The 55,923-nt window shown below is 67.2% G+C and carries 54 protein-coding genes, 2 tRNA genes and 3 pseudogenes (1 of these 59 only partly in view); 32 read left to right on the top strand and 27 right to left on the bottom strand.

Annotated features, from left to right (window positions below):
• A protein-coding gene (locus ACTHQV_RS13165) for an MFS transporter (protein WP_440490872.1) crosses the window boundary here: on the top strand, positions 1–245 show its 3' portion. Its footprint begins 1,105 nt before the window's first position; only the last 245 of its 1,350 coding nucleotides appear in the window; the start codon falls outside the window, past its left edge; the stop codon is at positions 243–245.
• 31 nt (positions 246–276) lie between these two features.
• Here the strand turns inward: ACTHQV_RS13165 and ACTHQV_RS13160 are convergent, their stop codons facing one another.
• Positions 277–1,206 carry an ROK family protein gene (locus ACTHQV_RS13160; RefSeq protein ID WP_440490870.1) on the bottom strand — a complete coding sequence of 310 codons (930 nt, stop codon included), beginning with the start codon at positions 1,204–1,206 and terminating at the stop codon, positions 277–279.
• 218 nt (positions 1,207–1,424) lie between these two features.
• Between ACTHQV_RS13160 and ACTHQV_RS13155 the strand changes: the two genes are divergently transcribed.
• Complete coding sequence (locus ACTHQV_RS13155) at positions 1,425–1,796, top strand: hypothetical protein (protein ID WP_440490868.1); 372 nt, start codon at positions 1,425–1,427, stop codon at positions 1,794–1,796.
• Here ACTHQV_RS13155 and ACTHQV_RS13150 read toward each other — a convergent pair.
• Complete coding sequence (locus ACTHQV_RS13150; protein WP_440490866.1) at positions 1,793–2,989, bottom strand: ROK family transcriptional regulator; 1,197 nt, start codon at positions 2,987–2,989, stop codon at positions 1,793–1,795. The genes ACTHQV_RS13155 and ACTHQV_RS13150 overlap by 4 nt on opposite strands.
• A 224-nt stretch (positions 2,990–3,213) precedes the next feature.
• On the opposite strand from ACTHQV_RS13150, the gene ACTHQV_RS13145 reads away from it, so the two are divergent.
• From ACTHQV_RS13145 to ACTHQV_RS13135, 3 genes are all read left to right on the top strand, one after another.
• On the top strand, positions 3,214–5,727 hold the full coding sequence (locus ACTHQV_RS13145) for a glycoside hydrolase family 3 protein (RefSeq protein WP_440490865.1): 2,514 nt from the start codon (positions 3,214–3,216) through the stop codon (positions 5,725–5,727).
• 169 nt (positions 5,728–5,896) lie between these two features.
• Positions 5,897–7,402 (top strand): carboxylesterase/lipase family protein, encoded by a 1,506-nt coding sequence (locus ACTHQV_RS13140; RefSeq protein WP_440490863.1) that lies wholly within the window; start codon positions 5,897–5,899, stop codon positions 7,400–7,402.
• Entirely contained in the window at positions 7,399–8,130 is a 732-nt protein-coding gene (locus ACTHQV_RS13135) for a GDSL-type esterase/lipase family protein (protein ID WP_440490862.1), read from the top strand. The genes ACTHQV_RS13140 and ACTHQV_RS13135 overlap by 4 nt, the downstream gene beginning before the upstream one ends.
• A 14-nt stretch (positions 8,131–8,144) precedes the next feature.
• Here ACTHQV_RS13135 and ACTHQV_RS13130 read toward each other — a convergent pair whose 3' ends face one another.
• Positions 8,145–9,494: a methyl-accepting chemotaxis protein gene (locus tag ACTHQV_RS13130; protein ID WP_440490860.1), complete on the bottom strand. Its 1,350-nt coding sequence runs from the start codon at positions 9,492–9,494 to the stop codon at positions 8,145–8,147.
• Positions 9,495–9,715: 221 nt separating this feature from the next.
• Between ACTHQV_RS13130 and sdhC the strand changes: the two genes are divergently transcribed.
• The 6 genes from sdhC (at position 9,716) to ACTHQV_RS13100 (ending at position 15,275) form a co-directional block, all read left to right on the top strand.
• Positions 9,716–10,120 (top strand): succinate dehydrogenase, cytochrome b556 subunit, encoded by a 405-nt coding sequence (gene sdhC, locus ACTHQV_RS13125; RefSeq protein ID WP_440490858.1) that lies wholly within the window; start codon positions 9,716–9,718, stop codon positions 10,118–10,120.
• Positions 10,120–10,506, top strand: coding sequence for a succinate dehydrogenase, hydrophobic membrane anchor protein (gene sdhD / locus ACTHQV_RS13120; RefSeq protein WP_440490856.1), 387 nt, complete (start codon positions 10,120–10,122; stop codon positions 10,504–10,506). The genes sdhC and sdhD overlap by 1 nt, the downstream gene beginning before the upstream one ends.
• The gene (gene sdhA / locus ACTHQV_RS13115; RefSeq protein WP_440490854.1) at positions 10,506–12,323 is read left to right on the top strand and encodes a succinate dehydrogenase flavoprotein subunit; all 1,818 of its coding nucleotides are present in this window, start codon (positions 10,506–10,508) and stop codon (positions 12,321–12,323) included. The genes sdhD and sdhA overlap by 1 nt, the downstream gene beginning before the upstream one ends.
• Before the next feature lie 639 nt (positions 12,324–12,962).
• A complete protein-coding gene (locus tag ACTHQV_RS13110) occupies positions 12,963–13,532 on the top strand; it encodes a peptidase S14 (protein WP_440490852.1) in 570 nt (189 codons plus the stop codon).
• A gap of 206 nt (positions 13,533–13,738) precedes the next feature.
• A complete protein-coding gene (locus ACTHQV_RS13105) occupies positions 13,739–14,644 on the top strand; it encodes an XdhC family protein (protein ID WP_440490850.1) in 906 nt (301 codons plus the stop codon).
• Complete coding sequence (locus tag ACTHQV_RS13100; protein WP_440490849.1) at positions 14,634–15,275, top strand: nucleotidyltransferase family protein; 642 nt, start codon at positions 14,634–14,636, stop codon at positions 15,273–15,275. The genes ACTHQV_RS13105 and ACTHQV_RS13100 overlap by 11 nt, the downstream gene beginning before the upstream one ends.
• 383 nt (positions 15,276–15,658) lie before the next feature.
• On the opposite strand, the gene ACTHQV_RS13095 is transcribed toward ACTHQV_RS13100, so the two are convergent.
• The 4 genes from ACTHQV_RS13095 to ACTHQV_RS13080 form a co-directional block, all read right to left on the bottom strand.
• Entirely contained in the window at positions 15,659–17,038 is a 1,380-nt protein-coding gene (locus ACTHQV_RS13095; RefSeq protein WP_440490848.1) for a UdgX family uracil-DNA binding protein, read from the bottom strand.
• On the bottom strand, positions 17,038–17,514 hold the full coding sequence (locus ACTHQV_RS13090) for a hemerythrin domain-containing protein (protein WP_345876976.1): 477 nt from the start codon (positions 17,512–17,514) through the stop codon (positions 17,038–17,040). Before ACTHQV_RS13090 ends, ACTHQV_RS13095 begins: the two co-directional genes overlap by 1 nt.
• Before the next feature lie 77 nt (positions 17,515–17,591).
• The gene (locus tag ACTHQV_RS13085; protein ID WP_440490846.1) at positions 17,592–18,839 is read right to left on the bottom strand and encodes a putative DNA modification/repair radical SAM protein; all 1,248 of its coding nucleotides are present in this window, start codon (positions 18,837–18,839) and stop codon (positions 17,592–17,594) included.
• A 42-nt stretch (positions 18,840–18,881) separates the two neighbouring features.
• Positions 18,882–19,322 carry a MarR family winged helix-turn-helix transcriptional regulator gene (locus tag ACTHQV_RS13080; RefSeq protein ID WP_440490844.1) on the bottom strand — a complete coding sequence of 147 codons (441 nt, stop codon included), beginning with the start codon at positions 19,320–19,322 and terminating at the stop codon, positions 18,882–18,884.
• A gap of 99 nt (positions 19,323–19,421) precedes the next feature.
• Between ACTHQV_RS13080 and ACTHQV_RS13075 the strand changes: the two genes are divergently transcribed.
• The 4 genes from ACTHQV_RS13075 (at position 19,422) to ACTHQV_RS13060 (ending at position 22,945) form a co-directional block, all read left to right on the top strand.
• Positions 19,422–19,847, top strand: a complete 426-nt coding sequence (locus tag ACTHQV_RS13075; protein ID WP_440490842.1) for an organic hydroperoxide resistance protein — start codon at positions 19,422–19,424, stop codon at positions 19,845–19,847.
• A 114-nt stretch (positions 19,848–19,961) separates the two neighbouring features.
• Positions 19,962–21,128: a mannonate dehydratase gene (uxuA, locus tag ACTHQV_RS13070; protein ID WP_440490840.1), complete on the top strand. Its 1,167-nt coding sequence runs from the start codon at positions 19,962–19,964 to the stop codon at positions 21,126–21,128.
• A gap of 48 nt (positions 21,129–21,176) precedes the next feature.
• The gene (locus ACTHQV_RS13065) at positions 21,177–21,929 is read left to right on the top strand and encodes a FadR/GntR family transcriptional regulator (RefSeq protein ID WP_440490838.1); all 753 of its coding nucleotides are present in this window, start codon (positions 21,177–21,179) and stop codon (positions 21,927–21,929) included.
• A 5-nt stretch (positions 21,930–21,934) separates the two neighbouring features.
• Complete coding sequence (locus ACTHQV_RS13060) at positions 21,935–22,945, top strand: LacI family DNA-binding transcriptional regulator (RefSeq protein ID WP_440490837.1); 1,011 nt, start codon at positions 21,935–21,937, stop codon at positions 22,943–22,945.
• Here ACTHQV_RS13060 and ACTHQV_RS13055 read toward each other — a convergent pair.
• From ACTHQV_RS13055 to crcB, 6 genes are read right to left on the bottom strand one after another with little or no spacing between them, the layout of a single operon-like run.
• Positions 22,935–23,615, bottom strand: coding sequence for an ATP12 family chaperone protein (locus tag ACTHQV_RS13055; protein ID WP_440490836.1), 681 nt, complete (start codon positions 23,613–23,615; stop codon positions 22,935–22,937). The two genes, ACTHQV_RS13060 and ACTHQV_RS13055, sit on opposite strands and share 11 nt — an antisense overlap.
• Positions 23,612–23,821, bottom strand: coding sequence for a hypothetical protein (locus ACTHQV_RS13050; protein WP_440490835.1), 210 nt, complete (start codon positions 23,819–23,821; stop codon positions 23,612–23,614). The genes ACTHQV_RS13055 and ACTHQV_RS13050 overlap by 4 nt, the downstream gene beginning before the upstream one ends.
• Entirely contained in the window at positions 23,821–24,477 is a 657-nt protein-coding gene (locus ACTHQV_RS13045) for an HAD-IA family hydrolase (RefSeq protein ID WP_440490834.1), read from the bottom strand. Before ACTHQV_RS13045 ends, ACTHQV_RS13050 begins: the two co-directional genes overlap by 1 nt.
• The gene (locus ACTHQV_RS13040; protein WP_440490832.1) at positions 24,474–25,049 is read right to left on the bottom strand and encodes an FMN-binding negative transcriptional regulator; all 576 of its coding nucleotides are present in this window, start codon (positions 25,047–25,049) and stop codon (positions 24,474–24,476) included. Before ACTHQV_RS13040 ends, ACTHQV_RS13045 begins: the two co-directional genes overlap by 4 nt.
• A complete protein-coding gene (locus ACTHQV_RS13035; RefSeq protein WP_440490830.1) occupies positions 25,049–26,143 on the bottom strand; it encodes an RluA family pseudouridine synthase in 1,095 nt (364 codons plus the stop codon). Before ACTHQV_RS13035 ends, ACTHQV_RS13040 begins: the two co-directional genes overlap by 1 nt.
• On the bottom strand, positions 26,140–26,520 hold the full coding sequence (gene crcB, locus ACTHQV_RS13030) for a fluoride efflux transporter CrcB (RefSeq protein WP_440490828.1): 381 nt from the start codon (positions 26,518–26,520) through the stop codon (positions 26,140–26,142). The genes ACTHQV_RS13035 and crcB overlap by 4 nt, the downstream gene beginning before the upstream one ends.
• Before the next feature lie 280 nt (positions 26,521–26,800).
• On the opposite strand from crcB, the gene ACTHQV_RS13025 reads away from it, so the two are divergent.
• From ACTHQV_RS13025 to ACTHQV_RS13010, 4 genes are all read left to right on the top strand, one after another.
• Positions 26,801–27,142, top strand: a complete 342-nt coding sequence (locus tag ACTHQV_RS13025; protein WP_440490826.1) for a hypothetical protein — start codon at positions 26,801–26,803, stop codon at positions 27,140–27,142.
• Positions 27,143–27,255: 113 nt separating this feature from the next.
• The gene (gene dapB / locus ACTHQV_RS13020; protein WP_440490824.1) at positions 27,256–27,984 is read left to right on the top strand and encodes a 4-hydroxy-tetrahydrodipicolinate reductase; all 729 of its coding nucleotides are present in this window, start codon (positions 27,256–27,258) and stop codon (positions 27,982–27,984) included.
• Positions 27,981–28,640, top strand: coding sequence for an endonuclease III (gene nth / locus ACTHQV_RS13015; protein ID WP_440490823.1), 660 nt, complete (start codon positions 27,981–27,983; stop codon positions 28,638–28,640). Before dapB ends, nth begins: the two co-directional genes overlap by 4 nt.
• 53 nt (positions 28,641–28,693) lie before the next feature.
• Positions 28,694–28,770, top strand: a tRNA-Arg gene (locus ACTHQV_RS13010).
• Between the two features lie 45 nt (positions 28,771–28,815).
• Here ACTHQV_RS13010 and ACTHQV_RS13005 read toward each other — a convergent pair.
• From ACTHQV_RS13005 to ACTHQV_RS12995, 3 genes are all read right to left on the bottom strand, one after another.
• Positions 28,816–30,873 carry a phosphocholine-specific phospholipase C gene (locus ACTHQV_RS13005; RefSeq protein ID WP_440490821.1) on the bottom strand — a complete coding sequence of 686 codons (2,058 nt, stop codon included), beginning with the start codon at positions 30,871–30,873 and terminating at the stop codon, positions 28,816–28,818.
• 128 nt (positions 30,874–31,001) lie between these two features.
• Positions 31,002–33,380, bottom strand: a complete 2,379-nt coding sequence (locus ACTHQV_RS13000; protein ID WP_440490820.1) for a TonB-dependent receptor domain-containing protein — start codon at positions 33,378–33,380, stop codon at positions 31,002–31,004.
• 157 nt (positions 33,381–33,537) lie between these two features.
• Positions 33,538–34,794 (bottom strand): DUF5690 family protein, encoded by a 1,257-nt coding sequence (locus tag ACTHQV_RS12995; RefSeq protein WP_440490819.1) that lies wholly within the window; start codon positions 34,792–34,794, stop codon positions 33,538–33,540.
• Positions 34,795–34,890: 96 nt separating this feature from the next.
• On the opposite strand from ACTHQV_RS12995, the gene ACTHQV_RS12990 reads away from it, so the two are divergent.
• The gene (locus ACTHQV_RS12990; protein ID WP_440490818.1) at positions 34,891–35,886 is read left to right on the top strand and encodes a ligase-associated DNA damage response exonuclease; all 996 of its coding nucleotides are present in this window, start codon (positions 34,891–34,893) and stop codon (positions 35,884–35,886) included.
• 21 nt (positions 35,887–35,907) lie between these two features.
• On the opposite strand, the gene ACTHQV_RS12985 is transcribed toward ACTHQV_RS12990, so the two are convergent.
• The 3 genes from ACTHQV_RS12985 to ACTHQV_RS12975 form a co-directional block, all read right to left on the bottom strand.
• Positions 35,908–37,233: a Gfo/Idh/MocA family protein gene (locus ACTHQV_RS12985; RefSeq protein ID WP_440490817.1), complete on the bottom strand. Its 1,326-nt coding sequence runs from the start codon at positions 37,231–37,233 to the stop codon at positions 35,908–35,910.
• A gap of 85 nt (positions 37,234–37,318) precedes the next feature.
• Positions 37,319–37,855, bottom strand: coding sequence for a GAF domain-containing protein (locus ACTHQV_RS12980; protein WP_440490816.1), 537 nt, complete (start codon positions 37,853–37,855; stop codon positions 37,319–37,321).
• Positions 37,856–38,115: 260 nt separating this feature from the next.
• Complete coding sequence (locus tag ACTHQV_RS12975) at positions 38,116–38,388, bottom strand: hypothetical protein (RefSeq protein ID WP_440490814.1); 273 nt, start codon at positions 38,386–38,388, stop codon at positions 38,116–38,118.
• Between the two features lie 279 nt (positions 38,389–38,667).
• On the opposite strand from ACTHQV_RS12975, the gene ACTHQV_RS12970 reads away from it, so the two are divergent.
• Together ACTHQV_RS12970 and ACTHQV_RS12965 are read left to right on the top strand one after the other, a co-directional pair.
• Entirely contained in the window at positions 38,668–40,014 is a 1,347-nt protein-coding gene (locus ACTHQV_RS12970; protein ID WP_440490813.1) for a methyl-accepting chemotaxis protein, read from the top strand.
• A gap of 461 nt (positions 40,015–40,475) precedes the next feature.
• The gene (locus ACTHQV_RS12965; protein ID WP_440490811.1) at positions 40,476–42,512 is read left to right on the top strand and encodes a M10 family metallopeptidase C-terminal domain-containing protein; all 2,037 of its coding nucleotides are present in this window, start codon (positions 40,476–40,478) and stop codon (positions 42,510–42,512) included.
• A 42-nt stretch (positions 42,513–42,554) separates the two neighbouring features.
• Here ACTHQV_RS12965 and ACTHQV_RS12960 read toward each other — a convergent pair whose 3' ends face one another.
• The 3 genes from ACTHQV_RS12960 to ACTHQV_RS12950 all read right to left on the bottom strand — a co-directional run bounded on the left by ACTHQV_RS12960 (position 42,555) and on the right by ACTHQV_RS12950 (position 45,917).
• Entirely contained in the window at positions 42,555–44,285 is a 1,731-nt protein-coding gene (locus ACTHQV_RS12960) for a tannase/feruloyl esterase family alpha/beta hydrolase (RefSeq protein ID WP_440490810.1), read from the bottom strand.
• A 17-nt stretch (positions 44,286–44,302) separates the two neighbouring features.
• Complete coding sequence (locus tag ACTHQV_RS12955; protein WP_440490808.1) at positions 44,303–44,842, bottom strand: DUF3237 family protein; 540 nt, start codon at positions 44,840–44,842, stop codon at positions 44,303–44,305.
• Between the two features lie 76 nt (positions 44,843–44,918).
• Positions 44,919–45,917 carry an alpha/beta hydrolase gene (locus tag ACTHQV_RS12950; protein WP_440490806.1) on the bottom strand — a complete coding sequence of 333 codons (999 nt, stop codon included), beginning with the start codon at positions 45,915–45,917 and terminating at the stop codon, positions 44,919–44,921.
• A 196-nt stretch (positions 45,918–46,113) separates the two neighbouring features.
• Between ACTHQV_RS12950 and ACTHQV_RS12945 the strand changes: the two are divergent.
• The 9 genes and pseudogenes from ACTHQV_RS12945 to ACTHQV_RS12905 all read left to right on the top strand — a co-directional run.
• A pseudogene (locus tag ACTHQV_RS12945) lies at positions 46,114–46,323 on the top strand (Rieske 2Fe-2S domain-containing protein); the annotation flags it as partial.
• Positions 46,324–46,376: 53 nt separating this feature from the next.
• Positions 46,377–47,168, top strand: coding sequence for an aromatic ring-hydroxylating dioxygenase subunit alpha (locus ACTHQV_RS12940; protein ID WP_440490804.1), 792 nt, complete (start codon positions 46,377–46,379; stop codon positions 47,166–47,168).
• Entirely contained in the window at positions 47,165–48,406 is a 1,242-nt protein-coding gene (locus ACTHQV_RS12935) for an NAD(P)/FAD-dependent oxidoreductase (protein ID WP_440490803.1), read from the top strand. The genes ACTHQV_RS12940 and ACTHQV_RS12935 overlap by 4 nt, the downstream gene beginning before the upstream one ends.
• Positions 48,394–48,692: pseudogene (locus ACTHQV_RS12930) on the top strand (2Fe-2S iron-sulfur cluster-binding protein). The gene ACTHQV_RS12935 and the pseudogene ACTHQV_RS12930 overlap by 13 nt, the downstream one beginning before the upstream one ends.
• A 7-nt stretch (positions 48,693–48,699) precedes the next feature.
• Positions 48,700–49,092, top strand: coding sequence for a hypothetical protein (locus ACTHQV_RS12925; RefSeq protein WP_440490801.1), 393 nt, complete (start codon positions 48,700–48,702; stop codon positions 49,090–49,092).
• A gap of 115 nt (positions 49,093–49,207) precedes the next feature.
• Positions 49,208–50,344: pseudogene (locus ACTHQV_RS12920) on the top strand (aldehyde dehydrogenase family protein).
• Between the two features lie 17 nt (positions 50,345–50,361).
• Entirely contained in the window at positions 50,362–51,192 is an 831-nt protein-coding gene (locus ACTHQV_RS12915) for a p-hydroxycinnamoyl CoA hydratase/lyase (RefSeq protein WP_440490800.1), read from the top strand.
• Between the two features lie 151 nt (positions 51,193–51,343).
• Positions 51,344–52,906, top strand: coding sequence for a CoA-binding protein (locus ACTHQV_RS12910; protein ID WP_440490798.1), 1,563 nt, complete (start codon positions 51,344–51,346; stop codon positions 52,904–52,906).
• Positions 52,807–53,436: an acetate--CoA ligase family protein gene (locus tag ACTHQV_RS12905; RefSeq protein WP_440491122.1), complete on the top strand. Its 630-nt coding sequence runs from the start codon at positions 52,807–52,809 to the stop codon at positions 53,434–53,436. The genes ACTHQV_RS12910 and ACTHQV_RS12905 overlap by 100 nt, the downstream gene beginning before the upstream one ends.
• Here ACTHQV_RS12905 and ACTHQV_RS12900 read toward each other — a convergent pair.
• The 5 genes from ACTHQV_RS12900 to ACTHQV_RS12880 form a co-directional block, all read right to left on the bottom strand.
• Positions 53,426–53,878 carry a MarR family winged helix-turn-helix transcriptional regulator gene (locus tag ACTHQV_RS12900; protein ID WP_440490797.1) on the bottom strand — a complete coding sequence of 151 codons (453 nt, stop codon included), beginning with the start codon at positions 53,876–53,878 and terminating at the stop codon, positions 53,426–53,428. The two genes, ACTHQV_RS12905 and ACTHQV_RS12900, sit on opposite strands and share 11 nt — an antisense overlap.
• Before the next feature lie 126 nt (positions 53,879–54,004).
• Positions 54,005–54,078, bottom strand: a tRNA-Gly gene (locus tag ACTHQV_RS12895).
• Between the two features lie 58 nt (positions 54,079–54,136).
• Positions 54,137–54,391: a hypothetical protein gene (locus tag ACTHQV_RS12890; RefSeq protein WP_440490795.1), complete on the bottom strand. Its 255-nt coding sequence runs from the start codon at positions 54,389–54,391 to the stop codon at positions 54,137–54,139.
• A 36-nt stretch (positions 54,392–54,427) separates the two neighbouring features.
• Positions 54,428–55,185, bottom strand: a protein-coding gene (locus ACTHQV_RS12885) for an IS5 family transposase (protein WP_440490794.1) whose coding sequence is annotated in 2 segments (ribosomal slippage) — positions 54,428–54,852 and positions 54,852–55,185 — 759 coding nt in all. Because the reading frame shifts where the segments join, the coding sequence is not laid out codon by codon here.
• A gap of 24 nt (positions 55,186–55,209) precedes the next feature.
• Positions 55,210–55,656 carry a site-specific integrase gene (locus ACTHQV_RS12880; RefSeq protein WP_440491120.1) on the bottom strand — a complete coding sequence of 149 codons (447 nt, stop codon included), beginning with the start codon at positions 55,654–55,656 and terminating at the stop codon, positions 55,210–55,212.
• A 58-nt stretch (positions 55,657–55,714) separates the two neighbouring features.
• On the opposite strand from ACTHQV_RS12880, the gene ACTHQV_RS12875 reads away from it, so the two are divergent.
• Positions 55,715–55,923 (top strand): transposase (locus ACTHQV_RS12875; protein WP_440490793.1); only part of this gene is annotated, 209 nt, incomplete at its 3' end.

Here is a 55,923-nt window from a genome sequence, read left to right as displayed (position 1 = left end):
CGGTGATCTTCACCCTGACCCTCGAACGCTCGACCGCCAGCGAGGCGGCGACCTCCGGCCTGTTGTGCACCGCGATCTTCGGCGGGGCGGTGATTCCGCCGGTCGTGGGCCTAGTATCGGGGGCGGTCGGCCATGGGCCGGCGTTCCTCGTGCCGGCGCTATGCTATGCAGCATTGTGCGGCTTTGCAGTCGCCGCCGGGCGCACCGCGACGCGCAACGTCGCGTCGGCGAAGAGCCTGCACTGAACCGGGCGTGGGCGGGCGCCGGCGCCCGCCCTTACGCGGCGACGCGCGCCTGCAACGCGTTCTGCGCCAGCGCGATCGACCCGAGCGGCCCCGCCTGATCGCCGAGCGCCGGGGCGACGACATAGTCGCATGCGGGCAGCGGCAGATAGCCGTTGATGCTCGCCCGGAGCGCCGGTTCGATTCGTGCCAGCAGATGCGGCTGCTTGTTCATCACCCCGCCGCCGATCGCGATCCGCTTCGGACCGGTGGTGCACACCATCGCATGGCACATCGCGACGATCGCCGCTTCGGCGCGGTCCCAGACCGGATGGTCTGCCGACAGCGTCGACACATGGACGTCGCCCAGCGCCGCCTTGATGCCCGTCCCCGATGCCAGTCCCTCGACGCAATCGTCATGGAACGGGCAGCCGCTCGGCAGCATGTCGCCGGGCAGGCGCGGGGTGCGCAGATGGCCGATCTCGGCATGGCCGATCCCGCGCGTCGGCTGGCCGTTGACTAGCAGCCCCACGCCGACCCCGGTGCCGATCGTCACATAGGCGAAATCGTCGAACCCCTGCGCACAGCCCCAGCGCGTCTCGGCAAAAGCGGCACCATTGACGTCGGTATCGAAGGCAACAGGCACATCGAACATCGGCGACAGTCGCCCTGCGACGTCGGTCATCGGCCAGTCGGGTTTGGTGGTGGCGAGAACATGGCCCCAGGTCGGCGAGGCGGGATCCAGATCGACCGGTCCGAAGCTGGCAATGCCGAGCGCGGCGAAACCGGTCGTGTCCCACCAGTGCCGCAGGATAGCGGCGATCGCCGGCAGGGTGACGTCTGGATGCTCGGTCGGCACCGTTTCCTGTGCCAGAATCTGGTCGGGCCCGTGCGCCAACGTGCAGACGCACTTGGTGCCACCAAGTTCGATCCCGGCCAACGGCAGATCACTTTGGTCGCGCGCCGCCACTGGATCGAAAACCATGTTCATTCCCGAAAAGCCTATCACAGGTGAAAGTCGTATTAGCGTCGCAGGCTTCGTGGGAAAGCGCAATTAGTAAATTCAGTTTGTTTATTCAAAGACCGGACAATGGACGCGTATTGTTGTGATGTTTTCGACGAGAATCGTATAAGGTCGTCATCGCGCTAACCCGTCGTCAATTACCGCCATGCCATGGTCGCTCGCTGAAAGTGGAGTCGGCGATGCAGGCAGGTGCAAAAGGCGTGGCGGCGGGTGCCAGCGGACGGTTCGAACTGGCCTTTGCCGCGCAGTTCAAGGGCAGCGGCATTCCTTCCACCGCCGCCCTGTCGCCGCCCGATATCCGCGACCTGACCCCGCGCGAGATGGCCGATTACGGCTTCCGCCTGTTCGGCGAGGGCGCGATCGACATCCATACGCTGCACCGCTTCCGCCGCGAACTGATCGCAACCGACGGCACGCCGGCCGCCGACATCAAGATGGATTTCGCCGCACAGGCCCGCGAGCGGCTGGCGCATCTCGATGCGGTGTTCGAACCCAAATCCTCCGCCGCCTATCGCTCGCTGCGCCGGTTGCTGGACTTCGCGCGGCCCTAAACCGCCTCCTCCGCCTTCCATAGCGCGGTCGCGCTCGGCAGCAGGAAGTGGCTGAACGGCAGGATCGCTGCGCCCACCGCGGGGGCGTCCTCGGCCAGCATCGCCCGGCGCACCGGGGCCAGCGCCGGGACGTTGGTCGCCTCGACCCGCAGCCGTTCGTTCAGCCGCTCGGCCAACGTTTCGACATGCCGCCCCGGCAGCCGCCCGCCGACGAAGATCGCCGCCGGATTGATGAGGCAGTTGATCGCGATCATCGGCTCGACCAGCCGGTCGACCGACGCATCGATCCACCTATCGACCACCGCCAGTAGCGCCGCATCCTCGCCGCGTTCGCCCAGCATGTCGGCGAGCGTGAAGCCCGCGCGCTGCAACGGATCCGACAGGCCTGACAGCGATACGCTGTGCTGGATCTGGCTGCGTCCGCCCTTGCCGTCACTGCCGAGCAGGAAGCCCAGTTCGCCCGACCGCCCCTTGGCGCCGCGATAATAGCTGCCGTCGATCACCAGCCCGCCGCCCAGCGCCGACGAGATCAGGACATAGAAGAAGCTCGCCTGATGCTGGCCATGGCCCAGTTGCAGCTCGCCCATCGCCGCTGCCGCCGCGTCGTTCTCGACGAACACCGGCCGGTCGATCGGCGCCGCGAACAGCGTCGCCATGTCGACGCTTTCCCATTCGGTATAGCTGGCCGGGCGGCCGGGCAGGTCGACGGTGCCCAGATCGTCGGGCCGCGCCACGCCGATGCCGACGATCCGTTCGGCATCGACCTGCGCCTCGGCGACCAGTCCAATGATGACCGATCGATAGAAATCGGCGACGTCGTCCGGCAGCGCGAAATCGACGTCGCGGGTGGCGCGCGCCAGCGTCTGCCCGGTGAAGTCGACCAGCACGATCGTCACGTGATCGCGGTCGATATTGATGCCGATCGCGTAGCAGGCGGCGGGATTGACCACCAGCTTGGTCGGCGGCTGGCCGCGTCCGCCGCGCCGCTGCCCGGCCTCTAGGATCAGCCCCTCGCCCAGCAAGCGGCGGGTAATGTTGGCGATCGCCGGCGGGGTGAGGCCGGTGATGTTGGCCAGGTCGATGCGGGTCAGCGACCCCGACACCCGGATGGCATGCAGCGTGATCCGCTGGTTATGGTCGGCGGCACGTTCGAGGTTGGTCCCCGACAGGCGGATCGGCGCACGATCGGTCACGCGCGGAGGTCCCGGGCGGGTAGGGGGCAGGACACGCACTATCTCCCAATCACGGCGGCGCCGTTCGTTCTTTTGGCAGAGCGTGGACCAGTGGATAGGCCAGTTCAATCGGAAACCGTATTGGCGAAACCCTTGTCTGACGATTGACACCGTTGTCGGAATTGGCGAACGGGGACGCAAAGGATCGCACGCGGTGGAATCGCGGGCAGAGGGAGAGCGATGCGATGAAACCGGTACCGCAATTTCTGATGGGCACGATGCTGGCCGGCATGGCGTTCGCGCTGCCCGCCGCCGCGCAGACCGTGCCGGCCCCCGCGCCGGCCGCGACCGTCCACCCCGACATCTGGCCGCGCGCCAATTGGCCGTACAAGGCCGATCCGGCGGTCGAGCAGCGAATCGCCGACATGCTGAAGAAGATGACGGTCGAAGAAAAGGTCGGACAGGTCGTGCAGGGCGATATCGCCAGCCTGACGCCCGAGGATGTAAAGCGCTATCATCTCGGCTCGGTGCTGAACGGCGGCAATTCCGCGCCGAACAACGACGAATTCGCGCCGGCATCCGAATGGCTGAAGCTCGCCGATCGGTTCTACGAGGCATCGGTCGACAAGAGCGACGGCGGCGTCGGCATTCCGGTCATCTGGGGCACCGATGCGGTGCACGGCCACAGCAATATCGTGGGCGCGACGCTCTTCCCGCACAATGTCGGCTTGGGCGCGATGCACGACCCGGCGCTGATGCGGAAGATCGCGCAGGCGACGGCGGCCGAAATCCGCGCGACCGGCATCGAATGGACCTTTGCCCCCACGATCACCGTGCCGCAGGACCTGCGCTGGGGCCGTGCCTATGAAGGCTATTCGTCCGATCCCAAGCTGGTCGCCAGCTACGTCACCCAGTTCATCGAAGGGCTGCAGGGCGCGCCCGGATCGACCAACCAGCTGAAGGGGCCGTACGTCCTCGCCTCGACCAAGCATTTCCTCGCCGATGGCGGCACCTTCGGCGGGCAGGATCAGGGTGATGCGAAGATCCCCGAAACCACGCTGCGCGACATTCACGGCACGCCCTATGTCTCGGCGATCAATGCCGGGGTGCAGACGGTCATGGCCAGCTTTTCGAGCTGGAACGGCGAGAAGGTGACCGGGCACAAGGGGCTGCTGACCGATGTGCTCAAGCAGCGCATGGGCTTTGGGGGGTTCATCGTCAGCGACTGGAACGCGCATGGCCAGGTTGCCGGCTGCACCAATGCGTCCTGCCCGCGCGCGATCAATGCCGGGCTCGACATGTATATGGCGCCCGACAGTTGGAAGCCGATCTGGGAAAACCTCGTCAAGCAGGTCAGGTCGGGTGAAGTGCCGATGGCGCGCCTCGACGACGCGGTATCCAACATCCTGCGTGTCAAACTTCGCGCCGGGCTGTTCGAGGCGGGCAAGCCGTCGTCGCGTCCGCTGTCGGGCAAGTTCGACCTGCTCGGCAGCCCCGAACACCGCGCCATCGCGCGCGAGGCGGTGGCGAAGTCGCTGGTGCTGCTCAAGAACAACGGCTCGGTCCTGCCGATCAAGGCCGGCGCGCGGGTGCTGGTCGCCGGCGATGGCGCGAACGACGTCGCGCGCCAGTCGGGCGGCTGGACGCTGACGTGGCAGGGGACGGGGATCGACCCGAAATATTTCCCCGGCGCGACCTCGATCTGGCAAGGGATCGATGCGGCGGCCAAGGCGGCGGGCGGATCGGCGACGCTGTCGGCCGATGGCAGCTTCACCGGGGCTAAGCCTGACGCGGCGATCGTGGTGTTCGGCGAAACCCCCTATGCCGAGTTCCAAGGCGACATCAAGACGCTCCAGCTGCGCCCCGAACTGCGTAGCCCCATCGAAACGATGAAGAAGCTGAAGGCGCAGGGGATTCCGGTCGTCGCGCTGATGCTGACCGGACGGCCGCTGTTCGTGAACGCCGCGATCAACGCCGCCGATGCCTTCGTCGTCGGCTGGCTGCCCGGATCGGAGGGCGCGGGCGTCGCCGATGTGCTGCTCGCCGGGCAGGGCGGCAAGGCGAAGCGCGACTTTACCGGTACCTTGTCCTTCCCGTGGCCGGCGACGGCCGACGCGACCGGGCCGACGCAATTCCCGATCCGCTATGGCCTGACCGCCGCCAGCAGGACGACGGTGCCGACGCTGTCCGAAGACGCGAAGGTCGCCGAAGCCGATGCCGGCGACGTGTTCATGGACAAGGGCTTGCCCGCAACTGCCTGGTCGCTCGAGGTCGGCGGCGCCGGCACCGGCGGCAACACCCGCATCACCACCGTTCCCGCGCAATCGGGGGCGGGCCGGGTCAAGGTCACCGCGACCGATCACGGTGTTCAGGAGGGCGCGCGCCGCTTCGCCATCGACGGCAGCGGCCCGGCGCAGATCGTGCTGAGCACCCAGTCGCCGGTCGACCTGACCCGTCAGACCAATGGCGACGTCATGCTGGTATCGACGATGCGCGTCGACGCCGCCCCGACCAAGCCGGTCACCCTGTCGCTGCGCAGCGGGCCCGGCGGCGGGCAGGTGGCGCTGGGTCAGTTGCAACAGCTGCCGGTCGGCCAGTGGAAGACGCTGGGCGTGCCGCTCAAATGCTTCGGCGGCAATGTGAACATGGCGAAGGTCGATACCCCCTTCGCTCTGTCGACCGATGGCAAGCTGACGCTGAGCGTCGCGCGCGTCGCGCTGGGTACGACGGCCGACGTGACGGTAAGCTGCCCCCGCTAAATCCTCCCCGCTACGCGGGGAGGGGGACCATGCGCAGCATGGTGGAGGGGAGTGTCCACGCAACGCAACGGTTCCGTATGCGGACGCCCCCCTCCACCAGCTTCGCTGGTCCCCCTCCCCGTGCCGGGGAGGATTTGCTAACCGCTGACTAGCGACATCACACAGGGGCATGGCGATGAAGGCAATCTGGGCATCTCTCCTGCTGGCCACGGCAACCCCCGCCGTCGCACAGGAAGCCACGCCGCCCGCCGCGCCCATCCCCCCGCGCGTCTCGGTCTCGGGTGGCATCGTCGAGGGGAAGGCCGAGCCCGACCGCATCCTCTTCCGCGGTATCCCCTTCGCCGCTCCGCCGCTGGGCGCGAACCGCTGGCGCGAACCGCAGCCGGTGGTCGAATGGCTCGGCATCCGCACGACCACGGCGCAGGCCCCCGCCTGCCTCCAGAACGACTATGCCTGGAACCGCGCCGACCATGTCTATGCGGCAGAGGATTGCCTGACGCTCGACATCGGCACCCCGGCGCTAACCGGCAAGCGTCCGGTGATCGTATGGATTCATGGCGGCAGCAATCGCGCCGGATCGGCGGGCGACATGGCGCTGTCGGCAATCGGCAAACGCGACGTCGTGCTCGTCGCCATCCAGTATCGGCTCGGCATCTTCGGGTTCCTGCCGCACCGTGCGCTGGCGGCGGAGGCGAACGGGACCAGCGGCAATTATGGGCTGCTGGACCAGATCGCGGCGCTGCGCTGGGTCCGCGACAATATCGCCAAGTTCGGCGGCGACCCCGACAACGTCACCATCGCCGGCGAAAGCGCCGGGTCGCAGGACGTCTCGCTCCTGCTCGCCTCACCCCTCGCGCGCGGTCTGTTCGCAAAAGCGGCGATGGAATCGGGCACCTCCGGCTTCGGCCTGCCATGGCGTCCGCTCAAGGAAGCATTCCGCATCGGCGACCAGCTCGATGTGTTGCTTGGCACCCGCGGCACGGCGGCGCTGCGCAGCGCGTCGCCCGCCGCGCTGCTCGCCGCCGACCTGAAGCTGCACGACGCGAAGCTGACCGCCGACGACTATCTCTACCTGCGCACGACCATCGACGGCGCGGTGCTGCCCGATACGCCCGACCGGTTGTTCGTCACCGCGCCCAAGCGGCCGGTCCTGCTCGGCAGCAATATGCTCGAACTCGACCTCCCCGGCGGCCGCCCGGCGCGCGACGGCTTCGTCGACCTGTCGTTCGGTAGCAATGCGGAAGGCGCGCGCACCTTCTACCGCCTCGACGAACCCGATCCCGCGCCGCATCCGCGCATGGGCACCCGCGATCAACAGATCGCGACCGACGCCACCTTCCGCTGCCCGACGGGCACGCTTGCCAATCTGCTCGCCACCCGCAACTGGCCGGTGTGGCGCTACGAATTCGACATGGCCGGCGATGGCGGTCCCGGTCGTACGTCGCATGCCGCCGAGATCGGTTATATCTTTGCCGATCGGCGTGTCGGGCCGGTGTCGATGCAGGATTACTGGCTCGCCTTCGCCACCACCGGCGACCCCAATGGCGAGGGGCGCCCGGCATGGCCGCGCACGACGAAGGGCAAGCCCGCCAACCTCCTGTTCGACGCACGTGGCGCCACGCCGCGCGACGGCGATATCCGTCCCGAAATCTGCCGCCTGTCAGGATCGCTATGACCCCCGATCGTCGCCATTTCCTCGGCCTCGCCGCCGGTGCCGTGCTGCTCCCCGCCGCCGCCTGTGCGCAGGAGGAAAGCTATGAGGTGAAGCGCCAGCGCCAGCTCGCCACCGACTGGCCATGGCTCGGCCGCTACGCCGCCGATAATGCCGCACTCGCCGCATCGGGGCGGCCGACCGACATCGTCTTCATGGGCGATTCGATCACCGAAGGCTGGGTCGGCAAACGCCCCGACTATTTCCGCCCCGGCCGTGTCGGGCGCGGGATCAGCGGCCAGACGACGCCGCAGATGGTGCTCCGAATGATGGCCGACGTCATCGCGCTGAAACCCAAATTCGTCCACATCATGGCCGGCACCAACGACATCGCCGGCAATACCGGCCCGATGACGCCGCGGCAGACGCAGGACAATCTGGCGATGATGGTCATGCTCGCACGGCAAGCGAAGATCGGCGTGCTGCTCGCCAGCGTGCCCCCGGCCGACGGCTTCCCATGGCGTCCCGGCCTTGCCACCGTCGCGCCGATCCGTGCGCTGAACGCGTGGGCGAAGTCCTATGCGGCGCAGAGCGGCGCGACCTTCGTCGACTATACGCCGGCACTGGCGACCGCGGGCGGCGCGATGAAGCCGGGTTTCGCCGATGACGGCGTCCATCCGACCGCCGCCGGCTATGCCGCGATGGAGGCGGTGCTGACCCCGATCCTGCGCGCGAAACGCCTGCCCATCTGACCCTGTACTGCGGCCTATGCCGCGACCTTGCCGATGAAGTCGACCGTGCTGGTCTTGAGCGACCCCAGTTCGCCGTCGAGCGCGGTGAAGCCGTCGCCGACCCGGTCGATTTCCGATGCGACCGTTTCGGTATCCTCGCGGATCGTGGCGATGGTCGACGACATCGAATCGGCGGCCAGCGCGGTTTCGTCGACGGCGGCGGTGATCGCGGTCACCGTCTGCGCCTGCACCTCCATCGCGCCGCGGATGCGGTTGGCGCTTTCCTGTACCTCGCTGACGGTCGCACGGATCGATGCGTTGGTCTCGACGGTCGATCGGGTCGCCGCCTGGATCGCCGCGATCTTGGCGGCGATGTCGTCGGTCGCGCGCGCGGTCTGGCTGGCGAGGCTCTTGACCTCCTGCGCCACCACCGCGAAGCCGCGCCCGGCATCGCCCGCGCGTGCCGCCTCGATCGTGGCGTTGAGCGCCAGCAAATTGGTCTGCCCGGCAATGTCGCGGATCAGGCCCAAGATCGATTCGATCGACTTGGCATGATCCGACAGCGTTTCCGACATGCCGACCGCGGTACCGGCCTGCACCGAGGCGCGGGTCGCGATCTCGGCGGCAGCCTCGACTTCGGTCCGCGCATCCTCGATCGCGCGAATCAACCCGGCGGCGGTGGCGGCCGCCTCGCGCATCGCGACCGCCGATTGTTCGGCGGCGGCGGCGACTTCGGACGCCTTGCCCAGCATGCCCCGCGCGCTGGCCGAGGTGCGGGTGGCATGAACGCGCAGCGAGTCGCTCTCGCGGCTGGCGCGTTCGACGGTCGCGCCGATATTGTCGCGGAATTCATGCGCTAGCTTGTCGCGCGAGTCCTGCAGGTCATAGTTCGCATAGGCATTGTAGAGCGACACGAACACTTCGCATTCGACCGATCGCAGCCGGAACAGCAGTTCGGCGGCATCGCGGAACGCGGCCTCGTCGGCAATTCCGCGGCGCAGCACGTCGAGCAGCGCGCGCGCCCCCGCATCGCCCATCGACAGGATCGCGGTCAGCGGCACGTCGTTCGAAAAGGCGCGGGCGACGGTACGCTCGCATGATTCGACCCAGGCGAGACCGGTCAGGTTGGTGAAGCGGTTGCGCAGATAATTGACGCCAAGTTCGATCATCCGCTCGTAATCGGCCGACATGCTGTCGCGGCCGCCGACCTTTTGCGATTGGTCGAAATGCGCAGCGGCGACGAGTCGCGCTTCCGGTTCGATCACCCGCCACAGTGCGCGGGCGGCGTCGACATCGGCCGACGAAATATTGAACAGATGAAGGCGTTCCTGCAAATCGATCGTCCGGCTGACGCTCTCGGCTGCCGGCAGTGTCTTCGTCGCCACGGTGCGAATCCCCTGTTCCCTCGCGCGGCTGGCCTGCTGTGCCGATGCGCAGCCTCTGGGGTAGCGTGCAGGCGTTAACAGTCCGTTGACCACCCGGTTGCGGGAATGCCGTTTCGCGGATGCACACTTGCATCGGCGCTTGGGGTGCGTAGATAGGCCACAATCGCTGGAAGACCGCATTTGCGCGCGGTCGCACTGCCTGAGGAACGCCCGACTTGGCCATGGTCCGCCCCAAAGCCCGCCCGACGTCGCCCCATCTCCAGATTTGGCGTTGGGGCCCCAACATGCTGGTGTCGATCCTGCACCGCGCCACCGGCGTCGCCATGGGCACGGTCGGCCTCGCGCTGTTCGTGTGGTGGCTGTCGGCACTGGCCGGGGGCGAGGACAGCTATGCGCGGTTCCTGTCGTGGTTCACTGGGCCGTACGCGATTATCGGCTATGTCGTCGGCATCGGACTCAGCTTCGCGCTGTTCCAGCATATCGGCAACGGCGTGCGCCATTTCTTCATGGATATCGGCGCCAATTTCGAACTGAACAGCAACCGCAAGACCGCGGTCGCGACGATCGTGTTCGCGGTGTGCGCCACCGCGGCATTGTGGGGCTGGCTGCTGGTGGGGAAGCACTGATGGGCAACGGAACGAGCATCGGTCGCGTCCGCGGCCTCGGGTCGGCAAAGGCTGGCGCGCATCATTTCTGGCAGCAGCGGCTGACTGCGGTCTCGAACCTCGTGCTGATGCTGTGGCTGGTCCTGTCGATCGCCATCCTGCCGGCCTACGATTATGATACGGTCTATGGTTGGGTGTCGTCGGCTTGGGGCGCGGTGCCGCTGCTGCTGCTCGCCACCTCGGTCTTCTATCATGCCAAGATCGGCCTGCAGACCGTGATCGAGGATTACCAGCACGACGAGACGCGCGTCGTGCTGCTCGTGATCCTGAACCTCGTCTATGGCGCGGGCTGGCTGCTCGCCGCCTTCTCGATCCTCCGCATCGCTTTCACCGGGACGCCCGAATAATGGCCACCGACGCATATAAGATCATCGACCACAGCTATGACGTCGTCGTCATCGGCGCGGGCGGCTCCGGCCTGCGCGCCACGATGGGCAGCGCCGAAGCCGGTCTGAAGACCGCGTGCATCACCAAGGTCTTTCCGACCCGGTCGCACACCGTCGCGGCGCAGGGCGGTATCGCCGCGTCGCTCGGCAACAACTCGCCCGATCACTGGTCGTGGCACATGTACGACACGGTCAAGGGCTCCGACTGGCTCGGCGACCAGGACGCGATCGAATATATGGTCCGCGAGGCGCCGGCGGCCGTCATTGAGCTCGAACATGCCGGCATGCCGTTCAGCCGAAACGAGGACGGGACGATCTACCAGCGTCCGTTCGGCGGCCACATGCAGAATATGGGCGAAGGCCCCCCGGTGCAGCGCACCTGCGCCGCCGCCGACCGTACCGGCCACGCCATGCTCCACGCGCTGTACCAGCAGTCGCTGAAGTATGACGCCGACTTCTTCATCGAATATTTCGCGCTCGACCTCATCATGGAAGACACGCCCGAGGGCAAGGTTTGCCGCGGCGTGATCGCGCTCTGCATGGAAGACGGATCGATCCACCGCTTCCGCGCCCATTCGGTGGTGCTGGCGACCGGCGGCTATGGCCGCTGCTATTTCTCGGCCACCTCGGCGCACAGCTGCACCGGCGATGGCGGCGGCATGGTGCTGCGCGCCGGCCTGCCGCTGCAGGACATGGAGTTCGTCCAGTTCCACCCGACCGGCATCTACGGCGCGGGCGTGCTCATCACCGAGGGTGCACGCGGAGAGGGCGGGTACCTGACCAACAAGGACGGCGAGCGGTTCATGGAACGCTACGCCCCCTCGGCCAAGGACCTCGCCAGCCGCGACGTCGTCAGCCGGTCGATGGCGCTGGAAATGCGCGAAGGGCGCGGCGTCGGCAAGGACGGCGACCATATCTTCCTGCACCTCGACCATATCGATCCCAAGGTGCTGGCCGAACGCCTGCCGGGCATCACCGAAACCGGCAAGATCTTCGCCGGCGTCGACCTGACCCGCCAGCCGCTGCCGGTGACGCCGACGGTCCATTACAATATGGGCGGCATCCCGTGTAACTATCACGGCGAAGTCGTGACCATCAAGGACGGCAACCCCGATGCGGTCGTGCCCGGCCTGTTCGCGGTCGGCGAAGCGGCGTGCGTGTCGGTGCACGGCGCCAACCGCCTTGGCTCGAACTCGCTGATCGACCTCGTGGTGTTCGGCCGCGCGACCGGCCTGCGGCTCAAGGAAACGCTGAAGCCCGGCACGCCGCACAAGCCGCTGCCCAAGGACTCGGCCGATCTCGCGCTCGCCCGTCTCGACAAATTCCGCAACGCGAGCGGCAGCAAGCCGACCGCGCAGATTCGTCTGGAAATGCAGAAGACGATGCAGAAGCACTGCGCCGTGTTCCGCGACGACGCGCTGCTCAACGAAGGCGTCACGATGATGGACGCCATCTACAAATCCTTCGCCGACGTGAACGTCACCGACCGCTCGCTGATCTGGAACACCGATCTGGTCGAGACGCTCGAACTCGACAATCTGCTGGCGCAGGCGATGGTGACGATGCGTTCGGCCCAGAACCGCAAGGAAAGCCGCGGCGCGCACGTGAACGAGGATTTCCCCGATCGCGACGACGCCAACTGGATGAAGCACACCATCGCGACCTTCGACGGCTGGGGCGGCAATGGCGGCATGACCGCGATCGATTATCGCCCGGTGCACGACTATACGCTCACCGACGAAGTCGAATATATCAAGCCGAAGAAGCGGGTGTACTGAACCCGCCTTCGTTGGTTCGGCAGGGGCGATCGGCTTGGCGGCCGGTCGCCTTTTTTATTTCACGCGAAGGCGCGAAGGACGCGAAGAAGAAACAAGTTCGCGCGGAGACGCGGAGGGTCCCGCGAGTGGAAGCCTCTGACCTGACCGACCTGATCGCGGCAAGAACGTCGCCCCGGACCTGATGCGGTGCCTCGCTTCTTCTCCTACCTGGGGAAAACAGGACCCCGGGCCAAGTCGAATCCTCTACGAAAGTCCGCTTCACCGTATCCCCGCGCAGGCGGGGATCCAGGGGCACACCCGCAACCGTTGTTGTGCTTCGCCCTGGACCCCCGCCTGCGCGGGGGTACGGGAGGGTTTCCGGATAGGCTGAGAATTCTCGCAGAGGTCTCGATCAAGTCCGGGGCGACAAAGAAGCTGCCAACTTCTGTTCGCGCGAGCGAGCCTCTCGTATCCCTTCCCCCGAACTCGAACGGCGCAACGGCAAGGCTCACCCGCCAAGACCGGAACCCCTCCGCGTCTCCGCGCAAAACCCTGATCTTCTCTTCGCGCCCTTCGCGCCCAACCAAATCATCGCAAGCCCGGAACCAACCCCAGCCGCACCGGTTACCGCCGCCGACCATCACAAGGGGGACTCCCGCCATGCCCGACACCAACGTCAACGATTACCCGCTGCTCGCCCGCCCCCACGTCCACCTTGCCGGGCCGGTCGACCACGCGATGTACGAGAATTTCCGCAACCAAGTGCAGGACGCCCCTACTGACGGCCCGCTGGTCGTGTCGATCTCGACGCTCGGCGGCGATCCCGAAGTCGCCCGCGCCATGGGCGACGATATCCGCCTGCTGCGCGACTATACCGGCCGCGAGGCGCTGTTCCTCGGCAAGGTCGCGGTCTATTCGGCGGGCTCGACCTTCATGTCGGCCTTTCCGGTCGAAAAGCGCTTTCTGACCAAGGGCACCCGGCTGATGCTGCACGAGCGGCAGATGACCAGCACCATCGAACTGTCGGGTCCGCTCAAAATGCTGGTCGCGACGCTGAAGGCCAAGCTGCACGAGATCGAAACCTCGGTCGAGATCGAGGAAGAGGGCTTTCGCGACATCGTCGCCGGATCGCAGGTGTCCTTCGAGGAACTGGTTCAGAAAGCGCCCGCCAACTGGTATATCGGCGCCGAGGAAGCCAAGGCGCGCGGGCTGGTGCTCGATGTGATCTGACGCCCGCCTCACCCGCTACCGTACCCCCGCCGGCGCGGGACCTACGCAAACGTCCGGTACCGTGTCCCCGCGCAGGCGGGGACCCAGAGCCGCGATCGCAAGCCCTCGTTACGCGTGGCTCTGGACGCCCGCCTGCGCGGGGGTACGGCATGGGGTGCATCACTCCACTGGCCATGCCGTCCAAAAACCCCCATCATCGGAAATACATGGCCGACAACGATTCCGTCCTCACCGCCGCGCACGACTGGGTCGGAGCCCGGCTGGCGCTCGCCACCGTCACCTCGACCTGGGGATCGGCCCCGCGCCCGCGCGGCAGCCATATGCTGGTCCACGAAGACGGCCGGTTCGAAGGATCGGTGTCGGGGGGCTGTGTCGAGAGCGACATCCTCGCCACCGCTGCCGAGGTGATCGCCGGCGCTCCGTTCGCACGCAAACGCTACGGCGTGGCGGACGCAGACGCATGGGAAGTCGGCCTGCCCTGCGGCGGAGAGATCGAGGTGATGGTCCAGCCGGTCGCTGCCGCCGGCTTCGACCTAGCCCTGTTCGATGCCGTCGCCACCGCCCGCGCACAGGGGCAGGCGATCGCGCTCACCACCGACCTCGCGACCGGTCGGACGCAGGTCGGGGAGGGCGAAGGCTTCGTCAACCGCTACGATCCGCCGCGGCGGCTGCTGATCGTCGGCGCGGTGCAGATCGCGCAGGGGCTGGCCGGCATGGCGCGCGAACTGGGCATCGCCACCACGATTATCGATCCGCGCGCACGTTTCCTGACTGAGGAACGCTTCCCCGGCGTCACCCTCGACGATCGCTGGCCCGACGAGGCGCTGGCCGCATTGAAGCCCGATGCCGCCACCGCCGTCGTGACGCTGAGCCACGATATCAAGATCGACGACCCGGCGCTGATCGAGGCGCTGAAAACCCCCGCCACCTATATCGGTGCGCTGGGTTCACGGCGCAGCCATGCCGCGCGGCTCGAACGTCTGGCAGCAGCCGGGGCGACGGGGCTGGAGCGGATCGACGGCCCGGTCGGGCTCGATATCGGCGCGATCGGCCCGTCCGAAATCGCGCTGTCGATCGCCGCGGCGATGGTAAGGAGCTTCCATGCACGCTGAGGATACTGCGCTGATCCTGCTCGCCGCCGGCCGCTCGCGCCGCTTCGGCGATGCCGACAAGCTGGCGCAACCGTTCCTGCACAAGCCGGTCGCCTTTCATGTCGTCACCGCGCTGGAGGCGATCCCGTTCCTCAAGCGGATCGCGGTGATCGACGGGACGAAACTCGACTTCGCCTCGCGCGGGTTCGACGTCATCGTCAACGACGATCCCGCTGCCGGCATGTCGCGCTCGGTGCAACTGGGCCTGCGTGCGGCGCGGGCGGCGGGGGCGAAGGGGGTGGTGATCGCGCTCGCCGACATGCCGCGCATCACCGCCGCGCATGTCTATCGCCTGCTCGATACCGCGCAGGGCGACGATGCGGTGGTCGCGTCGAGCGACGGCACCAAACCCTGTCCCCCCGCCGTGTTCGGGCAGGGGCGGTTCGATTTCCTCGAATCGCTGGAAGGCGATGCCGGCGCCCGCGACCTCGTCCGCGCCGGCCGCCACGTCATCACCACGCCGGCCGAGCTGATCGACATCGACACCCCCGAAGACCTCGACCGCTTGCGCGCCATCGCCGAGTCCCCCGAACAGAATGACGCGATCACCCTGCCGCAGCCCCAGCCATGGCACCGCCCACGCGTGGAATGATTTTCCTACACCGGGCCGGTGCGTTAGGCTCGGTCGGATCGGGTTCACGCGAAGGCGCGTAGGCGCAAAGAGATAGAAGGTTTGTTCGCGCGCAGAGGCGCAGAGTAGCTGGGAATGCCGCGACAGCGGCGCTGCCTCCCATCGGGAAAGGAAAAGGCTTCGCCAGACACGCTGCCACCGCCTGCTTCGCACCTTCGCGTGAAAGCGATCTTTCTACCGTCCGACCAAAACGTCGCCCCAGCAAAGGCTGGGGCATCACTCGGCTCCTGCCGCGCCCGACGATGAACAAATGCCAGCCTTCGCCGGCATGACGCCCGGTCCAAACAGAAGGAATCGTGACCGCCACAACAACGCGGCAAGTGTGAACTTAGTGAACTTTGACCTCACGCCATCGCCGCCGCCGCGCCCTTCAGGTCCTCGACGAACCGCGCAAACTCTTCTTCTGCCTGCACTTTATCCGGCAACCGCAGCAGGAAGCTGGGATGCACCGTGATCCAGGCCGCCCCGCCATCGGCCAGCGTCAGCACCCGGCCGCGCTCGCGCGATATCGTCACCGTCTTGCCGGTCAGCGACCGCGCCGCCGTTGCGCCGAGCGCCACCGTCATCCGCGGTCGCAATATGCCGCGCTCTTGCTCGATCCACCACCGGCACGCGTCGATCTCACCGACGCCGGGCTTGGCATGGATGCGCCGTTTGCCGCGTGGTTCGAACTTGAAATGCTTGACCGCGTTGGTGACATAGACCCGCGACCGGTCGATCCCGGCCTGCGCCATCGCCCGGTCGAACACCTGTCCCGCCGGCCCCACGAACGGTCGCCCGGCCAGATCCTCCTGATCGCCCGGCTGCTCGCCGACGACCATCATCTCGGCATCGACCGGCCCCTCGCCGAACACCGTCTGCGTCGCCGGCTGCCATAGCGGGCAGCGCTGGCACCCCGCCGCTTCGTCGCGCAGCGCCGTCCATGCCGCTTCGCTGTTGGCGCCCGGTGTAGCTCGTGCCGTCTCGATCATCGCCGCCTCGCGTGCCTGTGCCCCCGCGATCAGCGCCGGGACCAGCGCGGTTTCGGGCATGTTCTTCCAATATTTGCGCGGCATTTCCTTCAGCATCGCGCCCGTCTTCAGCCGCGCGGGATTGAAGATCGATGCGTAATAGGTCTTCCAGACTTCCTCGACCGGATCGCCATCGGGCGCATCGGCCTTGGTCGCGGCCGGTCCTTCGGACAGCGTCTCGCCATCCCAGTGCAGTGACACCTCCGGCGTCAGGATCGACCAGTGCATCGCCGCGAACCGGTCGACGAAGAAGCGTGCATTGTGGCGGACGATATGATGTTCGGGTTCGAACCACGCGACGAAGCGGGTCGCATCCTCTTCTTCGACCTCGCGAAACCGCAGAAATGCACGCATCTTGTGGATGTCGCGCCGCACCGCCTTCGCCATCTCCTCCAGCCGCCGCATCGCCGGATCTGCCTTGTCGTCGATCAGCCGCGGCTCGGCGATCAGGCGGGTGAGCATGGCATAAAGCAGCGCGAACCGCTCGGGATCGGCATGCATCGCCACCGTGCGCGCCAGATCGATGAACGCCCGCGGCACGCGCGGGGCGGGGGCGTTGCTGTCGACGATCGCCTCGTCGCCGAACAGGTCGGTGGGCAGGTCGCCGACCTGCCACACCACCTCCGACGGTGCGACGCGCTGCGCGGCGAGCGACCGGGCGGCATCGCGCCACCCGTCGAAATCATCCGCCGCCGTCAGCGCCGCGACGCGCATCAGTCGCGATCGTCGCCCGCTTCCGACGATTCGGCGATCTCCAGTTCCTTGGGCTTGCGCTCTTCGAACACGGTCGCGATCCGCGCTTCCTCCTCGTCGCTCAATTCCTTGGCGGCGGCGGGAAACATCTCTTCCTCTTCCTCGTCGATATGGTGTTCGTAGCGGTGCCGCATCTCGGCAAAGCGCTGGTTCCATTCGTTGCTCGCCGGGTCGAGCTTCGCGATCTCCCCCAGATAATCGTCGATTTCCTTGTGCTCGGACACCGAATGCCGCGCCTCGTCGCGCAGGTCGGGATTGGCGAGCATGGTCGCGTACAGCGCTTCTTCTTCGGCGGCGGCATGCGCCGACACCTCGACGCGGAACTCCTCGAACAGTTCGGCGCGCTCGTCGCCGCTCGCCGCGTCGATCCGCTGGAGCAGGTCGCGGTGGCGGTCGTGATCGGCCTTCAGATCGGCATAGATGCGGGCGTCGGCCATGGCGGAATTCCTTTGCTGGTTCGGCCTGACCAACGGCGGCGGTCGATGGAGGTTTCTCTTGCGAGCGGTTTTCACCGTCAGGCGAAGAGCTCCATCTGGTCCGCCTTCTTGGGCGCCACCACCGGCCTTAATTCCGCACGATCGGACAGGACGACAGGCCGCCAGTCATCGGCGATGATGAACGGGCGCAGCTTGGCGATCGACACCGTCAACCGCGCGACATCGGCCAGCGCCAGCCGCCTCCAGCGTCGCGCGGTCAGGATCGCATTGACCGCCTTCACCCCCAGCCCCGGCACGCGCAACAGCATCTCACGTGGCGCCCGGTTCACGTCGACCGGAAACCGATCGCGAAACTTTAGCGCCCAGGCGAGCTTGGGATCGATATCGAGCGGCAGCATCCCCGTCGCATCGTCGGCCGCCGCGCGCACCTCGTCGGGGCGATAGTCGTAGAAGCGCATCAGCCAGTCCGACTGGTACAGCCGATGCTCGCGCATCAACGGTGGCCGTTGCAGCGGCAGCACCGCCGATGCCTCCGGAATCGGACTGAACGCCGAATAATAGACGCGGCGGAGCGAGAAGCGGTCGTACAGTGTCGCCGCCTTGCCGACGATATCGCGATCGGTCGCGGCATCGGCGCCGACGATCATCTGCGTCGATTGCCCCGCCGGCGCGAATTTCGGCGCGAACTTATAGCGTTTGCGCGCATCACGACCGTCCTCGATCGCATGGGCGACGCCCTGCATCGCCCCCTCGATCTGCGGCCCCGACTTTTCGGGCGCCAGCCGCTTCAGCCCACCGGCGGTCGGCAGCTCGACATTGATCGACACCCGGTCGGCATAGACGCCGGCCAGATGCACCAGCTCTGGATCGGCGTCGGGAATGGTCTTCAGATGGATATAGCCGCGAAAGTCATGATCCTCGCGTAGCGACCGGGCGACCTCGACGATCTGCTCCATCGTATAGTTGGACGATCCGATGATCCCCGACGACAGGAACAGCCCCTCTATATAGTTGCGACGATAGAAGCTGAGTGTCAGTGCCACGACCTCCTGCGCGGTAAAACGGGCGCGGCGGACGTTCGACGATTTGCGGTTGATGCAATAGTGACAGTCGAAGATGCAGCTGTTCGTCAGCAGGATCTTCAGCAGCGAGATGCAACGGCCATCGGGCGCATAGGCGTGGCAGATGCCCATGCCCTCGGTCGAACCGATGCCCTTGCCGTCGCGCGAATTGCGCTTGGCGGTGCCCGACGACGCGCACGACGCATCATATTTGGCAGCATCGGCCAGGATCGCCAGTTTCTGCCGAGTGTCGAGTTGCGCCATGCGTTCAATATATGTTCTGGCACCGGTGTGGCCAAGGGGTAATCAGGTCAATGCCTTGGCCAATGCCGATCGCAACGCGGTGACTTCGGCATTCAGCGCGGCGAGCCGTTCGGGGGCCATGCCGCTGCGCGCGACGATCATCGGTGCAAGGCAGCCGGTCTCGGCCCAGCGCGCGCGGCCCGCCTCGGTCAGGCACACGCGCACCTGCCGCTCATCGGCCGGATTGCGCACCCGCGTGACCAGCCCGGCCGCCTCCATCCGCTTGGCGAGCGGCGTGATCGTGCTCGGCTCCAGCGCCAGCCGCTCGGCGATTGCCCCGATCGTCCGGCCCTCCGCGGCGTCGCTCAACGTCATCAGCACCAGGAACTGAGGGTAGGTGATGCCGAGCCTGTCGAGCATCGGCTTGTATGTCCGGTTGATCGCGATCGTCGCGGCATAGAGCGAGAAGCAGAGCTGGTCGTCGAGGGGCAGGGGATCGGTCATACCTTCCCATAGCAGCTTTTATTGTCGCGATAAATAATACTGGACAGTGAGCCAGCTGGCACGTAAATAGTTATCGCGATAAATAATGGAGTGAAGCGAATGTCCGTCGACGTCAAATACAGTACCACCGCCACCGCAACCGGTGGTCGCGAGGGCCATGCCCGCAGCGAGGACGGCCGCTTCGACGTCAAGCTGTCGACCCCGCGCGAACTGGGCGGCGCCGGTGGCGACGGCAGCAATCCCGAACAGCTGTTCGCGGCCGGCTATGCCGCCTGCTTCATCGGCGCGCTGAAGGTCGCCGGACAGCAATTGGGGACGAAGGTACCCGCCGACGTAGCCGTGACCGCGACGGTCGGCATCGGTCCGCGCGCGGCCGGCGGGTTCGGCATCACCGCCGACCTGCAAGTGGCGCTGCCGGGCGTCGATCGCGACGAGGCGCAGAAGCTGGTCGATACCGCGCACACCATCTGCCCTTATTCGAACGCGACGCGCGGCAATGTCGATGTTGGGCTAACCCTCGCCTGATCCAATATTGGACTGTCCAATATTCGATATTGGCAAGGGGGGTTTACATATCCTATCCCCGTCCGCGAAACCCGATCTCGGATCGGTGCGGACGGGGAGGGTGGCCAGTTGCTGATGACACAGACGATGCGGTGGTTCGGTCCGTCCGATCCCGTGACGCTGGCCGCCATCCGGCAGGCGGGGGCGACCGAAGTCGTCACCGCGCTGCATGAAATTCCCAACGGCACCGTATGGCCGCGCGAGACGATCGCCCGGCGAAAGGCGATGATCGCCGATGCCGGGCTCGGCTGGACGGTGGTCGAAAGCCTGCCGGTCCATGACGACCTGAAGACGCGCGGCCCCGGCTGGGACCGCTATATCGATGCCTATCGCCAAAGCCTGACCAACCTCGCGGCGGAAGGCATCACCGTCGTCACCTACAATTTCATGCCGCTGCTCGACTGGACGCGGACCGACCTTGGCTGGTCGTTGCCCGACGGCGCGCGCGCGCTGCGCTTCGAATGGGAAGCGGTCGCCGCCTATGACATCCATATCCTGGAGCGCCCCGGTGCCGAGCGCGACTATCGCCCGGCGCTGGTCGAGGCGGCGGGGCGCCGGTTCGCGGCGATGGACGATGCCGCGCGCGCGACGCTGGAAGCGACGATCCTCGCCGGCCTGCCGGGTGCGGAGGAAAGCTTCACCTCGGCGCAGTTCCGCGACGCGATCGCCAACTATGCAGGGATCGATGGCGACCGGTTGCGCGCCAATCTGATCGCGTTTCTGGACGCAGTCTGCCCGCATGCCGAGGCGGTCGGCATCCGCATGGTCGTCCATCCCGACGATCCACCCTTTCCGATCTTCGGCCTGCCGCGCGTCGTCAGCACCGAAGCCGATGTCGCCGCGCTGTTCGATGCCGTCCCGAACCCTGCGAACGGGCTGTGCTTCTGCACCGGATCGTTCGGGGTGCGCGCCGACAACGACCTGCCCGGCATGGTGCGGCGGCTGGGCAGCCGCATCGGTTTCCTCCACCTCCGCTCGGTCGATCGCGAAGGCGGCGACATGGCGTTCCACGAGGCCGAGCATCTGCGCGGCGATGCGAACATGGCGGCGGTGGTCGCGGCGGTGCACGACGTGTCGCGGGACGAGCGGCGCAGCATCCCGATGCGCCCCGATCACGGGCACCAGATGCTCGACGATCTCGCCCGGCACACCAACCCGGGCTATTCGCTGCTCGGGCGGATGCGCGGGCTGGCCGAGTTGCGCGGGCTCGAACTGGGTATCGCCCACGCGGCGGCGGGTTGAGCGCTGCCCTATTGTAACCGCCGGACGGCTATGGGATCGGTCGGGCCGATGAAGCAGCGCCAGGAAAAGCTCTACCAGCGGGTTTCGACCGCCATCGCCGCCGCGATCGACGAGGGCCGCTATCCGGTCGGCACGCGCCTGCCCGGCGAGCGCGACCTTGCCGAGACGTTCGCGGTCAGCCGCCCGACGGTGCGCGAGGCGATGATCGCGCTGGAGATTCGCGGGCTGGTCGAGGCGCGGCACGGCTCCGGTCTCTACGTCATCGCCACCTCCGCCGACAGCGCATCGCCCGCCGAACTCGATGTCGGTGCCTTCGAACTGATCGAGGCGCGCATCCTGTTCGAAGGGGAGGCGGCAGCGGTCGCAGCGACGGTGATCGACGACGAGGCGCTGGCCGATCTCGACGAATCGCTCGCGGCGATGGCCGCCGTCGACCCGGCCGATCCCGCTGCGGTCGAAGCGGATCGCCGCTTCCACCTGCGCATCGCCGAGGCGACCGGCAACACCGTGATCGCGGCGGTGGTCGAGATGCTGTGGAACCTGCGCGACCGGGCTCCCTTGAGCGCGCACATGTTTGCCGAGGCGCGGCGCGAGGGCGTGCATCCCCGGGTCGAGGAACACCGCCTGATCGTCGACGCCCTGCGGGCACAGGACCCGGCCTTGGCGCGCCAGACGATGCGCGATCACCTGCGCCGCGTCGTCGACGACCTGCTGGCCGCGACCGAGGTCGAAGTGCTGCGCCGCGCGCGGTCGGAGATCGAGACGCAGCGGGGCATGGTCGCCCGGCGCCTGCGCGTCTGACGCCGGTGACGCGGCCGCCCGCCGGCACCACCATCGCCGATGTCGCCGCCCGCGCCGGCGTTTCGATCCGCACCGTGTCGCGCGTGCTCAACCGGTCGCCGCTGGTCAATCCTGCCACGCGCGAGGCGGTCGAGACGGTGATCGCGCAGCTGAACTTCCGCCCCAGCGCCCGTGCGCGCGGCCTTGCCACCGGACGTTCCTATCTGCTCGGGCTGGTCCATAACGATCGCAACGCGTTGGTGCTCGACCCCTTGCAACGCGGCATGGTCGGCGCGGCGGCGGCGCGCGGCTATGAACTGGTCGTCCACCCGGTCGCGCTCGTGGGCGATCCGGCGGCGGACGTGCGCGATTTCGTGCAGCGCTCGCGCGTCGACGGCGTGGTCGTCGTGCCGCCGGTATCGGGGCTTGCGGGGGTCGCCGACGGGTTGGCCGGGCTGCCGGCGGTGGCGCTGTCGTCGGTCGCGCTGTCGGGCTATGACGCGGTGCTCGTGTCCGACGAACGGGCAGCGGCGCGCGCCGTCGCCCACCATTTGGTCGCGCTAGGCCATCGCCGCGTCGCGCATTTGTCCGGCCCGGCGTCCGCCCATTCGGCCTGCGAACGGCGCGCGGGTTTCGTCGCCGGCCTCGCCGCGCACGGCATCGCCCTGTCGGCCGAGGCCGAGGGGGATTACGGCTTCGACACCGGCGTGACGGCCGCGCAGGCGCTGCTGACCGCCGATCCGCGCCCGAGCGCGATCTTCGCCGCGAACGACGTGATGGCGGCAGCGGTGCTGAAGGTCGCAGCGGGCATGGCGCTGTCGGTACCGCACGACCTGTCGGTCGTCGGCTTCGACGGAAGCATCCTCGCGCGGATGCTCACCCCGGCACTGACGACGGTCCACCGCCCGATCGCCGACATGGCGGCGGCGGTGACCGAACGGCTGATCGACCGGATCGAAGGGACCGCCACCGACGCCCCGCTGACCGCCACCCTGTCGCTCCGGATCGGCGGTTCGTGCGGTCCGGTCAGCCGCTGACCAGCGCGAGGAACCGCACCGCCGCGCCATATTCCGCCGCCCGCGCCGCCCGTGTTTCGGCGGCCAGCGCATCCTCGCCCCATTGCTCGGCCTGCCAGTCCTCGTCGACATGCGCCGCCGCCCATGCCGTATCGGCGGTGATCGCACCCTCGACCACCGCCAGCCCCAGCAGCAGCGATCCGGTCAGCCCGATAATCGGCGACAGCGGTGCCAGCACCCATGGCGACAATGCCACCACCGCCTCGCGCAGTCGCACCAGTGTGCGCGGCGGCTGTTCGACCGGCATCACCCCGTCGGTCACGGCGAAGGTCACGTCGAACCGTGCGCGCGCCCAGTCGAGCACCGGGTCCCACGCCGCCGCCTGCCGTTCGGCCAGCGGCCCTTCGCCGCGATAGCAGAGCAGGTCGCTGCCGCCATAGACCGCCAACCCGCCGGCAAACGCCGCGGGATCGGCTGCAACCCGCTCGATCGCGGCGTTGGCTAGGCCGGTCAGCGGCATCGCCCGCGGGTCGACCGTCTCGCCGACGTCGCGCCACTCCTGCGCGATCGCCGCCGCCAATGCCGGAAAGGGCACGACCAGCGGCAACCGGCCCGGCGTGCGCACCGGCCGCCCGTCGAGCGCGATCTCGCCAGTGGGCGAAACCGTGACGTCCTGCCAGAACCGCTTCACCGGCTGCGCCACTTCGCGATCAGTCCGCGCGGCACCACCGCCATCGCGTACAGCGCCGACAGCACGATCGCCACGCCCAGCACCCGCATGGCCGTATCCGGCGCGCGGGCGAGCAGGATCACCCCGAACACCGCCCCCGTCGCCGTGACGATGCGGATCGCGACCAGAACCAGCCAGCGATTGCGAGCGAGCTTGTCGGCGGGCATCACGTCTCCAGCAGTTCGGGGAGCAGCGCAGCATCGGCGCACAGCCGGTCGGCCCCGGCGGCGGTCAGCTCGTGCGGCGGGTGATAGCCCCATTCGACCCCGATCGCCCGCGCCCCCGCCGTCCGCGCCATCGCCATGTCGAAACCGGTGTCGCCGATCATCACGGTCGTGCCCGCCGTGGCGCCGACCTCGGTCATCGCCGCCTGCAGCATCGCCGGATGCGGTTTCGACGGATGCCGATCGGCGGTCTGGAGCGTGACGAAATGCTGCGCGATCCGGTGATGCGCCAGCAGCAGCCGCAATCCGCGATCGGACTTGCCGGTCGCCACGCCCAGCCGCCATCCCCGGTCGAGCAACGTCACCAGCACGTCGCCGATGCCCGGAAACAACGGTTCCTCGCGCAGCCGCCCGTCGACCCGCATCGCCCGGAAATGCTGCTTGTATCCTTCGGCCACCGCTTCGTGCAGCTCGGGCGTGCTGTACGGCACCAGCCGCGCCACCGCCTGCGGCAGGCTCAGCCCGACGATCCGGCGCACCTGCCGCGGATCGGGGGCGGGCAAGCCGGCATCGGCAAAGGCCAGCGCCATCGCCGTACAGATATTCGCCTGCCCATCGGCCAGCGTCCCGTCACAATCGAACACCGCCAGCCGGGTCATGCCGCACGCATCCATGCTGCCAGCGGATGGTCGCCAAGCGCCGCTGCGACGCGGGCGCGCACCTCGGCGGGCTTGTTCTGGTTCAGCTTGGCCGTGCCGCGCCACGCGGTCGGTACCAGTTCGAACCCGACGATCGCTTCCAGCATCGCCTCCGCCTTGCGCGGATCGATCTGGTCGACCGCCCATTGCGGCTTGACCTCATAGGTTGCGGCCAGCGTATCGATCTGCTCGCGCAAGCCCGCCCGGTCGATCGCGCGCACCACGCCCTCGACCTCGACCGACAGGTAATTCCATGTCGGTACCTCGTCCGGCCCGGCCCGGTACCAGCGCGGCGTGATATAGGCATGCGGACCCTGCACGACGAACAGCGCGCTCGCCCCGTCCAGATGCGGCGTCACCACATTGGCGCGCGCAACATGGAATCGCAGTGTCCCGGCGTCGGTCATCACCACCGGTACCTGCGCCGCGCGTGGACCATCCGGCGTCGCCACGAACAGCACGCCGAACCCTTCGTCGCGCACGAACGCGCGCGCGGCATCGTCATCCATGCGAAAGGCGGGGTTGGGATGCATCAGTCGCGCGACCCTCGGGAACGCCGCTCGCCGCGCCGCTCCTTGCGATAGGTCTTGGCATGCGCCTTCGCCTTGGCCTTCAGATCGGCCTTGGTGACCGGCGGCGGATTGTCGTCGATCATCGCATTGCCCAGACTCATGTCGAACCCCAACAGGTCGATGCTCTCGGCGAAATGGTCGGGCAGTTCGGCGGTCACGTCCACCTTGCCGCCATCGGGATGGTCGATGCGGATGCGCCGCGCGTGCAGGTGCATCTTGCGGCTGACCCCGCCGGTCAGGAACGCGGCCTGCCCGCCATATTTGCCGTCGCCGACGATCGGATGGCCGATCGCCGACATGTGCACGCGCAACTGGTGCGTGCGCCCGGTAAAGGGCTGCAATTCGACCCATGCCGCACGGTTGCCGACGCGTTCGATCACGCGGTAACGCGACCGGGCGGGTTGTCCCTCCGCCTCGTCGACATGCATCTTCTCACCACCGGTCCCCGGCTGCTTGGCCAGCGGCAGGTCGACGATGCCGTCGGCGATCTCGGGCACGCCGACGACCAGCGCCCAATAGACCTTCTTGGCGGTCCGCCCCGAAAAGGATTTGGCGAAGAATGCCGCCGCCCGCGCCGTCCGCGCGATCAGCAGCGCGCCCGACGTATCCTTGTCGAGGCGGTGGACCAGCTTCGGACGACTCTCGCCATCGAACTGCAAGGCGTCGAGCAGGCCGTCGACATGGTCGTGGGTCTTGGTCCCGCCCTGCGTCGCCAGGCCCGGCGGCTTGTTGAGCACGATCGCCTGTTTGTCCTGATGGATCACCAGCGACCGCGCGAATTCGGTCTGTTCGTCCGACAGCGGCGGGCGCGGGGCCTTCGCCTTTGGCTGCGCCACGATCGCCGACTCGGGCGGCGGCACGCGCAGCACCTGTCCGGCGGTCAGCCGCGCGCCCGGCTGGGCCCGGCCGCCATCGATGCGCAACTGCCCGGTGCGCGCCCAGCGCGACACGGTGTTGAAGCTGGTATCGGGCAGATGCCGCTTGAACCAGCGGTCCAGCCGGATGCCGTCGTCGTCGGCCCCGACCGTGAATTGCCGGACGTCGTTGTCGCTCATGCCGCTGCCCCCCGCGTCAGTTGCAGCCCGACGAACAGCGCCATGCCCGCACCGATTACCGACAGCAGCGCATAGCCGATCGCACTGACCATCGCTCCGCGCTCCACCATCGTCACAATGTCGAGCGAAAAGGCCGAAAAGGTCGTGAACCCGCCGAGCAGGCCGACCCCGATCGCGAGTCGAACCGTCTCGCTCCCGCCGCCGCTGCGCGCCAGCGCGCCCATCAACAGTCCCATCGCGAGACCGCCGAGCAGATTGACCCCCAGCGTCCCCCACGGATAGTCCGTGCCGAACGCGGCGGCGGCGATACGACCGAACGAATAGCGCAAGCCTGACCCGAGCGCGCCGCCGGCCATCACGATCAATATGTTTCCCATGATTGGGTTGCGCCTAGCCGATTGCGGCGCGCGATGAAACCGGTGGCACTGATACTAAGGTATCGATTCGGTCCCTAAACCGCATTAATTTTTGCTGAATTGCCCAACGGTTAGCGCGTTTGGCAGATGGTCGGGCGTTGCGAGCGATTTCGTACCGCTTGGCACGACTCCGGGCGAACAGCGCGCATCGCCATTTGGATGACGCCATGCCCCTTGCTGGCAACGGTCGCGATCGTTACAATATGCTGCGATGCACAACGACGCCGTATCCGAGTCCCCGGTGGCCACCGCAGCCGATCGCGCGAGCGAGGAAGAGCGCGCGACGCTGAGCGATATCATCCGTTTCGCACTGATGCAGCGTATCTGCCTGTCGGTGCGCTACAACAACATGGACATGCTGCTTGCGCCGCACATGCTGTGGACCAAGCATGGCGACCTGCACGTCGATGCGGTGACCGTCGAACGCGCCGGCAGCGCACCGAAGATGTTCAAGATCGGGACGTTCAAGCTGGCCGGTCTCGGCAATGTCGCGCTCACCTCGCGCACCTTCGTGCCGCAGCCTGAATTCGACCCCGCCGATCCCAAATATGCCGAGGCTCCGGTCGCGTCGGTCCAGCGCTGAACCGGGACGGCGCGCCCGCGCAATCGCTTGCACATCGTCGGCCACCGGGCCATGGACTCGGCTTACCGGGGTCGTGATCGGGCGGCCTGCGGCATGCAATCGGGCGAGGATCAGTGACCAGCATCGGTATCTTCGGTTGGCAGGGCCGGATGGGGCGCGCGATCGCGCTCGAGATCGAACGGGTCGGTGAAACGCTCGCTGGCGGCATCGACCAGGGCGGCGATCCCGCCGGCCTTGCCGCGCGTGCCGATGTGCTGGTCGATTTCTCGGCCCCCGTCGCGCTGGAGGGCAATCTCGCTGCCGCGCGCCGCGCCGCGACGCCGGTCGTGATCGGCACCACCGGCCTGTCCGAGCGGCATCATGCGATGATCGACGACGCCGCGCGTGAGATCGCGGTGCTCCAGACCGGCAATACCTCGCTCGGCATCGCCCTGCTGTCGCGGCTGGTCCGCGACGCCGCCAGCCGTCTGGGTCCCGACTGGGATATCGAGATCGTCGAGAGCCATCACCGGCTGAAGGTCGATGCGCCCTCCGGCACCGCGCTGATGCTGGGCGATGCCGCGGCGCAAGGGTTGGGGACGACGCTCGCCGACAGCGGCGTGATCGGTCGCGCCGGGCTGGTCGGTGCGCGTGCGGCGGGCACGATCGGCTTTGCCGCGTTGCGTGGCGGCACCATCGTCGGCGATCATCAGGTGGTGTTCGCGGGCGAGGGCGAGCGGATCGAACTCGGCCACCGCGCCGACGACCGCGCGCTGTTCGCCCGTGGGGCGGTTCGCGCTGCGCTGTGGCTGGCGAACGCCCCGGCCGGCCGCTACACGATGGACGCGGTGCTCGGCGTTTGAAGAAGGCGGATATCTTCGAATTCTTCCGCCGGTTGGCGGAGGACAATCCGCACCCCGAAACCGAACTCGAATCAGTCAACGACTATACGCTGCTGGTTGCGGTCGTCCTGTCGGCACAGGCGACCGATGCCGGCGTGAACAAGGCGACCCGCGCCCTGTTCGCCACGGTCGATACGCCCGAAAAGATGGTCGCGCTCGGCCTCGACGGCCTGAAACACCATATCCGCACCATCGGCCTGTTCAACACCAAGGCCAAGAACGTCATCGCCCTCAGCGAAGCGCTCATCGCCGATCACGGTGGACAGGTGCCCGAGGACCGCGCCGCCCTCGAAAAGCTTCCGGGAGTCGGGCGCAAGACCGCCAACGTCGTGATGAACGTCGCCTTCGGACACGAAACCTTCGCGGTCGACACCCACATCTTCCGCGTCGGCAACCGCACCGGCCTCGCCCGCGGCAAGACCCCGAACGCGGTCGAATCGGTGCTGGAACGCGTCGTCCCCCAGCCGTTCCGGCTCCACGCGCATCACTGGCTGATCCTGCACGGCCGGTACATCTGCAAGGCGCGCCGTCCCGAATGCTGGCGCTGCCCGGTCGCCGACCTGTGTGCCTTCCGCCCCAAGACACCCCCGCCGGTGCAAAAGGCGGCGAGTGCCTGAAAACGGCTGGTCATGCCGCGAAAGCTTTGCTAGGCGCGTGCCTCCACGGCCAAGCACCCGTAGCTCAGCTGGATAGAGCGCTGCCCTCCGAAGGCAGAGGCCAGGGGTTCGAATCCCTTCGGGTGCGCCATTTCTCGGAAAGATTAGTGACGATCGCGGCGGATGCTCGCACGGCTCAGCCGCGAGCGAAAGCCTCGACGAACGGATCGCTGCTGCTCGCGCGGCCGGTGCGGTCGTGGCGTCCGGCAATGCGGCGGTGCCAGCCGGGGACGGCGCTGCTCGACAGCGTCACGTCGTACCAGCCATGCGCGCCGTCGAGCGACCAGCGATGCCGCCCGGCGGGCAGCGCCTCTTCCGACGCACCACCGCCCGGCGTCAGGCGGCGCGCGCGCAGCCCCGGTGCGGCGCCGACGCGCAATGCGAGGCCCGCGTCGGACAGGCTCCATGCGATCGCCATCGCCGGATCGTCGCGCCGCCCGACGAAATGGCGGTGGAAGCCGTTCGGTCCCAGCACCCATAGGTCATAGGCGCCATCGTCGTCGTACGGCCAATGTCCGTCGATCCGGTCGCCGGCACCGACGCTGTAGCGGCGCGGTGGCTGGTCGAGCGCGTGGCGGTCATAGACATGGAACACCGCCCCCGCGCCATCGGCCGTGAAGTGCAGGTGCGGCCCGGTCGCATCGACGCGCTCGATCACCTCCAGCCGATAGGGCAGGGACCGCGACCGGCGGATGCCGCTTTCCTGCCACGGTGCGGTGGCGGGCGGTGCCTGCGGATCGACCTGCCCCTCGATCGCCGCCGCGCGCGTTGCATCGGCCGCCGGATCGGGCAGGATCGGCGTCGCGACATCGGTGGCGGCAAAGTCGAAGGCCGAGGTCAGGTCGCCGCAGATCGCCCGCCGCCAGGCCGAGATATTGGGTTCGCGGATGCCGAAGCGCGCCTCCAGAAACCGGATCACCGACGTGTGGTCGAAGGTCTGCGAATTGACCCAGCCGCCCCGGCTCCACGGCGAGACGACATAGAGCGGCACGCGCGGGCCGAGGCCGTAGGGCCGCCCGCGATAGGCAGGCAGATCGATCGCCGCGTCGCCGCTGCTCGGCACGTCGTGATATTCGCCGGTCAGGTCGATGGTCGATCCGCCGACCATGTCGCCATCGGCGCCGCGCGACGGCGGGGCGGGGGGCGGTACATGGTCGAAGAAGCCGTCATTCTCGTCGAACATGACCAGCAGCACGGTCCGCGCCCAGACCTTCGGATCGGCGGTCAGTGCGTCGAGCACGCGCGCGGTGTAGTCGGCGCCTTGCGCCGGGCTCGACGGGCCGGGATGCTCCGACCCGGCGGCGGTGGCGATGACGTACGACACCTGCGGCAGGCGACCGGCCAGCACGTCGGCCTTCAGCAGGTCCGGTCCGCGCGTGGTGAGTGCCCGGTCCTTCAGCACCGCATCGCCGCGCCCGGCATGGGCGTCTCGGAACACGGCGAAACCGGCCAAGGGGTTGTCGGTAAAATTGTCGGCCATGTCCTGATAGATGCGCCAATCGACGCTCGCCGCCTGCAGCCGCTCGACCGTCGTCGTCCAGCGATAGGGATCGGCCGCGCCGCCGTTCTCGACGAAATCGTCGTGCGAATTGCCGATCGCCGGCCCGCCGTGCGTGCCTGCCGGATCGTTGGTGCCGCTCCACAGGAACAGGCGGTTGGTGTTGGTCCCGGTCTGCACCGCGCAGTGATAGGCGTCGCAGATCGTGAACGCCTCGGCCAGCGCGAACTGGAACGGGATGTCGCCGCGCCGGTAATGGCCCATCGCGCGCGGATGCTTGGCCTCGGGCCAATGCGCCATGCGGCCCTCGTCCCAAGCGCGCTGGGCATCGGGCCAGCTGTGCGGCGTGCCCTCCATTCGCATCAGCTCGAATTGCCGTGCGGTGTCGAGATGAAAGGGGGAGATTGCGTGGGGACCATCGGTGCTGGTCCGGTCGGTCTGTTGCCAGACGGTGCCGGCCGGCGTCGGAATGGAGAAGCGGTCGGCAAAGCCGCGCACCCCGCGCAGGGTCCCGAAATAATGGTCGAAGCCGCGATTTTCCTGGGCGAGGATGACGACGTGCTGGACGTCGGCGATGGTGCCGCTGCGCCGGTCGGGCCCGATCGCCGCCGCGCGCGCGATCGACGCCGGAAGCGCCGCCGCGCCGGCCAGCGCGGCGCCGGTGGACAATAGGGTGCGGCGCGACAGTTCGACCATGGGATGTCCTTCTCACTATAGTCGTCATCCCAGCGCAGGCTGGGATCTCCCTCCCCAGGGACGGCGCTCCCGGGGAGGGATGCCCCAGCCTGCGCTGGGGCGACGATCCTTAATGTACGTTCGTCAGGTCAGAAATCGAACGTCAGCGCCGCCGTGACGGTACGCGGCGTGCCGAGGAACGCCGAGCCGCCGTCCGCGCCGGCCAGATACCGCCGATCGGCGAGGTTGGTCGCCTGCACCGTCAGCGCCATCCCATTCAGCAGCGGCGTCACCTCGCCCAGATCGACGCCGGCATAGGCGTCGACGGTGGTGAAGCTGGGTGCAGTCGCGTCACCGTCGCTGCCGATGAAGCGGTCACCGACGAACTTGGCGGCGCCACCGATCTTGAACACGCTGCGTGCATAATCGGCCGCCGCGACCCACATGTTGCGGGGCGAGTTGATGACCTGCCGTCCCGGCGTCACGCCGATATCGGCGTCCTGCGCGGCATTGCCGGTGCCGATATAGGTCGCGTGGTTATAGGTATAGTTGCCCGACAGAGTCAGCCCCTGCGTCACGCGATAGGCGAGCGCCGCCTCGATCCCGCGGCTCTTGATCCCGCCGACGTTCAGATAGACGCTGTCCTGTTCCTCCAGATAATCGATGCCGGTGACGAGGTTGGCGGAGATCGACTGGATGCGGTTGTTGAACTTGATGTCATAGGCGGTCAGCGACGCCTTGACCTGCGGCGTCGAATAGCGTGCGCCGATCTCGATATTGTTCGCGGTTTCGGGGCGGATGCGATCGATCACCTCGCGTGGTTCGCCGAGCGGTCCGTTGCCGATCGCGGCGAAATTCTGCGAATAGCCGGCGAACGCCTCCAGCCCGTCGACCGGCGCGTGATAGACGATGCCGGTCGAGATCAGCGGACGGCTGTTCGAGGTAAGCTCGGTCACCGCACGGTCGTTCAGCAATTCGGCACGACGCTGGTCGAGGAAGAACTGTTTGACCCCGAACCGCGCGGTCAGCGGCCCGAACGTCACCGCATCCTCGACATAATACATGATCTCGTCGAGGTCGTAGTCGGTGCTGAACTGCTGGTAATAGGGCTTGCCGTCGAACGCGGGTCCGACCAGCGCGTTGGTGATCTTGTGCCAGTCGCGCAGCTGGTTGGCGCGGCCGCGCTCCCACCACAGCCCGCCGCGCAGCGTGTTCTCGATCCCGCCAAAGTCGTGCGTCCACGCCGCGTCGGCAGTCAGGCCGCCCCGGTCGTTTTCGTAATGGGTGTGGCGATACGACATGACCGGCGTCGACCCTGCCGCATAACAGCTCGGCGCATAGACCGCCGGGATCACCGCCGTGCCCACACAGCCGGTCAGGAACGTCGCCTTCGCGCCGGTCGGGGTCACGAAATAATAGCGGCCAAGATTGCCGCCGCCGATCACGGTCGGCAGGCTGCCGGTGAACTCGCTTTCCGGATTACCGGCGCCGTCGTTCCGGACATCGACCAGATAGGGCGGCGCGAAATCGCCGCGCCCGCGCATCCGGTGATAATAGCCGGCGCCCGACAACTTCACTTCGCCTAGATCGGTCTCGCCGCGCAGATAGGTGAAGAAATTGCGGCGCAGCGCGCGCGAGGTCGATCGATAGCCCTGATCGATATAGGGGATGCCGGTCCAGTCGTCGGTATAGGCATCGTGGTTCGGGTCGTTGGCGAACATTTCGGGGCTGACCGACCCGAATTCGGCTTCGTCGGCATCGTCATAGCTGACCCAGCCGGTCAGGCGGACCCGGTCGATATTGCTGACCAGCTTGGCATCGACATGGTCGCGGCGGGTCTCGCCCGATCCGCCGACCCAGTCCTTCACCCGGCTGGTCGAGGCGCTGACGAAGGCACGGGTGTCACCGGCGAACTGGCCGGTATCGACGCGGCCATAAAGCTTGCGCGCGCCAAAATCGCCGCCCGCCAGCGTGAAGCGATAGCGCGTGTCGCGCGCCGGATCGGTCGAGACGTAGTCGAGCGTCGCGCCCAGCGCCTCGTTGGAGCGCGACGAGATGTCGGCGGTGCCCTGCGACACGATCACCGTCTTCAGGTTCAGCACGTCGAGATAGCGGTTGGCGCGCGACCCGCCGCCATAGCCCGAACCACCATTGGGCAGGCCGTCGATCGTCGATCCGATCTGTTGGCCTCCACCGCCGCCCGAGCTGAAGCCGCGGATGCTGATCGAGGTCGCCCAGTCGGAAGAACCGAACGCATCGCCCTCCGCCACGAACACGCCGGGCAGTTCCTTGATGACGTCGTTGACGCTGGTCAGCGCCGATTGCCGGTCGAGCATCGGCTCGGTGACCTGCGTGTTGGCAAAGGTCGTGGCGCGACCGGTCACGACGATCTCGCCGCCGCTGCGTGCCTCGTCCTGCGTGCCCCCCGACACCTCGGTCGTGGTCGCATCGGCCGGGGCCGTCTGCGCATGGGCGTGCGTCGTCCCCGCCGCGATCGCGAGGATCGCCGCACCCGTGATGAACTTCATGATGTCTCCCCGCGGCCCCGCCGCTTGTGTCCCGGCCGGTTGTCCGGCCCCCGACGCGCCTTTGGCGGCTGTTGATGACGGGTGTGTGACGGATGATGAAATTCGCGCTCGGGTCATCGATTCCTGTGGAGAAGATGCAGGAATCAACGTGATATCATCAACCGTCGCCGGCAAATCGTTGCCGGAACCACAGCGCCGACAACAATGCGCCCCCAGCCAGTACCAGCGCCGTCGCCAGTGTCGCCCCGGTGAAGAAGCCCAGCCACGGCGCGCGATCGTCGGCCAACTCGCGCAGCAGCAACAGGGCGACGCTGCCGGCATAGCCGAACGAATCGCTGAGATAGATCAGGAAGCCGGCATTGCCCGGCGACTTTCCCAGCGCCATCATCCGGTCGAACAGTACCGCGCTGAACGGGGCATAGGCGCTGTAGATGCCGATCCCGATCCACACCGTCCATGCGACCGGGCCGATCATGCCCAGCCGGAACAGGACGGTCGCCCCGCCCAGCGCCCGCGCGCCGAACAGGATCGCACCATGGATCGCCAGCAGCGCGTGCAGATTGCTGCGGATCTTCGCCAGCAGCGCCATGCCGATCAGCACCACGACCGTCACCGGCACCTCGGTGATCGAAAAGATCGCCGCCGGCGCGCCGTTGCCGAGGTCGCCCCAGATTTCGGCGGCGAAATTGTCGCGGAAATCGCGAAGTGCGGTCAGCAGCGTATAGCCGAGGATCAGCAGCGTCAGCGGCAGCGCGTGCGCCCGGACATAGGCCCGCCGCGCCGCGCCATCCATCGCCACCCGCGTGCCCCGTGCCGCGCGATCGGCGGCGTCGGGCGGCGGGGTCCGCGCCAGCACGATCAGCGCGACGACCAATACCGGCGCGAACAGCAATCCGGTCACCGCCGGCATCCAGAAGGGCGACACCCCATGCTGCACCAACAGCGCGCCCGCGGTCTTGGTCGCGCCCGATGACAGGATGAAGCTGGCGGTCAGCATCGCCGCCAGCATTTCCGACACCCGCCGCCCCTCGAGATAGCTGAACACGAGGCCCCAGATCATCCCCAGCGGCAATCCGTTCAGGAACAGGCAGACCGGTCCGAACCGCGGCGGCAGCAGCGCGAAGCCGAGCAGCGCCACCCACGCCGCCCCGACCAGCGCGAGGATCAGCCGTGCCCGCTGGCCCGTCGCATGTTCGGCGACGATCTTCACCCCCAACATCTTGGACAGTGCATAGCCGATCGCCTGCGCGACGATCAGCGTCGCCTTGTAATCCAGCCCCGGCCACCACGCGGCCTGATCGGCGAAGCCGACCGCCATGATCGGCTTGCGAAAGGCGTACATCGCGAAATAGACGCAGAACGCGGCCATGCCCGCCGCGAACAGGCTGAAACGGGGTGGGGCGGGCGTCGGCAAGGGCTGGCAATCGTTACGAACGGCTTGGTCTCTATCGTCCCGATATGTCGGTTCGATGACCTTGGCAGGGTTGACCATGCGCCCCATCTGTCCGCCATGGCCCTTGCTCGCTGGATCACGCCGCACCCGACCGGCATCCATATTCCGGCGATCGATATGTGGATCGACCCGTCCGAACCGGTCGCGCGTGCGCTGGTGACGCATGGCCACGCCGATCATGCGCGCGGCGGGCACCAGACGGTCTGGGCCACGCCCGAGACGCTGGCGATCATGGACACGCGCTACGGGGCCCAGAACGGCGTGGCGGTCGCTTACGGCGAAAGTATCCGCATGGGTGAGGTCGACATATCGTTCGTCCCAGCCGGCCATGTGCTGGGATCGGCGCAGATCGTGCTCGACCATGCCGGCGAGCGGGTGGTGGTGTCGGGCGATTACAAGCGTCGCGCCGACCCGACCTGCGTGCCGTTTCAGCCGGTGCCGTGCGACGTGTTCGTGACCGAGGCGACGTTTGGCCTGCCGGTCTTTCGCCATCCCGAGACGCGCGACGAGATCGACAAGCTGCTGGCCGCGCTGCGCACCGAACCCGAACGCTGCGTGCTGGTCGGCGCCTATGCGCTGGGCAAGGCGCAACGGGTCATCGCCGAGGCGCGGGCGATGGGTTTCGACGATCCGATCTACCTGCACGGTGCGATGCAGCGGCTGTGCGACCTCTATGTCGATCTGGGCGTCGACCTCGGCGAACTCCGCCCCGTGGCAGGCGCGGCCAAGGCCGAACTGCAGGGCCGCATCATCGTCGCACCCCCCTCGGCGCTGGGCGACCGCTGGTCGCGGCGGCTGCCCGATCCGATCACCGCCATGGCTAGCGGCTGGATGCGCGTCCGCCAGCGCGCCCGCCAGCGCGGCGTCGAACTGCCGCTGATCCTGTCCGACCATGCCGACTGGGACGAACTGACCCGAACCTTGACCGAGATCGCGCCGAAGGAAGTATGGGTCACGCACGGCCGCGAGGACGCGCTGGTCCATTGGTGCATGACCCGCCAGATCAAGGCACGCGCACTCGATCTGGTCGGGTTCGAGGACGAGGACGACTGACCCGAAGCCGTCCTCGCTGCGTCAGGCCGGCAGGCGATAGGGCGCGCGATACCGCGGGGTGATGAGCCCATTGGCTTGCGGATCGCCGGCGAACTGCCCGGCCGCCGCATCCCAATGCACCTTGCGACCGGTCTTCCAGCCGATATTGCCCATCTGGCACACGATCGCGGTATTGGCGGCGGACTCGATCGGGCAGGCGGGGGTCCGCGTGCGATCCTTCACGCAGGCGACGAAGTCTGCGGTATGGCGGTCGAGGCCATTGTCTTGCGACCGGGTGACCGGGACTGCTTGGGTCAGCGGCTTGCCGTCGCTGATCTCGGGCAAGACCTCCCATTTGCCGCGATCGACGACCAGCGTGCCGGTCTCGCCGATGAACGCCACGCCGTGGTCGCGCCCGCCATAGGGCCCTTGGCTGATGCCGACGGCATGTTCCCATTCGACCGAATAGTCGCCGAAATCGAAGATCGCGGTCTGGGTATCGGGTGTCTCCATCGCCGAGTCCGGATAGCCATAGGCACCGCCCAGCGAGCTGACCGACTTCGGCACCGACGCCTTCATTCCCAAGAGCGCGATATCCATCAGGTGCACGCCCCAATCGGTCATCAGCCCGCCGGCATAGTCCCAATACCAGCGCCAGCTGAAATGAAAGCGGTTGGGATTGAACGCGCGCGCCGGCGCCGGGCCCAGCCAGCGGTCGTAATCGACGCCCGCCGGCACGGCCTGGTCGGGCTGCGGCGCGACCCGTTTCATCCAGCCCATATAGGCCCATGCCTTGACCTTGCGCACCCGGCCGATGCCGCCGCCTTGGACGAGGGCGATGGCGTCGGCCCAATGCTGGTTGCTGCGCTGCCACTGGCCGACCTGCACCACGCGGTTGTGGCGCTGCTTGGCGGCGACCATCGCCCGGCATTCGGCGATCGAATTGCCCAGCGGCTTTTCGCAATAGGCGTCCTTGCCCGCCGACATCGCATCGGTCAGTTGCAGCGCATGCCAGTGATCGGGGGTGGCGATGATGACCGCATCGACCGACCGGTCGTCGAGCATCCGGCGATAATCGTCGTACAGCCGCGGCGCGCGCCCCGACGACTTCTTCAGTTCCGCCCCGCGCTCGGCCAGCACCCGCGCATCGACGTCGCACAGTGCCACCGGCACGACGTCGGCGCCCTTCAGCATCGCGCTGAGGTTGGACCATCCCATCCCCTTGCAGCCGATCAGCCCGACCTGCAGCTTGTCGTTGGCCGAAGTCCGGCGGCGCTGAGCGAACGCTTCGCCGATCGGCAGGACGCCGGCGGTGGAGGCGGCGATGCCGCCTGCCAACAGGGTACGGCGATCGAAGCGCGCGGTCATTCACATCTCTCCCAACATGTTATCGTCGGGATCGTACCGTGAAACGATCGCGTCGCAACCCGGCAAAACGCCGGCGCCGCCGCGCTTACGACCGCAGCAGCCGTTCGATCTCGCGCGCGCGGATCAGCAACATGGTCGGATCGAACGCTTCGTTGCGCGGCGTCCGGTCGGCGATGCACAGCGCGCCCAGGGCCAACCCGTTGCGGTCGACCACCGGCACGCCGGCATAGAAGCGCACGAACGGCTGGCCGGTCACGGTGCGGAACGTGGCAAAGCGCGGATCGCGGGTGGCGTCGGGCACGATCAGCGGTTCGTCGGGGCGCTGGACCGCGACCGCGCAGAACGAGTCCTCGAGCGAGGTTTCGCAGATATCGGTGCCGACCGCGCCCAGCAGGATCTGCCGCCGCCCGGTCACGATCGACAGCCCGGCCATCGGCGTCTTGTATTCCGCTGCGGTAAAGCTGACGATCGTCGCCAGTTCGGGATCGCGCACCCGATCCAGCACGCCGCTGCGATCGATCGCCAGGTCGCGCACCGCACGGTCGCCGTCGCGGTACAGCTTGTTGATGCCGGCATGCGGCCAATCCCGAAAGCTGCCGAGCGCCGAAGGATGATATCCCATTCGCTTTCTGCCTCTGTCTGATACTCATACACGGTACGTAGACCGGACAGGAACCGATGCCTTCGACCGATGCTTAAAATGCGTGAACACTGGTTAACAATTGGTAAATCGGTCGGGCATGGCATCGATTGCGCAAGCAGAAAGCAAAGTAAAAATAGGCGTTTATTTGGAAAACACCGAATCGACGGACGCATTCATAGTCGAACGGGAAGCAGAATGACTGATACAGGATAGGGAATGGCGGTCGTGGCCGGACCGGTTCATACGAGGTCCGCTTCGCCGATCGTCACCACGTCGGCAGCCGGCCCGCGCGCCAACGCCTTGCCCGCTGCGGCGGTCAGCCGGTTCTCCTGCCCCTGCGCAACGCGCAACGGTTCGTCCGCCACCGGTCCGCCCGCCAGCGCCTCGAGCGCGCTGTACTGTACCGCGAACTGCTGTGGTTCGCCGTCGACCGTCCCGGCGAATTCGACCTGATACGCCATCGGATTGTCGCTGAACGTCGTCGGATCGATCGTCAGTCCGGTATCGGGCATGTACCTGCTCCTCATCGCGGCACATGCTGCCGCTCGGCCAAAGCGCGGCAACGCGACATCCGGTTCCCGTTCACGATACGCAGCTATTGCAATCGATCGCAAAAAGACGGTCCGCTGACGTACGATCATACGAAAGAATGATTCGGCGGAAACGACGCCAAATCAAAACCTTCCCGATTAACCACCGACCAGCGCGGTTTTGCGGGCGATGGCGCGTTAAGGCTTCCTTGGCGAATGGACCACAGGGTCCCGCCGATCAGATCGATTGGGAGACATGCCGTGGTCCGCTGGTTCAAGGCCGACGCGCCAATTCGGGTGAAGTTCATGACGCTGACGATCCTCAACGGATCGCTGGCATCGCTTCCCCTGGTGGCAGCCTTGGTGTTGCCGACCGCCGATCCAGCCGGGCCGTTCCTGGCCGTAGCCGCGGTGAGCACGGTCGCGATCGTGTTGGTGATGCTCGTCGCGCGCCGGCTGATCTGCGACCCCTATGTCACGACGGTCGTGCGCATGGAGGCGCTGGCCGCGGGCGAGTTCGCTTCGCCGATCCTGTTTTCGGACTATCGCGACTGTGTCGGCCGCATGGCACGGGCGATGGCGACGTTCCGCGACAATGGCGAGCGGCTGGCATCAGCGGCGAACGTCCAGCAACAGGTCGTCGCCTCGCTCGGCGCCGGGCTCAACCGGCTGGCCGGCAACGACCTCAGCCACCGTCTCGACAGCCCGTTTCCGGCGGAGACCGAACAGCTGCGGCGCGATTACAACCGGGCGATGGCCGCTATGGCCGATGCGTTGCAGGCGGTCGCCACAGCCAGCGACAGCATCAACGAAGGCGCGCTCGACATCCGCCACGCATCGGACGCGCTGTCGCAGCGGACCGAACAGCAGGCGGCGAGCCTCGAGGAAACCGCGGCGGCGATGGAACAGATCACCAGCACCGTCCGTAAGACCGCCAGCGGCGCGGCGCAGGCCAAGCTGGTCGTCGATCAGGCCCGCGACGAGGCGAACCAGTCCGGCGCGGTCGTCGATCGCGCCATCGACGCGATGGGATCGATCGAGCGCGCCTCGAACGAGATCAGCGACATCATCAGCGTCATCGACGGCATCGCCTTCCAGACCAACCTGCTCGCGCTGAACGCCGGCGTCGAGGCGGCGCGCGCCGGCGATGCCGGCAAGGGGTTCGCGGTCGTCGCCAGCGAAGTCCGCGCGCTGGCCCAGCGTTCCGCCGATGCCGCGCACGACGTGAAGACCCGCATCACCGCGTCGAGCGAACAGGTCGGCACCGGCGTCGCGCTGGTCAACGAAACCGGCGACGCGCTGCGTCGGATTGTCGACCGGATCGGCGAGGTGAGCGAGCTGGTCCATCGCATCGCCGAATCGTCCGAACATCAATCGATCGGGTTGCAACAGGTCAACACCGCCGTCTCCGAAATGGATGGCGTGACCCAGCGCAACGCGGCCATGGTCGAACAGGCGACCGCCGCCGCCCGCACGCTTGCCGACCATGCCGATTGGCTTGCCGGACAGGTCGGCCGCTTCAATCTGCCGCGCGCCATCCGCCACACCGATCCCGATACGGGCGGGGTCGTGGTCCATGGCGAATTCCGCAGCAGCCGCGCCGCCTGACGGTATCGATCGGCAGTAGTTGGAAAAGAAAGGGGAAACGATCTTCCTCCAGACGCGACCGTGCATTCGCTTGCAATCTAGTCCCTCGCACGGGACCTCAAATCTGCAATGGAATAACGTAACATGCGTCAGCAAAAAATATGATCTGCGTTTCGTTGATAGGTTAAGGGTTTGTCGGCAGACGTACATAGCATGTATCTGCTTCTCGTTTATCGATGAATGTAGTTGCTCGCGATCCGATAATGTTATCGATCGTACGGTTTCGTGCTTTGCATCGCCAAAAACTTCGCGTTAACCATGCCCCATCGGTCACGAACCTCGTGGCCGGGACGACCAAAGTCTTGCTTTCGAGCATCATCCCCGGGAGTGCGCTGACGCCGCATCGCCCATTCGTCGCCCGATCCCGCGAATACGCAATGCCGGCCCGGCCTGCTCTCCCGCAGCCGATGGGAATCTGACGCATGCATCATCGTGAAATTTCGGCCGATGGCGGCACGAACCTGACGTCCGCGTTGCTGGCGCTCGAACCGGACATTGCTGGCAACACCTCGACCACCGCGACGCTGACCGTGGGGGCACCTGCGACCGTCTCGACGATCGGCACGATCGGTGACCAGGATTTCTTCAAGGTGCAGCTGGTCGCCGGCAAGACCTATGAGATCGGCATGTTCGCCAAGGCCGGCGGCCCAACCGGCTTGCCGCTCGCCGACAGCTATCTCGAACTTTATGATGCGTCCGGCGCGATCATCACCGCCGCCGATGGCGGGGCCAGCACGACGATCAACACCGTCAATTCCGGGTTCGACGCGATCCTGACCTATACCCCGACCAAGAGCGGCACCTATTTCATCAATGCCCGCGCCTTTGACAACGCGCCCGCCGATGGCACTACCGGCGACCTGATCGGCGATTACTCGCTGTCGGTCAGCGACGTCTTCGGACAGCCGCGCTACGTGCCGTACTACAGCGTCGACAACCCGCTCTATTCGATCGACTGGGGCTCGCAGGTCGACGGCACCGTCCGCAACCCCGATGGCAAGGAAACCGGCCACATCACCGGCAATCCGGCCGGGGTCGCCGATGCGAAGGGGACCGGCATCACCGGTAAGAACGTCGTCAAAATCTATTTCGCCAAGGCGGGCGACCTCTATGTGACCGAAGATCCGACCTCGCCCAGCCTGCCGCCGGCGACGGTCGCGGTCGGTGCCAAGGATTTCGAGCTGAAGGCGGTGTGGACCGCGCTCAAGGAATTCGAAAAGGTCGCCGACGTCGTCTATGTCGAGACGCAGAACCGCGCCGAGGCCGATTTCGAATATTTCACCTATCAGGGCACGCCCGGATTCGGCGTCTCGCTGCTGGGATCGATGAGCCCGCCGCAGGAGAAGGACGAGGGGACGGCGCTGTTCAATTCCGGCGACAATCGCTGGAACGCGACCAACCTTGCGCAGGGTGGCTTCTCGTTCGTCACGCTGATCCATGAATTCGGCCATGGCCACGGCCTTGCCCATCCGCACGACAATGGCGGCCATTCGGGGGTGATGCGCGGCGTCGAATCCGAAGGGGCAGGCGTCGCCGACTATACCACCGGTGATTTCGCGCTGAACCAGGGCGTCTTCACGATGATGTCGTACGAGGATGGCTGGCAGGAATCGCCCTATGGCAATGCGCCGACCGATGTCGGCTATGGCTATCTCGGCGGGCTGATGGCGTTCGACATCGCCGCGATCCAGGACAAATACGGCGTCAACGAAGATACCGCGACCGGCAACGACACCTACACGCTGAAGGACGTCAACGCCGCGGGCACCTATTATGCGTCGATCTGGGATGCAGGGGGCACCGACCAGATTGTCTATGACGGCGCCCGCGACGCGCTGATCGACCTGCGGGCCGCGACGCTCCGCTACGAAACCGGCGGCGGCGGGCGCGTATCCTATGCCGAGGGTATCTATGGCGGCTTCACCATCGCCAATGGCGTCGTCATCGAAAATGCGCGCGGCGGATCGGGTAACGACAAGCTGTTCGGTAATGCCGTCGCCAATACGCTGCTCGGCAACGCCGGCAAAAATCTGTTGCAGGGCGGTGCCGGCAACGACCGGCTGGAGGGCGGCACGGGCAACGACTGGCTCGACGGCGGCGCGGGTCAGGACACGCTGATCGGCGGCAAGGGCGACTCCGACGTCTTCTTCTTCGGCAGCGACATCGGCGCGTCGCGCGACTCGATCCTCGACTTCGGCAGCAGCGACCTGCTGGTCACCACCCGCAAGATCGTCGACAGCGACAACGACAACATCATCGTCTTCGGCCGCAACAAGGTCCTCGACCTCGGCAACGGTGCGTCCGTCGCGATGAAGAACGAAGCCGGCAAGACGATCACCACGCTATACTATAACGGATCGTACAGCGAGGACGGCGTCGACTATTATCTCTACAGCCTGTCCAAGACGGCCGGCACCGCGGGCTTCGCCACCAAGCTCGCCGACTACGACCTCGCCTGACCTGTTGCTCCGGCCCGCGTCATGCGGGCCGGAGCATCATCCTCACGCCCGGCATTCGAACGCCGCCGCCTTCTCGGTATCGACCGCCCCGGCGATCGGCCGCGCGACCAGTGGATAGGGGCACAGCGGGCGGGTGCGGCCGGGCCACGGCGTCGTCGCTCCCGCCGATGCCTCGATCCGGTCGGGAGCGCTGCCCGCTTCGACCCAGCGGACCAGCGCGGCGAAGCCGTCGAACTGGTCGGTCGCCGGCCCGCCCGCGCAATGCGCCATGCCCGGCACCGGAAAGACGCGGACGAATGACGCCGCCCGGCCGTCGCTGCGCCGGTCGACATCGTTCCACCATGCGATGGTGTCGTTGATGGAGAAGACCGGGTCCGACACGCCGTGCGGCACGATCATCCGCCCGCCGCGCGCCCGGAACCGCGCCAAATCGCTCGAGCGTGCCGCTATGTCCGCCCAGGCCGATCGCGGAAAGCCGGGCGCGGTCGCGTGGATCGCCGCCGGATCGCGATCGAAATCATAGCCGAGCTGATAGTCCATTCCCGCCTGCGGACTCGCCCCCAATACGCGAGGCGGTGTCGAAAAGATCGTCGCCAGCGCCGGCGCGCCCATCGCCGCATTGATCGCCGGAATGGCGGGGGTCGCGAGACCCAGTTTCCAGATCCGCCAGCCATTGTCGCTGAGCCCCGCATCCCATGGGAAGCTGGCATAAAGGGCATTGCCCCGGCTGTCGCGCGGTCCGCCGAACCCCTTGACCAGCGCATCGATCTGACCGGGGGCAAGGCAGCTTTGCTGCTTCTGCCCGCTGCATTGCCGCGCGCGCAGTTCGCGCACCACCTCGGCCGTTCCGCACTGCGCGAAACTGCCGACCAGCCCGTCGGCTAGCCCGTCCTTGGCATCGCACGCCGCCAGCACCGCGCCGCGCGCCAGCGACAGGTCGCCTTCCGAAAACGCCTGCGCCAGCCGCGCGATCGGCACGCTGCGCTCGCCCGGCGCGCGCACCAATGCGGCATAGGTCTGCGTGTCCCACGCCTCGGCGATCGCCGCCTTGGGCAGCGCGAAGCCGGGGGCGGCGGCGAGGATGCCGTCGAACGCCTCGGGATAGCGCTGGGCAAAGGCCATGCCTTCCTGCCCGCCCTTCGAACAGCCGGCGAAATAGCTGTGCGCCGGATCGCCATGATAATAGCGGCGCAGGATCGCGCGCGCCGTATCGTAACTCGCCTTCAGCGATGCATGGCCATAGTCCGCCCGCGCCTGCGCATCGAACCCGAACGCCACCGCGCCGCCGCGCGCCGGATCGGCATTGGTCGCGTTCGAATGGCCCGAATCCTGGCTGATGACGGCATAGCCCTGCGCCAGCGCGACCGCGCCGCCGGTCGCCGGGCCGACCGCAGTGCCGATATCGCCATTGGTCCCGCCGCCGCCCTGGAACACGAACCGCCGGTTCCACGCATCGGGCAGCCGCATCCGGAACCGGATCGCATAACGCTGCCCGTCCTGCCCGGTGCGTTCGTGCAGCACGCCCGTGACCTCGCAATGCGCGGGCAGGGGCGGGGTCTTCGCGCCCTGTCCGGCGTCGATCGTGAGACCTTCGGCGCGTTCGTCGGCACTCAGGATGCGCAGCGTCGGATCGCGCCACCCGCCCGCGTTCAGCAGCGCGGCACAGCCCTGCGCCTTCGCCAGCGTCGTCGTCGCAGCCGGCGTCGTCGGCGTGGCGCAACCGGCCAGCGCCGATCCGGCCAGGATCGCGCCCAGCGTCATCGCCCGTCGCATGCTTGTCGCCCCCATCGTCATGCCACCTGATAGACGGCGATGCGCACCGCCGCGCCGTCCGCCGGATCGGCCGCCCCGACCGTGCCGAGGAAGATCGCCTCGTTCAGCCATTGATGCCTGCCCAGCGGCACTTCGAACTCGGGTGTCGTGCGGATATAGTTGCCGCGTATCAGCCCGCGATTATGGATATGGATCAGCGTCCCGTCGCGCTCGCGCATCAGGTAGCTCGCCTCCAGCACCGTCGTGCCATCGGCCCGGACCAGTTGCCAGTCCATCCCCTCGGGCAGGATCGTGCCGGAGAGGCGCGGGCCGCTGAACCGGCCGCCGGTGATCGGGATGCGGATGCGCTTGCCCAGCGGCGTCGCGCCGACCTCCTCGGTCTTGCCCAGCGTCACGATCGCTTCATAGGCAAAGGTCAGGCCGATGCTGGTCAGCCGTTCGGGCGCCGCCTGTGCCGAGCCCGGGAGTGCCGCTGCCCCGGCCAGCGCCGTCGACACGCCGAGCAGGCCGCGCCGGGTCCACCCGTCGGCTTCCGAAACCCGCATCGTGTCGGCCATGCTGCATCCCTCCAACCGGTCATCGCCGGATTGCTATGATGCATGTCTAAACGGCTGATGATTGCAAGCCGGCAAATCACTCCGCCGGTGGTGTTGCCTTGGCGAAGGTGCGTTGCAGCCAGCGGTCGAACATCTCGACCCAATGGCCGGCGGGCATCGTGGGCGTGCCGACACCGAAGCCGTGCCCGCCTTCGGTCAGGAAATGCGCCTCGACCGGGCGTCCCGCCGTGCGCAGCGCCGCCATCATCAGCAGGCTGTTGTCGGGCACCACTGCGCCATCGTCCATCGCATGCAGCAGGAAGGTCGGCGGCGTCGCGCCGGTGACATGCTGCGCCGGGGATCGCCGCGCGACCGCCGCCGCATCGGGGTTCTTGCCCAGCAGCTTCTCCGCCGACTGCGCATGGGTGAAGGGCGGGGCAGCAGCGATCACCGGATAGATCAGCGCGGCGGCATCGGGCCGCGCGTCGATCCGGTCGGTCGCATCGCGCGGCGGGTATACGGCCTGCGCGAAATCGGTTTCGAGCGTCGCCGCCAGATGCCCGCCAGCGGAAAAACCGACCACCGCGACCTTGTGCGGGTCCAGCTTGTCGCGGGTCGCGGCGGCGCGGACCATGCGCAGTCCGCGCTGCGCATCCTGCAACGGCACATCGGCCCGGTTCGCCCACCCTTCGCCCGGCAGGCGATAGGTCAGGACATGGACGGTATAGCCGAGCGCCGTCAGCCGTCCGGCGATGTCGATGCCCTCGTTCCCGATCGACAGAAAGGTATAGGCACCCCCCGGGATCACCAGCACCGATGCCCCGTTCGCCCGCGCCGGCTTGAACACGCGCAGCCCCGGCCGATCGACATTGCGCAGGAACGTCGCGGGATCGTTGGCTGGCACCGCGCCCGCCCGGAACCCGCCGCCCGGCGGCGTGCCGGTCCATAACGGTACGAACGGCGCCGACGTCCATGCGGCGGGCGGGGCGGGGCGTTCAGCCACGGGCGCCGGTGGCGTCTGCGCCGATGCGACCGGCGACAGCAGCGCCAGCGCGACCAGCGACGCGGCACGACGGGAAAGCGAACGGACGGTCATCGGGCAATTCCTGTGACGGGGTCATGCATCGGCGCCGGACGCCCGGCGGAGCGCGGCGATCTTGGCGGCGGTGAAGCGCTTCGCCAAGCCGGTTTCGACGCATGAAATCCTCCTGGACGAACAAGGTGGTCGATCCCCCGACCTGCCTATGGCGTCCGGCTCGGCATGAATCTACGTTGATCGGCGGGAGAGGGTGATGACGACAGCAACGCAGGCCAGCTGGCCGCTCGATGCCTGGTATGTCGCGGCAAGCGCGGGCGAAGTCGGCGACCAGCCGCTCGCCCGTCAGATCACCGGACAGCGCATGGTGTTCTTCCGCCCGGCAAGCGGCGGCGTCGTCGCGCTGGAGGATTTCTGCCCGCATCGCGGCGCACCGCTCTCGCTCGGCTTCGTGCGCGGCGAGACGCTGGTGTGCGGCTATCACGGCCTCGCCGTCGATTGCCGCGGCCGCGCCGACACATGCCGGGGCAGCAGGTCGGCAAATTTCCCCCGGCCCGCGCCTTTCCCGTCATCGAACGCTATGGCTTCGTCTGGGTCTGGGCCGGCGATCCCGAACGCGCGTCGGCGGACAGGCTGCACCCGCTGCCCTGGGCCGAAAGCCCCGACTGGGCCTATGGCGGCGGGCTGTTCCATATCGGCTGTGATTACCGGCTGATGATCGACAATCTGATGGACCTGACCCACGAAACCTATGTCCATGCCAGCAGCATCGGCCAGAAGGAGATCGACGAAGCCCCGGTGAAGACCGAGGCGACCGGGGACGAGGTCGTTACCAGCCGCCACATGGAAAACATCTCCGCGCCGCCCTTCTGGCAAACGGCGCTGCGCGGTGCCGGCCTGCCCGAGGATGCGCCGGTCGATCGCTGGCAGGTCTGCCGGTTCTCGCTGCCCAGCCATGGGATGATCGAGGTCGGCGTCGCGCTGGCCGGGCAGGGCGGCTATCACGCCGATCCGTCCAAAAAGGCGTCGAGCATCGTCGTCGACTTCATCACGCCTGAGACCGACACCTCACACTGGTATTTCTGGGGCATGGCCCGGCAATTCTCGGTCGACGATGCCGCGCTGACCGACACGATCCGCGAAGGACAGCGCAAGATTTTTTCGGAGGATCTGGAGATGCTCGAGCGGCAACAGGACAATCTGTCGCGCTACCCGAATCGCAAGCTGCTGAAACTCAACATCGATGCCGGCGGGGTCCGCTCGCGCCTGATGATCGACCGCGCCATCGCCCGCGAAGCAGCCACCGCGTGAGCCAGCCGCATTACGACGTATTGATCGTCGGTGGCGGTCATGGCGGGGCGCAGGCGGCGATCGCGCTACGCCAGCGTAATTTCGCCGGGACCATCGCCATCGTCGGCGACGAACCCGACCCGCCCTATGAACGCCCGCCGCTGTCGAAGGACTATCTGGCCCGCGACAGGCCGTTCGAGCGCATCCTGATCCGCCCGCCTGCCTTCTGGAGCGAACGACGGGTCGACCTGCTGCTCGGGCGGCGCGTGGTCCGCGTCCATGCCGATGCGCACTGGGTCGAAACCGCCGATGGCGCGGCGATCGGCTATGGCGTGCTGATCTGGGCGACCGGCGGTACGCCGCGCCGGCTGACGTGCAGCGGCCACGACCTGCCCGGCGTCCACGCCGTGCGCACCCGCGCCAATGCCGATGCGATCATGGCCGAACTGGGCGCGGTCCGCCGCGTCTGCATCATCGGCGGCGGCTATATCGGCTTGGAAGCGGCGGCGGTCCTGATCAAGGCGGGCAAGCAGGTGACGCTGCTGGAGGCGCAGGACCGGCTGCTCGCCCGCGTCGCCGGTGCGCCGCTGTCCGCCTTCTATGCGAGCGAACACCGCGCCGCCGGGGTCGATCTGCGGCTGAACGTCGTCGTCGATTGTATCGAACCGGCCGATCGCAGCCTGTCGGTGCGCACCGCCGATGGCGCGTCTTTCGCCTGCGACATGGTGATCGTCGGCATCGGCATCGTGCCTGCCGTCGAACCGCTGCTGGCGGCGGGGGCGGCTGGCGGCAACGGCGTCGATGTCGACGATCAGTGCCGCACCTCGCTCGCCGACATCTATGCGATCGGCGACTGCGCCGCCCACCCCAGCGCCTTTGCCGATGGGGCACGCCTGCGGGTCGAAAGCGTGCAGAATGCCAATGACCAGGCGACGACCGTCGCCACCCGCATCGCCGACGGCACCGCGCCACCCTATGCCGCGCTGCCGTGGTTCTGGTCGAACCAATATGATCTGCGCCTGCAAACGGTCGGCCTGTCGATCGGCCATGACGATCTGGTCGTGCGTGGCGACCGGGCGGCGCGGTCCTTCTCGATCGTCTATCTGCGCGCCGGCCGGGTGATCGCCCTCGACTGCGTCAACGCGACCAAGGACTATGTGCAGGGCCGCAAGCTGGTCGAACGCGGCGCGACGCCCCCGCGCGATGCGCTGGCCGATGCGGCTACTCCTCTGAAGGAACTCGCAGGATGCCGGCCCTGACCGTCACCACCCGCAGCGGCGAGACCCGCAGCATCACCGTCGATCCCGACGCCAGCGTCATGACCGCGATCCGCGACGCCGGCATCGACGAGATGTTGGCATCGTGCGGCGGATGCTGTTCGTGCGCGACCTGACACGTTTTTGTCGATGGATCGCAACTGGATAGCCTGCCGCCGACGAGGACGATCTGCTCGACATTTCGGAGCATCGCACCGCGGCTTCGCGGCTGTCGTGTCAACTTCCGTCGCTGGACGGGCTGCGCGTCACCATCGCACCGGTGGATTGAGCCCGCGATGTCCGATCCCCGCACCCTCCTCGACCGCGCCGACATGTCGCGGTTTCAATGGGGTATCGTCGCGACGATGGAGCTGGTCGGCATGGCGATCGGCTCGCTGATCCTCGGGCTGCTGACCGGGCGGGTGCGGCTGCTCGGTCTGACCATCGCCGCAATGCTGCTCTCGACCGCGCTGGTGATCGTGTTCGGGCGGACGCAGAGCGACCTCGCCACGCTGTCGGTCGTCGCTGCCGCCGCCGGCTTCGCCACCAATGCCGGGGTCGTCGGCCTCTACGCGCTGATCGCGCGCAGCTTCGTCATCGGCGTCGGGCGCGGCGGATCGGCGCTGGACCGGCGCTGGCCGGGCTGTTGTTCAGCATCGGCTATGGCCTGCAATTCGTCGCGGTGCTGATGAGCCTCGGCTCGCTGGTCGCCGCCGTCGCGCTGTTCGCGTTGCGCGACCGACAAGCCGGTTTACGCCCCACATTTTGCCGATTAAGCTATGAAGCATAACAAATAGGAGAGGCATCGTGTCCGTGGCACCTTCGCCAACTTTCACCCGCCTGAACCCGGTCACCGGCGAGGTCGCGACCACCGCCCCCGCCTTCGGCCCGGCAGAGGCGGTCGCCGCGGCAGATGCTGCCGCCGCTGCCTTTCCGGCATGGTCCGCGCCCGCCGCGCCGCGCTGACCAAGGCCGCCGATGCCCTTGCCGCCCGTGCCGACCAGTTCGTCGCCGCGATGATGGGCGAGATCGGCGCGACCGAGGGCTGGGCGCGCTTCAACCTGATGCTCGCCGTGTCGATGGTCCGCGAAGCCGCTGCGCTCACCACCTAGATCGGCGGTGAGGTCATCCCTTCCGACAAGCCCGGCTGCATCGCCATGGCGCTGCGCGAACCGGTCGGCGTCATGCTCGGCATCGCGCCCTGGAACGCCCCGATCATCCTCGGCGTCCGCGCGCTCGCCGTGCCGCTCGCCTGCGGCAATACGGTGGTGCTGAAGGCCAGCGAGCAATGCCTGCGCACCCACAGCCTGATCGCCGAAGCCTTTGCCGAGGCGCTGCCCGCCGGTGCCGTGTCGATCGTGACCAACGCGCCCGCGGATGCCGGCGACGTCGTCGGCGCGCTGATCGACCACCCGCACATCCGCCGCATCAATTTCACCGGTTCGACCCAGGTCGGCCGCATCATCGCGAAGCGTGCCGCCGAACATCTCAAACCCGTCCTGCTCGAACTCGGCGGAAAGGCGCCGCTGATGTCCTCGACGACGCCGATCTCGACGAAGCGGTGAAGGCCGCCGCCTTCGGCGCGTTCCCCGCGTGACGCCGACGATGAAGCTGTTCCGCGACGAGAGTTTCGGCCCCGTCGTCGGCATCACTCGCGCCCGCGACGAGGACCATGCGATAGCCCTCGCCAACGACACCGAATACGGCCTGTCCGCCTCGGTCATCACCCGCGACACCGCCCGCGGCCTGTCCGTCGCGCGGCGCATCCAGTCGGGCATCTACCACGTCAACAGCCCCACCGTGCATGACGAGGCGCAGATGCCGTTCGGCGGGGTCAAGGCGTCGGGCTATGGCCGGTTCGGCGGAAAGGCCGGCATCGACGCCTTCACCGAACTGCGCTGGATCACGATCGAGACCCAGCCCGGCCATTACCCGATCTGACGAACAGGACCACAGCCATGACCGAAACGAGCAGCAACGGCGTCGTCGCCTATGACGTCGCGGGCGGGATCGCTTGGGTACGGTTCAACCGTCCCGACAAGCGCAATGCGATGAGCCCGACGCTCAACCGCGACATGATGGAGGTGCTCGACGCGCTAGAGTTTCGCGACGATGTCGGCGTGCTGGTCCTGTCGGGCGAGGGCGCGGCATGGACTGCGGGCATGGACCTCAAGGAATATTTCCGCGAAACCGAATCGCAGGGACTGGCCGGCCCGCGCAAGGCGCAGCGCGAAAGCTATGGCTGGTGGCGGCGGCTGCGCTGGTATCAGAAACCGACCATCGCCATGGTCAATGGCTGGTGCTTCGGCGGCGGCTATGGCCCGCTCTTCGCCTGCGACCTCGCCTTCGCTGCCGAAGAGGCGAAGTTCGGCCTGTCGGAGATCAACTGGGGCATTCTGCCCGGCGGCGGCGCGACCAAGGTTGCACAGGAACTGCTGCCGTTCCGCAAGGCGATGTACCATGCGATGACCGGCGAACCGATCGACGGCCGTACCGCCGCCGAATGGGGGCTGGTCAACGAAGCGCTGCCGCTGGCGACGCTCAAGGACCGCGTGGCAGAGGTGGCGAAGGTGCTGCTGGCCAAGAACCCGGTCGCGCTGAAGGCGACCAAGGACGCGATGCGCCGCGTCGTCACGATGAGCTATGACGATGCCGAGGACTATCTGGTCCGCGCGCAGGAAGCGGCCAATTCCTACGACAATGACGGTCGCAAGGAAGGCATCCGCCAGTTCATCGACGAAAAGAGCTACAAGCCGGGCCTGGGCGCCTACGACAAGGACCGCGCCTGACGCTCATTCCTCCCCGGGACGGGGAGGGGGACCATGCGCAGCATGGTGGAGGGGGGCTTCCGCATCCGCACGATCTGCCTGCGGCCACCCCCTTCCGTCAGCGCTGGCGCGCTGCCACCTCCCCGAGCCGGGGAGGATCGAAGGGACGACCATGCCCGACCTTTCCCGCCTGCTTGACCCCCAATCGGTCGCGATCGTCGGTGCGTCGCCCACGCCCGGCGCGCTCGGCAATGCCGTGCTGCGCAACCTCGAACGCCATGGCTATGCCGGCGCGATCCACCTCATCAATCCCCGGCGCGACACGATCGACGGCCGCCCGTGCCTCGGTTCGATCGCCGACCTGCCCGACGGCGTCGATGCGGCCGTGCTCGCCATTCCCGGCCCGGCGGTGCTCGATGCGGTGCGGGCACTCGCGGCGCGCGGCGTCGGCGCGGCGATCATCTTTTCCGCCGGATTCGCTGAAGGGGGCGAGGCGGGGCTGGCGGCGCAGGCCGAGGTCGCGCGGATCGCTGCCGAGCACGACATGACCGTGCTGGGGCCGAACTGTCTGGGGCTGGTGAACCATGCGGCGGGCGTGCCGCTGACCTTTGTCGAGACGGCAGTCATCGATCCGCGAGACCGGCCGATGGTCGGCATCGTCAGCCAGTCGGGGGCGATGGCGGTGGTGCTCGGCACGACGCTGACCGCCAAGGGGCTGGGCATCACCCTGTCGGTATCGACCGGCAACGAAGCCGCATCGGTCGTCGAGGATTATGTCGCGCATCTGATCGACGATCCGGTGACGCCGGTCATCGCGATGATCGTCGAACAATTCCGCCAGCCCGCGCGCTTCCTCGCGCTCGCCGACCGCGCATTGGCGGCAGGCAAGCGGATCGTGCTGCTTCACCCCGGCACGTCGAGCGCGGCGCGCGAGAGTGCGGCGACCCATACCGGGGCGATGGCCGGCGACTGGCAGTTGATGCGCACCAAGGTCGAGCGCGCCGGCGTCATCGTGGTCGACAGTCTCGAAGCACTGGGCGACGTCGTCGACCTCGCGGTACGGGCGCGACCGCTGCGCAGCGGCGGTACCGCCGTGCTGACCGAAAGCGGCGCGTTCAAGGCGCTGGTGCTCGACCTTGCCGAGCGGATCGGGCTGAATCTGCCGCCGGTCGAGGGCGCTGCGGCCGGACAACTGCGCGCGGCGATCCCTGATTTCATTCCGGTCTCCAACCCGATGGACCTGACCGCGCAGGCGCTGGTCGACCCTGACCTGTACCGGCGGACGATGGCGCCACTGCTCGCCGAAGATCACTACGGCGCGCTGGTGCTCGGCATCATCCAGACCGATCCGGCGCCGCGCGCAAATTCCCGGCGATCATCGATGCCATCGCGGCGCTCGCCCCCGACAAGCCGGTGCCCTTCGCCGGGATCGACGACGGTGCCGAGGTGCCCGCCGACTATATCGCGGGCCTGCGGGCCTTGGGCGTCCCCTATTTCCCGACCGCCGACCGCGCCTTTCGCGCGCTACGCCATCTCGCGCGGGCAGTGGTACGCGACACGGCGCGTACCGAGCACCCGCCGATCGCGCTCGAACTGCCCGGCGGCGTCATTCCCGAATATCGCGCGAAACAGGCACTGGCGCCGGTCGGCATCCCGTTCCCCGCCGGTGGCTTCGCGGCGACCGTCACCGAGGCGCAGGCCATCGCCGAGCGGATCGGCTATCCGGTCGCATTAAAGGCGCAATCGGCGGCGCTCAGCCACAAGAGCGATGCCGGCGGCGTGCTGCTGAACCTGACCGATCCGGCGGCACTGGCCGAAGCATGGAACCGGCTATACGCCAATGTCGCCGCCTATGATGCGGCGATCGCCCTGGATGGCGCGCAGGTCGACGCGATGGGCCGGCGCGGCGTCGAACTGATCGTCGGCGCGCGCAACGATCCCGATTGGGGGCCGGTCCTGCTGGTCGGTTTCGGCGGGGTCGCCGCCGAACTGCTCCACGACGTCCGCCTGCTGCCGACCGACCTGACCCGCCGCGCAATCCTCGCGGAATTGCGCGCGCTCAAACAGGGGGCGCTGTTCGACGGCTATCGCGGCAGTCCCGCGCTGGATATCGATGCGGTCGCCGGTCTGATCGAAACGCTCGGCCGCGTCCTTGCCGGCATGCCGGCGATCCGCGAGATCGACCTCAATCCGGTGATCGTCCATCCGGTCGGGCAGGGGGTCGTCGCCCTCGACGCGCTGATCGTGACCGACCCTAATCGGTAACGACCGCCCGCTGCTCGATCCGCTCCAACAGGTCGAGCAGCATCGCCTTCTCCGCCTTCGTGAAGCCGGCAAGCAGCCGTTCCTCATGCGCCTCGATCCGGCGGATACAGTCGTCGAGCATCGTCGATCCGGCGGGCGACATCGCCAGCGTAAAGGCACGGCGATCGGCGGGATCGGTCTCGCGCACGATCAGGCCGCTTTCGATCAGTTCGTTGATGAGCGGCACCATATTGGCGCGCTTGATCCCCAGCAGCCGCCCGACCGTCCCCTGATTCATTCCTGGATTGTCGGCGACCACCGACAGGATGCCCATCGGAATCTGACGGATGCCGGTCCCCTCCAGAGTGACCGCGAAATCGGTGGCGAAAACGGCGGAGGCACGGCGCAGCCGATAACCGACGAGTTGGCCGAGGGTCCGGGTATGGGGCGTGGCGTCGCTCATCGGCGGGGGAAGCCATGTTCCACCGGCCGCGTCAAACCGGAATCGCGATGTTTCTCGATCATGTCCGAGATACGAAGGCTTCCTGCAACACCGTCGCGCGGATCATCGCGGCACTGCGGCCGATCATGGAGCGGGTGAAGGGAATCGAACCCTCGTCGTAAGCTTGGGAAGCTTCTGCTCTACCATTGAGCTACACCCGCAAATCAACGGCTTGGCGCTGATCTGATCGCCTTTGGAGCTCCGGTTTACAAATCCGGTTTACACTCCACGTGCGATGCGACGGCCAAGTGCCACGTTTCGGGCAGTGTCGTCAACGTAGATACGACGAATTCGCTCGATCTCTTCGGGCGACCAGCCCATGATGCTGGCGATCTCCTCGTTGCTCAGATCAGTGGTGGTCATCAGGCGTGTCGCGAAGGTCCCGCGCACGTCATGGAGATGCTTGCGGCGGACCACGGGCGCACCTCCGGCTTCGTCCGGTTCAGTATGAACGATGCCGGTCTTCCTGGCCACCCTCGTGACCTCCTTGTTAGGGTCAGGACTCACTAATCAAAGCCAGAAGATGACGGTGGCAGCGAGTGCGATGGCGGAGAAGAACGCCGTGGGGCAGCGATCGTAGCGGGTTGCGACGCGTCGCCAGTCTTTGAGGCGACCGAACATGATCTCGATGCGGCTGCGTCGCCGGTAGCGGCGCTTATCGTACCTGACGGGCTCGTTGCGGGATCGCCGGCCTGGGATGCACGGCTGAATGCCTTTTGCCTGGAGTGCGTCTCTGAACCAGTCGGCGTCGTAGCCGCGGTCGCCGAGCAGCCATTGCGCCTTTGGCATGTCGTCGAGCAGCGCTGCCGCGCCAGTGTAGTCGCTGACTTGCCCCGCAGTCATGAAGAAGCTCAACGGGCGGCCATTCGCATCGGCGATGGCATGGAGCTTGGTGTTCATGCCGCCTTTGGTGCGGCCGATCAGGCGGCCGAGGTCCCCTTTTTTACCCGCAGGCTCGATGCTGTGCGGTGCGCCTTGAGGTAGGTCGCGTCGATCATCACCGTATTCGGCTCAGCGTCCGCCGCTGCCAAGCCTTCCATCATCCGGGTGCATACGCCTGCCTGTCCCCAGCGCTTCCACCGGTTATATAGCGTCTTGGGCGGGCCATAGGCGGCGGGCGCATCGCGCCAGCGCAGCCCGTTGCGGTTGACGAACACGATGCCGCTCAACACCTTACGGTCATCAACGCGTGGCTTGCCATGGCTCTTGGGAAAGAACGGACGCAGCCGTTCCATCTGCTCGTCCGTCAGCCAAAACAGGTCGCTCATTCCAGTCTCCTCGCGGAGCCTGAATCAGATCGCTGCCCTCACATCAATGGGTCCTGACCCTAAGAATACCGAGGCATCAAGGTGTGCATACCGTTCCGTGGTACGCGTTTGGCTGTGACCGAGCACCTTCGCCACGACGTACAGCGACTGGCCAGAATTTACGAGGTTGGATGCAGCGCTGTGTCGTAAATCGTGCATCCGTACGTCAGCCAGTTGGGCCGAACGACGCGCCGTGTCCCAGCTATGGTAGATCGACAGGAACGGTTTACGAGACTCTGGGTTCGGGACGATGAACGGGCACCGATCGAACCGGGGTATGGCGTTGAGCACAGCGATTGCGTCTTCAGACAGAGGTACGTGACGCGGCTTGCCCGTTTTACTCGTCGGGATACGCCAAACCTTCTTCTCAAGATTCACCTCCTCCCATCTCGCATCCAGCAGCTCGCGTTTGCGGCAACCGGTAAGAAGGATGAGTAGCCCCTAGATTTCTGGACGCCTTCGATCCTAATTTTGAGGACAGGAGGCGATGATGGGGAAGCCGAATTTCAGCGAGGCCTTCAAGCGTGACGCGGTGGCCCAGATCACCGAGCGCGGGTATCCGGTAGCAGAGGTCTCGCAGCGGCTAGGGGTCAGTGCGCACTCGCTGTATGCGTGGAAGCGGCAGCTGGCGAAGGTCGTATCCGGCGATGTCAGCAAGGATGCCGAGATCCGTCAGCTGAAGCGCGAGTTGGCTCGGGT

Origin of the sequence: Sphingomonas sp. SAFR-052, from assembly GCF_051965015.1 — a bacterium.
GTDB lineage: Bacteria > Pseudomonadota > Alphaproteobacteria > Sphingomonadales > Sphingomonadaceae > Sphingomonas.
The sequence above is the reverse complement of the archived record's forward strand: the minus strand, read 5'-3'. Positions and strand labels throughout refer to the sequence as shown.

What these genes read in the sequence shown, in the direction of transcription:
- ACTHQV_RS13095 (WP_440490848.1), bottom strand. Translation starts at nt 17,038, where the DNA reads ATGCGCGTCGCGGCGCTGACGGCGGCGGATGATTTCGACGGGTGGCGC.
- ACTHQV_RS12960 (WP_440490810.1), bottom strand. Translation starts at nt 44,285, where the DNA reads ATGCGACGGGCGATGACGCTGGGCGCGATCCTGGCCGGATCGGCGCTG.
- ACTHQV_RS13000 (WP_440490820.1), bottom strand. Translation starts at nt 33,380, where the DNA reads ATGAAGTTCATCACGGGTGCGGCGATCCTCGCGATCGCGGCGGGGACG.
- ACTHQV_RS13085 (WP_440490846.1), bottom strand. Translation starts at nt 18,839, where the DNA reads ATGGCGCAACTCGACACTCGGCAGAAACTGGCGATCCTGGCCGATGCT.
- ACTHQV_RS12980 (WP_440490816.1), bottom strand. Translation starts at nt 37,855, where the DNA reads ATGGGATATCATCCTTCGGCGCTCGGCAGCTTTCGGGATTGGCCGCAT.
- ACTHQV_RS12900 (WP_440490797.1), bottom strand. Translation starts at nt 53,878, where the DNA reads ATGAGCGACGCCACGCCCCATACCCGGACCCTCGGCCAACTCGTCGGT.
- ACTHQV_RS13065 (WP_440490838.1), top strand. Translation starts at nt 21,177, where the DNA reads ATGAAGCAGCGCCAGGAAAAGCTCTACCAGCGGGTTTCGACCGCCATC.
- ACTHQV_RS12965 (WP_440490811.1), top strand. Translation starts at nt 40,476, where the DNA reads ATGCATCATCGTGAAATTTCGGCCGATGGCGGCACGAACCTGACGTCC.
- ACTHQV_RS13035 (WP_440490830.1), bottom strand. Translation starts at nt 26,143, where the DNA reads ATGAGCGACAACGACGTCCGGCAATTCACGGTCGGGGCCGACGACGAC.
- ACTHQV_RS12915 (WP_440490800.1), top strand. Translation starts at nt 50,362, where the DNA reads ATGACCGAAACGAGCAGCAACGGCGTCGTCGCCTATGACGTCGCGGGC.
- ACTHQV_RS12940 (WP_440490804.1), top strand. Translation starts at nt 46,377, where the DNA reads ATGCCGGGGCAGCAGGTCGGCAAATTTCCCCCGGCCCGCGCCTTTCCC.
- sdhC (WP_440490858.1), top strand. Translation starts at nt 9,716, where the DNA reads ATGGTCCGCCCCAAAGCCCGCCCGACGTCGCCCCATCTCCAGATTTGG.
- ACTHQV_RS13090 (WP_345876976.1), bottom strand. Translation starts at nt 17,514, where the DNA reads ATGGCCGACGCCCGCATCTATGCCGATCTGAAGGCCGATCACGACCGC.
- ACTHQV_RS13105 (WP_440490850.1), top strand. Translation starts at nt 13,739, where the DNA reads ATGGCCGACAACGATTCCGTCCTCACCGCCGCGCACGACTGGGTCGGA.
- sdhA (WP_440490854.1), top strand. Translation starts at nt 10,506, where the DNA reads ATGGCCACCGACGCATATAAGATCATCGACCACAGCTATGACGTCGTC.
- ACTHQV_RS13075 (WP_440490842.1), top strand. Translation starts at nt 19,422, where the DNA reads ATGTCCGTCGACGTCAAATACAGTACCACCGCCACCGCAACCGGTGGT.
- ACTHQV_RS13160 (WP_440490870.1), bottom strand. Translation starts at nt 1,206, where the DNA reads ATGGTTTTCGATCCAGTGGCGGCGCGCGACCAAAGTGATCTGCCGTTG.
- crcB (WP_440490828.1), bottom strand. Translation starts at nt 26,520, where the DNA reads ATGGGAAACATATTGATCGTGATGGCCGGCGGCGCGCTCGGGTCAGGC.
- ACTHQV_RS13080 (WP_440490844.1), bottom strand. Translation starts at nt 19,322, where the DNA reads ATGACCGATCCCCTGCCCCTCGACGACCAGCTCTGCTTCTCGCTCTAT.
- ACTHQV_RS12975 (WP_440490814.1), bottom strand. Translation starts at nt 38,388, where the DNA reads ATGCCCGATACCGGACTGACGATCGATCCGACGACGTTCAGCGACAAT.
- ACTHQV_RS13050 (WP_440490835.1), bottom strand. Translation starts at nt 23,821, where the DNA reads ATGCCCGCCGACAAGCTCGCTCGCAATCGCTGGCTGGTTCTGGTCGCG.
- ACTHQV_RS13045 (WP_440490834.1), bottom strand. Translation starts at nt 24,477, where the DNA reads ATGACCCGGCTGGCGGTGTTCGATTGTGACGGGACGCTGGCCGATGGG.
- ACTHQV_RS13040 (WP_440490832.1), bottom strand. Translation starts at nt 25,049, where the DNA reads ATGCATCCCAACCCCGCCTTTCGCATGGATGACGATGCCGCGCGCGCG.
- ACTHQV_RS12950 (WP_440490806.1), bottom strand. Translation starts at nt 45,917, where the DNA reads ATGACCGTCCGTTCGCTTTCCCGTCGTGCCGCGTCGCTGGTCGCGCTG.
- ACTHQV_RS13155 (WP_440490868.1), top strand. Translation starts at nt 1,425, where the DNA reads ATGCAGGCAGGTGCAAAAGGCGTGGCGGCGGGTGCCAGCGGACGGTTC.
- ACTHQV_RS12985 (WP_440490817.1), bottom strand. Translation starts at nt 37,233, where the DNA reads ATGACCGCGCGCTTCGATCGCCGTACCCTGTTGGCAGGCGGCATCGCC.
- ACTHQV_RS12955 (WP_440490808.1), bottom strand. Translation starts at nt 44,842, where the DNA reads ATGGCCGACACGATGCGGGTTTCGGAAGCCGACGGGTGGACCCGGCGC.
- ACTHQV_RS13005 (WP_440490821.1), bottom strand. Translation starts at nt 30,873, where the DNA reads ATGGTCGAACTGTCGCGCCGCACCCTATTGTCCACCGGCGCCGCGCTG.
- ACTHQV_RS13100 (WP_440490849.1), top strand. Translation starts at nt 14,634, where the DNA reads ATGCACGCTGAGGATACTGCGCTGATCCTGCTCGCCGCCGGCCGCTCG.
- sdhD (WP_440490856.1), top strand. Translation starts at nt 10,120, where the DNA reads ATGGGCAACGGAACGAGCATCGGTCGCGTCCGCGGCCTCGGGTCGGCA.
- uxuA (WP_440490840.1), top strand. Translation starts at nt 19,962, where the DNA reads ATGACACAGACGATGCGGTGGTTCGGTCCGTCCGATCCCGTGACGCTG.
- ACTHQV_RS12925 (WP_440490801.1), top strand. Translation starts at nt 48,700, where the DNA reads ATGTCCGATCCCCGCACCCTCCTCGACCGCGCCGACATGTCGCGGTTT.
- ACTHQV_RS12910 (WP_440490798.1), top strand. Translation starts at nt 51,344, where the DNA reads ATGCCCGACCTTTCCCGCCTGCTTGACCCCCAATCGGTCGCGATCGTC.
- ACTHQV_RS13110 (WP_440490852.1), top strand. Translation starts at nt 12,963, where the DNA reads ATGCCCGACACCAACGTCAACGATTACCCGCTGCTCGCCCGCCCCCAC.
- ACTHQV_RS13135 (WP_440490862.1), top strand. Translation starts at nt 7,399, where the DNA reads ATGACCCCCGATCGTCGCCATTTCCTCGGCCTCGCCGCCGGTGCCGTG.
- ACTHQV_RS12990 (WP_440490818.1), top strand. Translation starts at nt 34,891, where the DNA reads ATGGCCCTTGCTCGCTGGATCACGCCGCACCCGACCGGCATCCATATT.
- ACTHQV_RS13145 (WP_440490865.1), top strand. Translation starts at nt 3,214, where the DNA reads ATGAAACCGGTACCGCAATTTCTGATGGGCACGATGCTGGCCGGCATG.
- ACTHQV_RS13140 (WP_440490863.1), top strand. Translation starts at nt 5,897, where the DNA reads ATGGCGATGAAGGCAATCTGGGCATCTCTCCTGCTGGCCACGGCAACC.